Raw genomic sequence first — 57671 nt, 5'->3', positions numbered from 1 at the left:
CCACGGCCGAAGGACCGCAGCATCCTCGTGCTGCGCTCGCCGCTGCACATCGCCGGAACGTTCAAGGATCCTTCGTTCCGCCCGGACTTCAAGGCGCTCGGCGTCCGCGGTGCGGTCGCCCTGGCACTGGGAAGCATCGCGCCACCGGCCGCGCTACTGGCCACGATCGAACTGGGCCCCGGCAAGGACGCCGACTGCGGCGGGCAGTACGCGAAGTAGTAGCGTTTGTTGGATCGCGAATTGAGGGGCACGCGCGGAACCACAAGGTGTTGCCAACCAAGGCTGGCCGCTACCCACCGCGTTCCCAGCAATGTATCCAGAAGCGGAGGGCATGGCCGTGCAGGACCGTTGGCGCCATGGATGGCGCCATCGAGCCCCCATGGAAGGGTTTACGGCGTGTCCTGCACGGCCATGCCCTCCGCCTTCCGGCGCATCAGCAAGGCACCGCTTTGGCTTTGGCTTTGGCTTTGGCTTTGGCTTTGGCTTTGGCTTCGGCTTCGGCTCCGAACAGCGGGCCGGCGGGCCGCAGGCCCGCCAGCGAAAACTCATCCCGCCACGATGTACTGCTGCAGCTGGTCCAGCTCGCGGCGCTGTGCATCGATCACCGACTTCACCAGATCGCCGATGGAAATCACGCCCAGCACCTGTCCCCCCTCCACCACCGGCAGATGGCGGATACGGTAATCGGTGACCAGCTGCAGGCAATGTTCGACCTGTTCGCCGGGCGCCACCGTCACCACCTTCGCAGTCATGATCTCGGCTACCGCCGTATCGCGTGAGGAACGATCGCGCAGGACGATCTTGCGGGCGTAATCACGTTCGGACAGGATGCCGACCAGTCGCGGCCCTTCCATCACCAGCACCGCACCGATGCCCTTTTCGGCCATCAGCCGGATCGCATCGATCACCGCCGCGCCGGGCGCGACCGCATGCACTTCAGGGGACTTGCCGTCCAACAGTTGCCGTACCGACGTCATCTGCCTGCCCTCCCAGGGTGGGTTGCACGACGGAGTCTGCCACGGACGATGCTAGCCAGGCGTCAACCAGGTACAGGGGACGCTGCTTGGACTCCTCATACAGGCGCCCCAGGTACTCGCCGATCAGGCCCAGCGCGATCAGCTGCACGCCGCCCAGGAACAGGATCACCGCCATCATCGTCGGCCAGCCCGCCACGCGGTCGCCGTACATCGCGGCCTTCACGATCACCCAGACACCGAACACGAAGGCCACCGCCGCAGTGGCCAGGCCCAGATAGGTGGCCGCGCGCAGCGGCACGGTGGAGAAACCGGTGATGCCTTCCAGCGCGAAGTTCCACAGCCGCCACAGGCTGAACTTGCTGCTGCCGGCCACCCGCGGGTGGCGCTGGTACGGCACCGCCACCCGGCGGAAGCCAACCCAGCTGAAAAGCCCCTTCATGAAACGGTGACGCTCACGCATTTCACGCAACGCGCTCAGCGCGCGTGGCGACAGCAGGCGGAAGTCCCCGGTATCGGCGGGAATCGGCGTGCGCGACAGGCGGCCGATCACCCGGTAGAACATCGCCGCGGTCGCACGCTTGACCCAGCTCTCGCCCGCGCGCGCCCGGCGCGTGCCATAGACGTTGTCATAACCCTCGCGCCACCGCGCCACGAACTGCGGCAGCAGCTCCGGTGGATCCTGGCCGTCGGCATCGAGAATCATCGCCGCACCCTCGCGGACGAGATCCAGCCCGGCGGTCAGCGCGGCCTCCTTGCCGAAATTGCGCGACAGCTTCAGCGCCGACACGCGTGGCTCGGACTGCGCCAGCGCGGCGATCACCTCCCAGGTTCCGTCCTGGCTGCCGTCGTCAACGTAAAGGATGTGGCCATCGATGTCCGGCATCGCATCCAGTACCGCGCACAGGCGCGGGTGCAGTACCGGCAGCGCCAGAGCTTCGTTGCAGGCGGCAATGACGACGGTGAGGCGTTCACGGATCATGCCCGGATTGTACGTCGCCAGTGCGGAGCGGCGCAGACGCCCGCCTCAGTCCTCGGCCAGGTACGCAGCGCCGCCCAGCTGCCGGGCCTGGCGCTGGATCCACGCGGCGCGACGCTGTACGTAGGGACCGGGCGAGGCCGCGCTGTAGCGCCGCGGTGCCGGCAACACGGCCGCCAACCGTGCGCTCTCGGCCGGGCTGAGGCGCGCGGCGTCCTTGCCCCAGAAGGTCTTCGCCGCCGCCTGCGCACCGTACACGCCGTCACCGAACTCGGCGATGTTCGCGTACATCTCCAGGATCCGCTGCTTGGGCCACAACGTTTCGATCAGCACCGTGTACCAGACCTCCAGGCCCTTGCGGATCCAGCTGCGGCCCTGCCAGAGGAACAGGTTCTTGGCCACCTGCTGGCTGATGGTGCTGGCCCCGCGCAGCCGGCCGCCCCGCGCGTTGTGGTCACGCGCCTTCTCGATGGCCTGCAGATCGAACCCACTGTGTTCGGGGAAACGCTGGTCCTCGGCCGCCACCAGCGAAATCGGCAGGCTCGGCGCCATCTGGTCCAGATCCCGCCACTGGTAGTGCAGCCGGTAGGCCCAGTCGCCCGCACCCAGCGCCTCCCCGTAGCGCCACAGCATCACGCTGGAAATGGGCGGATCCACGAAGCGCAGCACCAGCACCTGCAGGCAGCTGAAGGCCACGAACAGCACCGGCAGCCACAGCAGCCGCTTCCAGTGCCAACGCCGGCGGCGCGGAACGTCCCCGGCCACCTTCACCTTGTCCTGCTCTCCCTCTGCCCCCATTAGTGGTGCATCCTTCTTCTGCCTGGCTGTCGGCGCATTATCCGGCAACCACCCCTGTTTCCGCGCGATGTGAGCCGATGACCGCCCAACCTGATTCCCTGATCCGCTTCCTGCTTCCCGACGCGGGTGTCCGCGGCGTACACGTGCGCCTGCAGGCCACCTGGCAGGAAATCCTGTCCCATGCCCATTACCCGGATGCCGCAGCCGAGCTGCTCGGCGAAGCCTGCGTGGCCTCGGCGCTGTTCACCGGCCACACCAAGGTCGACGGCCGCCTGTCCATCCAGCTGCGCAGCAGCACCACGCTGCGCACGCTGTTCGCCGAATGCACCGCCGCCGGCACCCTGCGCGGCATCGCCCAGCTCAGCGAGGGCGCCGACGCGCCGCGCGATCTGTCGAGCCTGGGCGATGACGCCCTCCTCGCCATCACCATCGAGAACCCCGGGCTGGACCCGCGCGAACCGCAGCGCTACCAGAGCCTGGTCGGGCTCAGCGCCGCGGAACTGGACGAGGCCTTCGAGGACTACTTCCGGCAGTCGGAGCAGTTGCCGACGCGACTGCTGCTGGCCGCCGACCGCGCGGGGGCCAGCGGCCTTCTGCTGCAGAAACTGCCCGGCGACGAGGGCGACGAAGACGGCTGGTCACGCGCCAGCGCCCTGTTCGAGACCCTGGGCAGGGCCGAACTGCTCGCTACTCCCGCCGAGCAGCTGCTGCACCGCTTGTTCCATGAGGAGAACCCGGAGCTGATGGGCAGCAAGCCACTGTCCTTTGCCTGCTCCTGCTCGCGCGAACGGGTTGCCTCGATGCTGCAGTCGCTGGGCGAGGAAGAGGCGCGGGCGGCGGCCGAAGCCACCGGCGAGGTCGAAGTCCGCTGCGAATTCTGCGGACGGGAGTATCACTTCCCGTTGACGGAGTTCGGCATACTGTTCCACGGTGCCGAGGGGGCTGTTCCGGCACCTGAACGCCTTCAGTAAGCGGCGGGTCTTGCACCTGGGGAGGATCAAGGCTTGTTAAGAAATCATAAACACCCTAGGATCGAGTCCCCGCCCCTGCGGGAACTTCCGTTGTCTGTCCCTGTCTGAACTGGTCCGATGCGTACCTATCTGCGTCTACCGCTGGCCCTGCTGATCGCCCTTGGCGCGGTCGCGGGCGCGCATGCGCAGAGCAAGGACACCCGCACGGTGCTGCCGGTGTGGAACAAGGGCAGCGGCAAGGTCGAAGCCCTGCTCTACCTGGAACCCACCGGTGAGCAGGCCGCCGGCGCCCGCTGGCATTTCGGCCGCAATTCGCTGGATGCGGCCTTTGGCCTGTCGTCGGGCGACTCGCTGGGCCTGCTCTGCAGCAACAGCAGCAGTACCAGCATCAGCGGTCTGGCCAGCCACTGCATGCTGGCCAGCCTGGGCGACGACGATGACCTCAGCAGCCGCCGCTTCACCGGCACGGCTGCCCTGAACCGGGGCAGCAGCCGCCTGGGCATCACCGCCGGTACCGGTCGCGAAACACTGCCCGCCTGGCTGGCCGGCCCGAACAAGACGCCGTCCCTGCGTGCCGAGCAGAACGACCTGACCGTGTTCGCGCAGAAGAACATCGGCCGCGAAGGATTCGTGTCCATCGCCGGCACCTACGCCAAGGCACGCCTGGTTCCGCTGGCCGATGCCTCGCCGGCCCTGGTCGATCGCTGGGACAGCAAGAGCCTCAGCCTCGGCGCCGGTTACGGCAACTTCACCGGCAGCATCATCGGCCGCGTGGTCGACGTGCCCGGCCGCCCTGGCAAGTGGGAAGGTCTGGGCATCGGCCTGACCTGGCGGACGCCGTGGTCCGGCCAGCTCACCGTCGGCGCTGAGAACGTGATCAGCCGCGGCAAGAACCCCTTCTCTCCACGCAACGAGAGCAACGACGACGGCACCGTGCCGTATGTGCGTTACGAGCAGGATCTCTGACCGCTCGCACTTCCCTCATGCAGTGACATCGCGGGCGCCGGAAGGCGCCCGTTGCGTTTGCGTGTGCCGCACTCCCTCTGCGCCCCTCCGGCGCTGTCGCAATGTGTGCGTTTCTCGCCGCCGCGACATGTTTCGATACATATCAATGGAAACTTTTTTCATCATTTTTTTTTAACAAACGAGGCACCATGCCACAAACCCTACTGCAAGCCGTTGAAAAGTATTGACATTCCATGAATTTACACAAATCACAGCTTTGATTAACACAGCTTTAATTCTTGGCAGGCGCCCGCTACTATCGGCTCAGCCTCGCGATTTGGAAGCGCACTTTCGCTTCCCCGCCGGGCATAACCCCAGCCAAGATTTCTTGGAGAGAGAGAGCCAATGAATTTCCAGTCCAACAAGCTGCGTGACGCTGTTGTCGTCGCGCTGATCGCGGGTGCGGCCACGTCCGTAACCGCCCAGGCGCAGGAAGCGACCAACCTGGATCGCATTTCGGTGACCGGTTCGCGCATCAAGAGCACCGACATCGAAACCTCGCAGCCGGTCCTGAGCCTGACCCGCGCCGATATCGAAAAGCAGGGTGTGACCTCGGTTGCCGATATCCTGCAGCGCGTCGCCGCCAACGGTGCCGCACTGAACCGCACCTTCAACAACGGTGGTGACGGTTCGGCCGGCGTCAGCCTGCGCAACCTCGGCGCCGAGCGCACCCTGGTGCTGGTCAACGGCCGTCGCTGGACCACCGGTCTGGACGGCAGCGTCGACCTGAACACCATCCCGACCGCGATGATCGAGCGCATCGACGTCCTGAAGGACGGCGCTTCGACCATCTACGGTTCGGATGCCATCGCCGGCGTGGTGAACATCATCACCAAGCAGAACTTCGACGGCGCCGAGGCAAACTTCTACAAGGGCCAGTACAGCCAGGGCGACGGCGATCGTGAAGCCTATGACTTCACCATCGGCACCACCACCGACCGTGCGTCGCTGGTGCTGGGTGCGTCCTACGTGAACGAGAAGGAGGTCATGGCCGGCAATCGCAAGATCTCCGCTGGCGGCCCGCCGTTCTTCAGCGGCCAGAGCGGCACCGGCATCCCGGGCTCCTACGTCCGCAATGATCAGCGCTACGTCATCATCAATGGTGTGGAAACCCCGTTCGTCAGCAACGTGCACGGCTACAACACCGCGCCGGACAACTACCTGCTGACCCCGAACGAGCGCACCTCGCTGTTCGCCGTGGGTTCGTACAACATCACGGACAACATCTCCTTCCGCACCGAGGCGATGTACAACGAGCGCAAGTCCGAGCAGCTGCTGGCGGCCATGCCGGTGACGGGCATGACGCTCAGCGCGGACAGCATGTACAACCCGTACGGCCAGGACCTGACCGGCGTGAACCGTCGTTTCAATGAAACCGGCGGCCGTTCGTTCAACCAGAACGTCAAGAACTGGCACTTCTACGGTGGCTTTGAAGGCTTCTTCGAGTTCGCCGACCGCAACTTCGACTGGGATGTCGGCTACCGCTACGACAAGACCGACCAGAACGACCTGACCTACGGCCTGTTCAACATCCAGCGTCTGGATGAGGCGTATGGTCCGTCGGCGCTCCGCGATGGCCAGGCTGTCTGTCTGACCGCAGGCGGAGCCGTCATTCCGGGCTGCGCACCGATCAATCCGCTGGGTGGCGAAGGTTCGATCTCGCAGGCGGCACTCGACTACACCTCGTTCACCGCGCACGATTCGGCCAGCCTGGTGTCGAAGAGCTACTACGCCAACATCTCCGGTGAGATCGTGCAGCTGCCGGCCGGTGCGCTGGGCTTCGCTGCCGGTTATGAGAACCGCAGGGAAAGCGGCCAGTTCGACCCCGACGCCTTCATCGCAGCGGGCCTGAGCACCGGCAACGGCGCTGCGCCGACCAAGGGTGCTTACGACCTGGACGAGTTCTACCTGGAACTGTCGATCCCGGTCCTGGCCGATCTGCCGGGCGCCCAGCTGCTGGACTTCAGCGTGGCGACCCGTTACTCGGACTACAGCAACTTCGGTAACACCACCAACAACAAGTTCGGTTTCCGCTGGAAGCCGATCGAAGACCTGATGGTGCGTGGTAACTATTCCGAAGGCTTCCGCGCTCCGAGCATCAACAACCTGTACCGCGGCGACACCGATTCGTTCGAGACCTACGCCGACCCGTGTGCCCGGGCCAACAACCCGACCGGCGCAGTGCTGGCGCAGTGTATCGCCCAGGGCGTTCCGGCGAACTTCGTCCAGCCGAACACCGATGGCGAGTCTGGCCCGCTGCAGACCGTCGAGCCGTTCACCTGGAAGTCGAACCCGGATCTGAAGCCGGAAACCTCGACCAGCAAGACGCTGGGCCTGGTGTGGAGCCCGAGCTTCGTCTCCGGCCTGAACGTGACCCTGGACTGGTGGCAGATCAAGATCGAAGACGCCATCACCCGTCCGGCGATCGGCGACATCATGGATCGTTGCTACGGTGGTACCGCGCAGCAGCAGGCAGCCTACTGCGGTCTGATCACGCGTGACCCGAACTACGGCACCATCAACGAGCGCTACACCATCACCAACGTCGACATGCCGCTGATGAACCTGGCGTCGTACAAGGTGGAGGGCTGGGATCTGGGCGTGCTGTACAAGCTGCCGGAAACCTCGTTCGGCCAGTTCACCGTCAGCCTGGACGGCACCTACCTGAGCAAGTGGGAGACCAAGTCGACCGAAGATGCTCCGGTTGATGGCCGTCAGGGCCGCTATCTGGACCAGGATCCGTACTGGCGCGTCCGTTCCAACCTGTACGTCGACTGGTCCTACGGTGACTTCGGTGTCAACTACGGCCTGCGCTACAAGTCGGGCATGACCGAAGACTGCCTGCTGGGCGCATCCACCCGTGCCTACTGCTCGGATCCGGAAGGTCGCAAGAACCACATTGGTGCCACCACGTACCACGACATCCAGGTGCGCTACAACACCCCGTGGAAGGGCACCATCATGCTGGGCCTGAACAACGCGTGGGACAAGGATCCGCCGGTCTCGTACACGGTGTCCTACAACATGTTCGACCCGCAGTACGACCTGCCGGGCCGCTACATGTACATGCAGTACAAGCAGAAGTTCTGATCGGTTGATCGATCGATGACTGCAGCAACGGCCCCGCAAGGGGCCGTTGTTCTTTCTGCACTGCCGGGGCGTACCACCCTGCACCGGCAACAAAAAAGCCGCGATCAGGTCGCGGCTTTTTCGTGGGCAACGGAAACCGTCAGCCGTTCGGAATGAGCGTCTCGATCAGGTGTTCGACATAGGCCTCGAAATCCTCCCGCGCCTGCTTCGGCTGCTGCAGCTGCAGCGACAGCTGCAGGAAGCCCACATAGGCCGCATAGGCCAGGCGCGCACGATGGCGTGCGTCGGTGGAGCTCAGGCCTGCCTGACGGAACGAGGCGATGAGGTAATCGAGGCGACGCTGCGAAACGCGGTCGATCACCGGCCGCACCATCGGATGGTCCAGCGCCTTCAGCAGCTCGCTGTAGATGATGTGCGGCTGCACTTCGTGCGCCACCATCTGGAACAGCTGACGCAGGCGCGCGCGCGGATCCGGCACGTCTTCCAGGCTGCCGAACACCTGCTCCTGCTCGAACAGCTCCCACCGCTCCAACGCCGCCTGCAGCAGTGCGTCGCGCGAGGGGAAATGCCAGTAGAAGCTGCCCTTGGTGACGCCGAGGCGCCGCGCCAGCGGTTCCACCGCGACGGCACCCGCGCCTTGTTCAGCAATCAGATCGAGGGCCGCCTGGGCCCAGTCTTCGGCGCTCAGGCGGCTGTTGCGGCCGGCGCGCGGTTCGCCGGCAGAAGCGTCAGGTTGATTCATGGAGTGATTTAACCATACGGCGGGGTTCGTTGCAGTACGCGGATGCAGCCGAAGGGCTCCGCTGTGCAGACCGGCCACCTGACGCGCCGCACCATACCATGCAGTATTGACATCCCCCGCAACCGATCCATACTAGCAAGTATGGTTACTTCCCCCACACCCGTTGCGTTCCACGACCTGCGTCTGGAAGCCGCGCACGGCACACGGCTGGCCGCCACGGCCAGCGATCACGGCCGCCGCGGCCGGGTGCTGTTCGCCCACGGTTTCGGGCAGACCCGGCATGCCTGGAACGCCACGGCCCGCGCGCTGTCTGCTGCCGGCCTGCAGACGCTGGCCTACGACGCCCGCGGTCACGGCGATTCGGACTGGAATGCCGCCGACCTGCCCTATCACGGCGAGCAGTTCGCCGACGACCTGATCGTGCTGGCCGGCGAACAGCCGCGCCCGCCGGTGCTGGTCGCCGCCTCGATGGGCGGCCTGTTCGGCCTGCTGGCCGAATCGCGCTGGCCGGGCCTGTTCTCGGCGATGGTGCTGGTGGACATCACCCCGCGCTGGGATACCGCGGGCGTGGAGCGCATCCTCGCCTTCATGACCGCCCATCCCGATGGCTTCGCCTCGCTGGCCCAGGCCGCCGACGTGATTTCCGCCTACATGCCGCACCGGCCTCGCAAATCCGAGCAGTCGCTGCGCGCGCTGCTGCGCGAGGATGGTCACGGCCGCTGGCGCTGGCACTGGGATCCGCGCCTGGTCGCCGAGCTGGCCCGCGACAGCGAGCAGCACCAGGATGCGCTGGCCGATGCCGCGCGGCAGGTGAAGTGCCCGATGCTGCTGGTCAGTGGGGGTCGCAGTGACCTGGTCACGCCGCAGACCGTGGCCGAATTCCTGGCGCTGGCCCCGCACGCGCGCCACGTGCAGTTGCCGCAGGCCACGCACATGGTCGCCGGCGACGACAACGACGCCTTTACCGCTACTGTGTTGGACTATCTGGACGTGTTGCCTGCGGTGGACGCCGCAGCTTCGTCCGTCACAAACGAGCACGTCACCGGAGCACGCTCATGAGCATCGTTCTTCCCTTCCTTGCCCTGCTGCTGGCAGGCGCATTCGCCGCCTACCACCGCATGCGGCTGGTCACCTGGACGCTGATCGGCGCCGCGCTGCTGGTCGCCTGCTGGTTCATCCCCTACGTCAACCAGACCGCCACGATCGTCGCCGCCGCCGTGCTGGCCGTGATCGCCGTACCGCTGCTGCTGCCGTTCATCCGCAAGCCGCTGCTGACCGGTCCGATGATGAAGGTGTTCCGCAAGGTACTGCCGCCGCTGTCGCAGACCGAGCGCATCGCACTGGAAACCGGCTCGGTCGGTTTTGAAGGCGAGCTGTTCACCGGCGATCCGGACTGGAACATCCTGCTCAACTATCCCAAGCCGCAGTTGACCGCCGAGGAGCAGGCCTTCCTCGACGGCCCGGTGGAAGAGCTGTGCCGGATGGTCAACGACTGGGAGATCACCCACGTCCACGCCGACCTGCCGCCCGAGCTGTGGGCCTTCATCAAGAAGAACAAGTTCTTCGGCATGATCATCCCGAAGGAATACGGCGGCCTGGGCTTCTCTGCGCTGGCCCACCACAAGGTGATCCAGAAGCTGGCCTCGGTATCCTCGGTGGTCAGCTCGACCGTCGGCGTGCCGAACTCGCTGGGTCCGGGTGAACTGCTGGTGCATTACGGCACCCAGGAGCAGAAGGACCAGTACCTGCCGCGTCTGGCCGACGGCCGTGAAGTGCCCTGCTTCGGCCTGACCGGCCCGTTTGCCGGCTCCGATGCCACCTCGATTCCCGACTACGGCATCGTCTGCCGGGGCGAATGGAATGGCGAGCAGGTGCTGGGCGTCAGGCTGACGTTCGACAAGCGTTACATCACCCTGGCTCCGGTCGCATCGCTGATCGGTCTGGCCTTCCGCATGTACGACCCGGATGGCCTGATCGGAGAGACCCGCGACATCGGCATCACTCTGGGCCTGCTGCCGCGCGATACCGCCGGCGTCGAGATCGGCCGCCGCCACTTCCCGCTGAACTCGACCTTCCAGAACGGCCCGATTCGCGGCAAGGACGTGTTCATCCCGCTGACCCAGCTCATCGGCGGCGCTGCCATGGCCGGCAAGGGCTGGAACATGCTCAACGAATGCCTGGCCGTGGGCCGTTCGATCACGCTGCCGTCCACCGCCAGCGGTGGCGCCAAGGCCGGCGCTGCGGTGACCGGCGCCTACGCGCGCATCCGCAAGCAGTTCGGCCTGTCGGTCGGCCGCTTTGAAGGCGTGGAGGAGGCACTGGCCCGCATCGGCGGCAAGGCCTACAAGATCAGCGCGCTGTCGCAGGCCACGGCTGCCGCCGTCGACCGCGGCGACGTGCCATCGGTACCGTCGGCGATCGCCAAGTACCACTGCACCAGCATGAGCCGCGAGGTGATCTCGGACGTGATGGATGTCATCGGCGGCAAGGGCATCATCCTCGGCCCGCGCAACTTCGCCGGCCGCAGCTGGCAGGCTGCGCCGATCGCGATCACCGTGGAAGGCGCCAACATCATGACCCGCAGCCTGCTGATCTTCGGCCAGGGTGCGATTCTCTGCCACCCGTGGGTGCTGAAGGAGATGAAGGCTGCACAGGATCCGGATACCCGTGCCGGCCTGCAGGAATTCGACCGCAGCCTGTTCGGCCACATCCGCTACGGCATTTCCAACGCCGTGCGCTCGTTCTGGTTCGGCCTGACCGGCGCTCGCTTCGGTGCCGCCCCGGGCGATGCCTACACCCGCCGTTATTTCCGCAAGCTGGACCGCTATTCGGCCAATCTGGCGCTGATGGCCGACATCTCGATGATGACGCTCGGCGGCAAGCTGAAGTTCAAGGAATCGCTGTCCGGCCGCCTGGGCGATGTGCTGAGCCACATCTACATGACCAGCGCCATGCTCAAGCGCTACCACGATGAGGGCGCACCGCAGGCCGACCAGCCGCTGCTGGCGTGGGCCTTCCATGACAGCGTGCACAAGATCGAAGAATCGCTGTCGGCCGCCCTGCGCAACTTCCCGATCCGTCCGATCGGCTGGCTGATGTGGGCACTGATCTTCCCGCTGGGCCGCCGCGCCGAAGCACCGGGTGATCGCCTGAGCCGTCGCGTCGCCGCTCTGCTGATGGCGCCGAACGAAGCGCGCGACCGCCTGGCACAGGGTGTGTTCCTGACCCCGTGCGAGAACAACCCGGGCGGCCGCATCAACAGCTATCTGGCCAAGGCCATCATGGCCGAGCCGGTGGAGCGCAAGTTCCTGAAGGCGCTGAAGAGCAAGGGCATCGAGGCGCTGGACTTCCAGAGCCAGCTGGACGAAGCCGTGGCCGAAGGTGTGATCACCCAGGACGAGCGCACGCTGCTGGAAGAGCTGCGCACGCTGACCCTGGACACCATCACCGTGGACGACTTCGACACCCACGAACTGCGCGCGGCCAGCTACTACGACCGCCAGCACAAGGACCCGCACTCGCAGGCCGCCTGATCGCCCGCGACACGCGTTGCCTCGACGGCGGGCCTCGGCCCGCCGTCGCTTTATCCGCCCAACGGAATCCCACCATGTCCACGCCCCTGCTCTCGCTCTACAACCGCCTGCAGCGCTGGCCTGCCGGCACCTGGCTGTTCTCGCGCGCGGTGTGCTTCAAGGCGCCCTACTTCGCCAGCATCGCGCCGCGCATCACCCGCCTGGAAAACGGCCGCTGCGAAGGTACGCTGGTGGACCGGCGCAGGGTGCGCAACCACATCGGCACGGTGCACGCGATCGCGATGTGCAATCTGGCCGAACTGACGGCCGGGCTGATGGTTGATGCATCACTGCCGAAGGGCATGCGCTGGATCCCCAAGGGCATGCAGGTGCAGTACCTGGCCAAGGCACGCGGCACGCTGCAGGCGGTGGCACTGCCGGCGCAGCCGATCGTGGTCGCGGCCCAGGGCTATGCGCTGCCGGTGACGGTGAGCGTACGCGACCGTGCAGGGACCGAAGTGTTCAGCGCCGTCATCGACATGTGGATGTCGCCGGCCAAGTGAGGTTCCGGCCAACGGCGCAGCCCCTCGTGGGTTGGTCGCGGCATGCGGTTATCGGTTGGGCCGGATGGGTCGAGCCAGGCGGGGACGCCGTGAACCCATCCCTGGGGGCTTAGCCGCGCCATCCATGGCGCGGATACCCCGCCCGGCCCGACCCATCCGGCCTCTGACAGATCTGTGCGGCGTCCAACCCACGCAGAAGAAAAAAGAAGAGCAGAAGCAAAAGCAGCCCATCGGCCGCTTTTGCTGTTGGTGTTGCTGTTTGCTCTTTTTTTTCTTCTCCGTGGGCTGGACGCCCGCGGAAACTGTCAGGGGCCGGGCGGGTTGGGTTCGCGGGGGTGTCCGCGGCATGGATGCCGCGGCCAAGCCTACAGGGACGTACTTGCGGCGTCCCCCGCGAACCCAACCCGCCTGGCCAAACCCATGACACGCTCTACGCGGCCAACCCACGAGGGGCTGCGCCGTTGGCCGGAACTCACACCAGCGCGCGCAGCACCAGCGCCAGGATCGCCGGCAGCGCCTGGATCATGAAGATCCGGCGGCTCACGCTGTAGGCGCCATAGCACCCCGCCACGACCACGCAGGCCAGCGAGAACGTCACCAGCACCGGCTGTGCCATCACCAGCCCCGCCACGATGCCGGCCGCCAGGAAGCCGTTGTACAGCCCCTGGTTGGCCGCCAGCACCTGTGTGGTCTGCGCCTTCTCCGGCGTGTTGCGGAACGTCTTCAGCCCCAGTGGCCGCGTCCACAGGAACATCTCCAGCACCAGGAAGTACACATGCAGCGCGGCAACCAGCAGCGTCAGCAGCAACGCGATCCATGACATCGTGGGTTCTCCTCAAATGGGGGGCGACCTCAACGGTCGCGGGGCAGCTTCTTCTCTTCGCGCAGCACGCCGAACGCGGCCAGCGTCATGAACGCGGCCACCGCAACGCCTCCGATGAACACCACGTGCGAACCGAACAATGCCAGTCCCTTGTGCACCCAGGTGAAGCTCAGGTCGGCCCCACGATAGACCACCGTGTCGATGGCCGCACCGGCCTTGTAGCGCCATTGCCGGTCGACACGGGTATAGATCGTCTCGCGTGCCGGCTTGGCCAGGGCGAACTCGCTGGCCCGGGTCATCACCTGCACCACCGCCACCATCAGCGGCATCGGCGACGCCGCCAGCACCGAGAAGCCGATCAGGATCGCGAAGCCGGGAATCAACAGCGCCGGAGCGATGCCGTGGCGCGACAGCAGCCAGCGGGTCAGGCCCAGCTGCATCAGCAGGGCCAGCGCGTTCACCGCCAGATCGATGCGCGAGAAAAATGCGGTGCTCGCCGCAGGGTCGGTGAACGACGCGCGCACGATGCTGGCCTGCTGGTTGTACAGCAGCGTTCCCACGCCGACGCCGAACACCACCATGATGGCCAGCCAGCGCAGCAGGGGCTCGCGCGCGATCAGCTTCAGGCCATCAAGCACGCTGCCGCCCATCGGCTGCTCGCCGGAGACCAGTTGCTGCTCGCGTTCACGCAGCACCGCCCAGTGCCGCAGGCGCCAGATGCACAGCAGGCACACGATCAGGAAGCCGGCCGAGACCAGCATCAGGTTGGCGATACCCACCCGCTGCACCAGCGCACTGGTGATGATCGGGCCGAGGAACGCGCCGAGCGTGCCGGCCGCGCCGATGTAGCCGTAGTACGCACGGGCCTGCACGTTGGAGAACACATCCGCCATGAAGCTCCAGAACACGGCGACGGCGAACAGGTTGAACACCATGACCCAGAAGAAGAAGGCCATGCCCCGCCCCGGCACGCCGCTATCGAACAGTGCGTAGAAGCCCAGCAGGGTCGCGATGAAGAAGCCATACACGGCCGGCAGGAATACCCGCCGCGGAAAGCGGCTGACCAGCCAGCCATAGACCGGCTGCAGCACCAGCATGATCACGAACACGCAGGAAAACAGGAACTGCAGGACGAAATCCTTCAGTGCGATGCCGTGGCTGGCGAACCAGGCGATCAGCACCGGCGGGAACACCGTCTCCAGGTCGGCCGAGGCCGCCATCGCCTCGCGTACCGGTCGCAGCACGTAGTAGCCGCTCAGCAGGCAGAAGAAGTAGAGGAACGACCACCACAGAGCCGGGGACTCGCGCAGCGCTGCCAGCAGCCCGCGCAACGGCCTCCCGTCCTGCACCGAACTCATGCGGCGCCCCACGCCAGCAGGCAGCGGTTGGACAGCGGCATGGCAGGCTCCGGGGGGCGGCAAAGCGCGTACGTTAGCCAATGCACTGCAACATCGCCAGCGCGGCACGCAGGTGGCACCGCAGGGGACTCGCACGGGCGACCGCCGACACGTTCGGATACACAATCCGGCAGCGTCAAAATTCCAACTTTTTCAACGAGATGCGCATTCATCTTCGCTTTGTTTGTGCACAGGCGAAAAGCGGCGCTAGAATCGCCATCAGCAGTCGCGCACGGGTCCAACCGATGAAAAAGAACAGCCTGCGTCGTCCGATCCGTTCGGCGGCCACCGGTTTGCTGGGCATGCTGATGCCCGTTGCCTTGTCCACCACCGCGCAGACCCCGCCGGCCTTGCCGCCGATGCCGGCCAACATCGAGACCGCGGCCGCGCCGGCCGTCGCTCATACCCAGCCGGCCGCTTACCGTACCGGCCTGATGCCGCAGGTGCAGGCACCCGCCCCCGGCTTCAACGTTGCCAACATCGAATCGATGGCGCAGCAGCTCACCTATGGCGAGCGCGTGCCGGGCATGGCGGTGGCGATCGTGCAGGGTGGACGCGTGCTGAGTGCGCGCGGTTACGGCGTCACCGACGTCAACAATCCGCTGCCGGTCGATGCCCATACCGTGTTCCGGCTGGCCTCGCTGTCCAAGGCCTTCGCGGGCACCATGGCCGGCCTGCTGGTCAATGACGGCACGCTGCGCTGGGACAGCAAGGTCACCGACTATGTGCCCGGCTTCCGCCTCAACTCGCCGGAAGCCACCGAGCGTCTGACCGTCGCCGACGTGCTCAGCCACCGCGTCGGCCTGCCCTACAACGCCTACGACCGTGACATCGAAGGCAACGCCGAGTACTACGCACTGACCCAGAAGCTGGCCAACACCAGCCTCAAGTGCCTGCCAGGCGACTGCTACGCCTACCAGAACGTGGCCTTCAGCCTGATCGGCGACGTCGTCTACGCCGCCTCCGGCAGCTTCTACGAGCAGGCGGTCGAGCGCCGCATCTTCAAGCCGCTGGGCATGAACGATGCCAGCCTCGGCCTGGCCGGCATCCAGGCCAGTTCGCGGTGGGCACGTCCGCATGTGCGCAGCCGTAATGGCTGGGTGTCGCTGACGCCGAAGCCGACCTACTACCGGGTCGCGCCGGCGGCCGGCGTCAACGCCAGTGCCAGCGACATGGCACAGTGGCTGCTGGCCCACACCGGTCATCGCCCCGACGTGCTGCCGGCACCGCTGCTGGCCACCCTGCATTCGAGCCTGATCAACACGCCGGGCGAAATGCGGTCGGGCTGGCGCCGCGAGCGTCTGCATTCGGCCGGCTACGCGCTCGGCTGGCGCACCTTCGATTACGCCGGTCATGACGTGGTGTTCCACGCCGGCGCCGTGCAGGGCTACCGTGGCCTTGTCGCTCTGGTCCCGGAGCGTGATCTTGGCATCGCGATCATGTGGAACGGCGAAAGCGGCCTGCCCAGCGGCCTGCTGCCGACCGTGCTCGACTCCGCGCTTGGCCTTCCCTCGCAACGCTGGCTGGACGTGGATACCGACTTCGGCAGCGACAACCTGATGGCCGAGGGCGCAAGCCCGGCGCAGCAGGACAAGCGCAAGGGCAAGGGTGCATCCAGCAACCGCGCGGTCGCCTCGCCGCGCTGAACCGGCACTCCCTGGCATCACCGGAAGGGCGGCCCATCGGTCGCCCTTTTTTTTTGCGGGCTGCAGGCAGGGGATAAAAAAACCCCCTCCTCGCTGGGCAGCCGAGGAAGGGGTTTCAGGGTACGGCTATCGGGAAGTACTTAGATCAGCGGCGCCGGGGTTGCCGGCAGAGCGACCGGAGCGGCCTTCTTCTTGCGGGCGGCCGGCTTGCGCTTGGCGACCTTCTTCGCTGCCTTCTTCGGGGCAGCCTTCTTGGTCGCCTTCTTGGCCGCCTTCTTCGCAACCTTCTTTACGGCCTTCTTGGTCGCCTTCTTGGCGACCTTCTTGGCCGGCTTGCGGGCAGTGGTCTTCTTGGCGGCCTTCTTTGCAGTCTTCTTCGCTGCCTTCTTGGCGACCTTCTTCACTGCCTTCTTCGCGGTCTTCTTCGCCGGCTTCTTGGCTACCTTCTTTGCCGCCTTCTTCACTGCCTTCTTCGCAGTGGTCTTCTTGGCGACCTTCTTCGCAGCCTTCTTCACCGCCTTCTTGGCGGTCGCCTTCTTTGCGACCTTCTTCACTGCCTTCTTGGCAGCGGCCTTCTTAGCGACCTTCTTCACCGCCTTCTTGGCGGCGGGCTTTTTCTTCGCAGCTTTCTTGGTTGCCATGGGATGGCTCCTCGTCAGTGATAGGGAGTTGAAACGCCCAGGTGGATCAAACCCGCGGATGCTGCGTGCGGGGACCGCCGGCGCGTCAGGCGCGCCGTTACGGATGCGGCAATGCCTGCCTCGATCGGCGGAGCAGGCATCGGAACGGGAGTTGCCTTGCATTTCTCCGGGGGAAGCGGGGCCATGTCCACCGTCTTGGGGATCGCGGTGGCTTTCGAGGGGCTGCTTCGCATCGGACGATTGATTCTGCGCACTCGGTTGGGCAGGCAAGGTCTGCTGAGGCGAAACCTAATCACGCTTTTTTTTACTGTCAACAACCCCCGCGAAAAATTTTCACATTGGCGCCGTCCCGGACACCGTCTCCAGCGTCCTCGTTTCGCTTCCGCAGACACCGCTGGCGTGCACAACACGACCGCCACGCGCGCCACTGCGCGCGCGCGCGCTCAAGAAAAAACACTTGAAATAAGCACTCTGCGTAGATGCGTGCCATTCCTGCGCCACCTCGCGCACGCACCCGGGCTACGTATCGCAGCGGCCTGCCGCGCCACCACAACGGGGCCGCAACGAGGCAGGAAAAGTTTTCACATTCGAACGCGCCGGCGCGGGGTGGAAACGCGGATTTGCGCAAAACTGCGCGCGTCCGAAGACACCCTTCCGAAGCGCCTGATGCCGCGTCGTGGGTGTGCAGCGAACCGGGCGTCATGAGTCCGGCGCGGTCGCCGGAACGAAAACGGCCACCCGAAGGTGGCCGTTTTCAAACCAGGAAACAACGACTCAGTGGTCGTCGTTCTCCAGGACTTCGGCGTAAGCGTCCGGGTCCAGCAGCTCGTTGATCTCTTCGGCGTTGGACAATTCGACCACGAACATCCAGCCCTCGCCGTAGGCATCTTCGTTGATGGTTTCCGGCTTGTCGGACAGCGCCGAGTTGACCTCGACGATCTTGCCGCTGATCGGGCTGTAGACGTCCGAGGCCGCCTTCACCGACTCGACGACAGCGATCTGCTCGCCGGCCTTGGCGTCGGCGCCGACCTCCGGCAGTTCGACGTAGACCAGGTCACCCAGCAGGCCCTGGGCGTGGTCGGAAATACCGACAGTAACGCGGCCATTGCCTTCGACACGGGCCCACTCGTGGGACTTGAGGAACTTGAGGTCGCCGGGGATCTCGCTCATGGGACTGCTCCAGGATTTGCAGGGGGTGGAAAAAACGGGGCTAGTGTAACCAACCGGCCGCCACTGCTGTCAGTGACGTCCGGCACGTTCGGATCAGGCGTCGGCGAGCACGCCGGGCTGGGCCTGGCCTTCGCGCACGAAGGGGAACTTGACCACGCGCACCGGCACCTGCCGGCCACGGATATCGACCGTGACCTGGCCGAGGTCACCTGCCGGCACGCGGGCAAAGGCGATGCCCTTGGCCAGCGTCGGCGAGAAGGTGCCGGACAGGATTTCGCCCTGGCCGCCGGCCGTGGTGACTACCTGGCCGTGGCGCAGGACACCCTTCTCGTCCATCACCAGGCCGATCATCTGCCGCGCATTGCCGGCGGCCTTCTGCGCTTCCAGCACGTCGCGACCGATGAAGTCACGGCCTTCGTCCAGCGACACCGTCCAGGCCAGTGCGGCTTCGTACGGGCTGATGGCTTCGTCCATGTCCTGGCCGTACAGATTCATGCCGGCCTCCAGGCGCAGGGTGTCGCGGGCACCGAGGCCAGCCGGCTTCACGCCTGCAGACAGCAGGCGGTTCCAGAACCCGACCACGGCCTCCTGCGGCAGCAGGATCTCGAAACCGTCCTCACCGGTGTAACCGGTACGGGCAACGAACAGTTCGACGCCCTCATCGGACCGCACCTGCAGCGCGGCGAAGCGGCCGAGCTTGCCCAGCGCCTCGCGGTCGGCGGCGCCGACCAGACCAATGACGAGCTCGCGCGCCTGCGGCCCCTGCACCGCGAGGATGGCCAGGTCAGGACGCTGTTCAACGGACACGTTGAACGGAGCGGCCTGCGTACGCAGCCAGGCCAGATCCTTCTCGCGGGTGGAGGCGTTGACCACCATGCGGAAGAAGTCCTCGCCCAGGTAATAGACGATGAGGTCATCGATGACGCCGCCTTCGGCATTGAGCATGCACGAGTACAGCGCCTTGCCCGGCACCTTCAGCTTGTCGATGGAATTGGCCAGCAGGCGGCGCAGGAACGGCTTGACCTGCTCGCCGCGCAGGTCCACCACGGTCATGTGGCTGACGTCGAACACGCCGGCCTCGCGACGCACCAGGTGGTGCTCATCCAGCTGCGAGCCGTAGTGGATGGGCATGTCCCAACCCCCGAAATCGACCATCTTGGCGCCGAGGGCGCGGTGGGTATCGTTGAGCAGCGTCTTCTGGGTCATGACCGTTCCGGCAGCAGAGGAAACAAGAACCCCCATTATCCCAGATCGATCGCCCACGGGCGTGCCGCACCGCAGCGGTTCGCGCACGTACCGCCCGCAGGCTCAGCTGGCCGCTTCAACCACCAGCGTGCTGCCCTGCACCGCGACCACCCGCACCCGTGCCCCGGCCGGCAGTTCCGGACCGCTGACCTGCCAGTACGCATCGTCGATGCTGACCCGACCCTGCCCGTCCGTGATGCCCTGCTGCAATGGCACCACCCGACCAATCAGCTGCTCGGCGCGGCGGTTCAGCAACGGCTTGTCGCTGGCGCGTGCCCGCGACCTGCCCCAGCGCCGGTAGCACTGGATCGAAAGCACGCTCAGCACGACGAAGGCGACCACCTGCCACAGCAGCGGGATGCCGGCAAAGATCGCCACCAGCACGAACACCGCTGCAGCGCCGATGCCGATCCACAGCATGAACGCGCCGGGCAGCAGAGCCTCCGCAGCGAACAGGAGCAGGGCCAGCGCCCCCCAGGCGACGACGTCCCAGCGCATGTCAGCCTCCGATCGGCGGCGGTCGCTTGCCGGCCGCCTTGTTGTCCTGGCTGGCCAGTGCCTGCTTGGCCAGCTCGGCCACGCCGGCGATGGAGCCGATCACCCCACTGGCCTCCATCGGCATCAGCACCAGCTTCTGGTTCGGCGAGCTGGCCAGTTCCTTGAACGCTTCCACGTACTTCTGGGCGACGAAGTAGTTGATCGCCTGCACATCGCCCTCGGCGATCGCCGCCGACACCACCTTGGTCGCCATCGCTTCGGCTTCCGCCAGGCGCTCGCGTGCCTCCGCATCGCGGAACGCTGCCTCGCGCCGCCCTTCCGCCTCCAGCACGGTGGCCTGCTTCTCGCCATCGGCGCGCAGGATCTCCGACTGCCGCGACCCTTCCGCCTCCAGGATCTGCGCACGCTTCTCGCGCTCGGCCTTCATCTGCCGCGCCATCGCGTCGAGCAGATCGCGGGGCGGCTGGATGTCGCGGATCTCGATGCGGTTCACCTTCACGCCCCACGGGTTGGTGGCATGGTCGACCACGCTGAGCAGCTGGGCATTGATCACCTCGCGCTGGCTCAGCGATTCGTCCAGGTCCATCGAGCCGATCACGGTACGGATGTTGGTCTGGACCAGAGCGATCATGGCCACTTCCAGGTTGGCCACCTCATAGGCGGCCTTGGCGGCGTCCAGCACCTGGAAGAACACCACCCCGTCGACGCGCACGGCGGCGTTGTCCTTGGTGATCACTTCCTGGCTGGGTACATCCAGCACCTGCTCCATCATGTTCACCTTGCGCCCCACGCCGTACACGATGGGGATCAGGAAGTGCAGGCCGGGGGTCATGGTGTGGGTGTAGCGGCCGAACCGCTCGACAGTCCATTCATATCCCTGCGGCACCATGCGCACGGCCTTGAACAGGATGACCACGGCCACGAAGGCCAGTACCACGGTAAAGAACATGGTCGGGAACATCAGGCTTTCCTTATCGGTAGACGTCCAACCCCGAGCATAGCGTGTGAATGCGGCGTGCACACGTTCTCACCACCGCACCCGCCCGCGCAGGATGTCGATGAACATCACCCAGTCCCCCAGGAACGAGTACAGCGGATGGCGGAACGTGGCCGGGCGGTTCTTCTCGAAGAAGAAGTGCCCCACCCAAGCGAACCCGTACCCACAGACCAATGCCGTCAACAGCAGCAGCGGCTGGCCGCGCAGGATCGCCGCAGCGACCAGCAGCAGTACGCCGCAGCTGCCGATGAAGTGCAGGCGCCGCGACACCGGATGGCGGTGCTCGCTGAGATAGAACGGATAGAAGTCACGGAAGCTGGAGAAACGGGACATGTGCGCACTCCCAACGCCACGATCCGCCCCATCATGCCCCTTTCCGGCGGGCCTGGCACTGCCGGCGGTCAGCCCGGCTGGCGCGGCCCGAACATGATCACCGCCATGCCCGCCAGGCACAGTGCAGCACCCAGCAGATCCCAGCGGCTGGGCCGGACGCCATCGACCAGCCACAGCCAGAACAGCGCGGTGCCGATGTACACGCCACCGTAGGCGGCATAGACGCGGCCACTGGCGGTCGGATGCAGGGTCAGCAGCCAGGCGAACAGGGCCAGACTGGCCGCCGCCGGCAGCAGCAGCCAGACGCTGCCTCCTTTGCGCAGCCACAGCCACGGCAGGTAGCAGCCGACGATCTCGGCCAGCGCGGTCAGCAGGAACAGGCCGAGTGTCTTCATTCCTTCTCGGCGGCCTTGGCGTGCTGCCAGAGCGCTTCCTGCGCGTCCAGGTCCAGCGAGGCGAGGGATGTGCCCTGTGCCTCGGCCTGTGCCTCCATCGCCCGGAAGCGACGCTCGAACTTGTGGTTGGCACCGCGCAGCGCGGCGCCCAGGTCGATGTCGGCGTGGCGCGCCAGGTTGGCGCAGACGAACAGCAGGTCGCCCAGTTCCTCCTGCAGCCGCGCCTTGTTGCCGGCGATGTCGCCGCGCTCGAACTCCTCGCGCAGTTCCTGCAGTTCCTCGGCTGCCTTGTCCAGGACCGGCAGCGGGCCCGGCCAGTCGAAGCCCACCTTGGCCGCGCGCGACTGCAGCTTCACCGCGCGTTGCCACTCCGGCAGGCCCCGCGAGATTCCAGCCAGGGCGGAATGGTCCTGTTCGCCCTTGGCTGCCCGCTCCGCGCGCTTGATCGCATCCCAGTTGCGCATGACCCCATCGGCATCATCGACGCTGACATCGGCGAAGACATGCGGATGGCGGCGCTGCATCTTGTCGCTGATCGCGCGGGCAACCTCTGCGAAAGCGAACGCCCCCTGCTCTTCGGCCATGCGAGCATGGAATACCACCTGCAGCAGCAGGTCGCCGAGCTCGTCGCAGAGATCATCGAGGTCGCCGCGATCGATCGCATCGGCGACTTCGTAGGCTTCCTCGATGGTGTACGGGGCAATGGTCGCAAAGTCCTGCTCCAGGTCCCACGGGCAGCCGCCCTGCGGATCACGCAGGCGGGCCATGATCGCCAGCAGGCGTTCCAGTTCGGTGCTGGCGGCACTGCCGGCGGTGGGGGTGTCGTGCGCGCTCATGCGGCCTCCAGGTCAGTCGGACAACCAGTCGCGCCACGGCAGGCTGGTATCGCCAAGGGCGATGAAATCGCCGTTCAACAGCGTCTCGCGGCGGTTGTAGCGGAAGGGCTTGCCGGTCGCCGCCGAGAGGACCGCGCCGCCCGCCGCGTGCAGCACGCACTGGCCGGCGGCGGTATCCCATTCGGAGGTCGGGCCGAGCCGCGGGTACACATCCAGGCCCGCCTCGGCAATGCGGCAGAACTTCAGCGACGAGCCCTGGGCGATGGTCTCGATGCGGCCCATGCGCGCCAGCAGCGCTTCGGTTTCCGGCGAGCGGTGGGAGCGGCTTGCCGCCACCCGCAGCGGAGCGGTCGCCGGGCTGCGCGTGCGCAGCACGGTGTCGTGCAGTCCCTGCCGGCGGTACGCCAGTTCGCCGCGCATGGCGTGCCACAGAATGCCGGTGACCGGCGCCAGCACGACGCCAAACGCCGGGGCACCCTGGTAGATCAGGGCGATGTTGACGCTGAATTCGCCGTTGCGCTTGACGAACTCGCGGGTACCGTCAAGCGGATCGACCAGCCAGTAGGCGCCCCAATGGCGGCGCAGTTCCCAGGGCACCTGGGCCGACTCTTCAGACAGGATGGGCAGATCCGGGGTCAGTTGCCGCAGACCCTGCTCGATGACCTGGTTGGCGGCCAGGTCAGCGGCGGTCACCGGACTGTTGTCGTCCTTGATCCGCACGTCGAATCCTTCGGCGTAGACCTGCATGATGGCCTGGCCGGCTTCCTGCGCGATGGCGATCGCGGTCTCGCGCAGATCCGTGGTCAGCTTGATCATCGGGCTCCCTGCAGCCACTGGCGGGCGATGAACAACGCCGCCAGCGAGCGGCCCTCGGAAAAGTCCTCGCGCAGCATCAACCGGTCCAGCTCGGACAGCTTCCAGGGCACCACCTCCAGCTCCTCGGGCTCGTCCCCGATCAGCTTTTCCGGATACAGGTCGCGCGCCACCACCAGCCACGACTGGTGGCTCATGTACGTCGGCGCCAGCGTCATGGCGCGCAGCACATCGACCCGATGCGCGCCATAGCCGGCCTCTTCCTTCAGCTCGCGATCGGCGGCCTGCTCGGGGGTCTCGCCGGCATCGATCCGGCCCTTGACCAGGCCAAGCTCGTAGCGATGTACCCCGGCGGCGTATTCACGCACCAGCAGCACCGTCTCGTCGTCGAGCATGGGCACCACCACCACCGCACCGTGGCCACGACTGACCAGACGCTCGAAGCGGCGGCGTTCACCATTGGAGAATTCCAGATCCAGATGCTGGCGCTGGAAGGGACCGTTCTCTTCATCGGTGATCCGATGGATGATCGGCAGGCGACGGCTGGCACGGTCATCGTTCATGCGGAATCTCCGCGGCGGCCGACGCGGGCGCCGGGGCCGATAGAATGTGCAGGCAGCAACATGTTCATGAGCCCGAAATGCTAGCAGACCCAACCCCCTCCCCGCTGGCCCTGCACTGGCGGCAACGCGACCTGCAGGTGCTGTGGCATCCGTGCACACAGATGCGCGAGCATCCCGACACCCTGCCGCTGGTGCCGATCGCGCGCGGCGAGGGTGCGTGGCTGATCGACCATGACGGCAACCGCTATCTGGATGCCGTCAGCAGCTGGTGGACGAATCTGTTCGGCCACGCCGAGCCCCGCATCGGCGGCGCCATCGCGGCCCAGGCCGGCCAGCTGGAACAAGTGATGCTGGCCGGCTTCAGCCATGAGCCGGCGATCACCCTGGCCGAACGCCTGCTGGCACTGGCCCCGCGGCAGGCCGGGCGCGATCCGCTGGCCAAGGTGTTTTACGCCGACAACGGCTCGGCCGGGGTGGAAGTGGCACTGAAAATGGCCTTCCATTACTTCCATAACCGCGGCGAGACCCGGCGTACGCGTTTCATCGCGCTGGAAAACGGCTACCACGGTGAAACGCTCGGTGCGCTGGCGCTGGGCGACATCCCACTGTACCGGCGGGTGTACGCGCCGTTGCTGGCCGAAGGGCTGTTCGCACCCTCGCCCGACGCCTACCTGGCCGAGCCAGGGCAGAGCGCCGCCGAGCGTGCGCGCCAGGCCGCCGATGGCCTGGCGACGCTGTTCGACCAGCACCCCGGTGAAGTATGCGCGGTGATCCTGGAACCCCGCCTGCAGTGCGCCGGTGGCATGCGCATGCATGATCCGGTGTATCTGCAGCGCGTGCGTGAGCTGTGCGACGCGCACGGTGCGTTCATGATCGCCGACGAGATCGCCACCGGCTTCGGTCGCACCGGCACGATGTTCGCCTGCGAGCAGGCCGGGGCGATGCCGGACCTGATGTGCCTGTCCAAGGGCCTGACCGGCGGGTTCCTGCCGCTGGCCGCGGTCCTGGCCACGCAGGCCCTGTACGACGCTTTTCTCGACGACTCCCGCGAGCGTGCGTTCCTGCACTCGCACAGCTATACCGGCAATCCGCTGGCGTGCGCTGCGGCGCTGGCGACGCTGGACATCTTCGGCAGCGACGATGTGATCGCGCGCAACCGCGGCACCGCATCGGTGATGGGCACCCTCGCGGCACCGTTTGCCGACCACCCGCATGTGGCCGATGTGCGCCAGGCCGGCATGGTGGTGGCATTCGAACTGTCGCGCGGCGGCGACAGGCGCACGCCCTTCGACCCCGGACTGCGGCTCGGCCTGCACGCGTACAAGGCAGCACTGAAGCGCGGCGTGGTCCTTCGCCCGCTGGGCGATGTGCTGTACTGGATGCCACCGTACTGCGTGGACGACGAACAACTGGATCTGCTGGCGCATACCACGCTGGCCGCCATCGACGAGGCGATTGCATGCGCGTGACCCGCTGTCCCATCGACCTGCCGCTGCACAGCGGCCAGACCGTGACCCTGCCCGAGGAGACCGCCAACCACCTGGTGCGGGTGATGCGCCTGCGCGAAGGCGATGGCTGCGTCCTGTTCAACGGCGATGGCCATGACTACGCTGCGACGCTGACCGTGGTCGGCAAGCGCGAAGTGCAGGCACGCATCGACAGCGTGCAGGCCATCGACATCGAATCGCCGCTGGCCATCACCCTGATGCAGGGCATCGCGCGCGGCGAAAAGATGGACCTGATCCTGCAGAAGGCCACCGAACTCGGCGTCAGCAGCATCCTGCCGGTGAACGCGGAACGCACCGAGGTGAAGCTGGACGCGGCCCGCGCCGAAAAGCGCGTGGCGCACTGGAACAACGTCGTGCAGTCGGCCTGTGGCCAGTCCGGGCGCGCGCGCATTCCACGGGTGGGTGCGCCGCTGTCGCTGGCGCAGGCAACCGCTTCGCTGCCCGCCGATACGCTGCGGTTGACCCTGGACCCGATGGGTTCGCACCGGCTGTCGACATTGGCAGCGGCGCCCGCGGGCGGCATCGTGATCGCGATTGGTCCGGAGGGCGGCTGGTCGCCACGCGACCGCGAGCAGCTGGCCGCCGCCGGCTTCCAGGGCCTGCAGCTGGGCCCGCGCATCCTGCGCACGGAAACCGCCGGGCTGGCCGCGATCGCCGCGTTGCAGGCGCGGCTGGGTGATCTCGGTTAGGTCCACCGACAACCTGCACGCCAACGGCAGCGCCGGGCCATGCCCGGCGGCCTGTGTCCGGGGGGCGGCCTCAGGCCGCCAGTGAAGCCAGCGCGCTTTCCAGTGCGTCCAGATTCGGCAGCAGCGCGCTCTGCTCACCCAGCAGTACGCGCATGTGCACGATCTGCGGCAGGGTCTCCTCCGACGCATCGGCCAGAAGGCCATCGCGCGGCACCGAGATCAACTGCGGGAAGTTCTGGGTCAGCAACGCGTAATACGGCCGCTGCTGATCGCCGCTGAGCGCCTTCAGTACCACCACCTTGTTGTGGACACCGGCTGCCTCGTCCCCCAGCCCCGAAAGCCGTGCGAATGACACCAGCGGCACCTGCCAGCCATGCCAGGCGATCTCGCCGACCAGCCAGCGGGGGGCGTCGGCCACCGACTGCACCGGCACCCGCGACATCATTTCAGCCACCGTGGCATTGGGCAGCAGCACGCGTTCGTTGCCGGCCTGGATCAGGACACCACGGATTTCATCGTTGCTGGCGTAACTCATGGAGCCTCTCCGTTGTGGTCACCCTCGCCCCAGCGCGCGGCGATGATCTGCGCCAGTTCCTGCGGTTCGCCAGCGGCCATGCCGGCGGCCACCACGGCGGTGGCGGCGGCCGGGTCGTAGCATCCCTCCCCCACCTGTCCGGCCACCCACGCGCCGGCGGCAGCCAGGTCCAGCGCCGGCCCGACATGGCCCAGATCGGCACCGCTGAGCAGTACCAGTGCGGTGTACTGGGCCGGCAACGCGGCAATCCAGATGCCCTGCGCGTCGGTCAGGAAATGCAGACCGTCGCTGGCCGCGCGGACGCCGATGTCATCGGCCAGCACATGCACCTGCCCGGGGGTGGCGCGCTGGCCGGCTTCGGCCAGCTGCACCGGCAGCGGCGAGACACGCGCCATCTGCTTGACGAGATTGCCGTAGCGGCCCCCATCCAGGCGCATGTGCACCAGCACCGGCACCGCCAATGCCGAAGGCAGCGCGCCCAGCAGGCGACGCAACGCATCAGGGCCACCGATCCCGGCCAGCACCAGCAGCGCGCCCGCGCGTGCTCCGGGCGGGGCGGCCGCATCCAGGTCGACCAGGCTCAGGTGGTCGGTATCGAACGACGATGAGCGCGCCTCGACCTCCGCTGCGGCGTACGCCGGGGTGGCGGCATCGGCCGACTCGTCCACCAGCGACCACGCGGTGTGATCGAACGTCACCGACGGTGCCGCGGGGGGTTCTGTCCGTGCGACCGGCGCTTCCGGCGGTTCGGGCACGATCGGCTGCAGCGCGGCCAGAGCGTGTTCGAACGCGACCGGTTCATGCAGCTGCGCCGGCGGTGCGTACAGGCCATCGGCTGGCACGTCGTCGGCCCAGTGGTGTGCCTGTTGCAGGTGCGTCTGCAGCGCTGCCTCCTGCGGTGCAGGCGGCGGCGCAGGACGACCGGGCTCCAGCTGCAGGGCCGGTTCGTCCTCGGCGCCCGGCGGCAGCACCTGCTGGTGTCCATGCAGCTTGGCGGCCAGGTGACGCCCCCAGCGCTGCGCCTCCCAGCCGTTCCGGCGCGCGGCCAGCTCGGCTTCGTCGAACACCAGGGTCAGGCCGGGGGCCGACAGCACGGGCTCCAGGCGTTCCAGTGCGTCCTCGATCGCCGCTTCCAGTGCGATCACCACGAACTGCGGCCGCGCGTCATGCAGCGCCTGCGGTTCAAGGCCATTCGGGTCGTCTTCCAGCACGATCTGCACGTCGGCGTGCGCCAGTGCTTCGCGCAGGCGCTCACGCGCCGCGCCAGGCCGGGCCAGCAGGGCGACGGCCGGGTTGGCTTCACTCTCGGACACGGGCGATCCCCAGCAGGTCGTACACGTTACGCATCAGGTCCAGCTCCTGATAAGGCTTGCCCAGGTAGCGCTGGACGCCGATTTCGAAAGCGCGCTGCCGGTGCTTGTCGCCGCTGCGCGAGGTGATCATCACGATCGGAACGTCCCGGTAACGCGGGTCGGCGCGCATCGCGGTGGCCAGCTCGTAGCCGTCCATGCGCGGCATCTCGATATCCAGCAGCATCAGGTCGGGAACACGCTCCTCCAGCCGCTCCAGCGCTTCCACGCCATCGCGGGCGACGCTGACCTCGAAGTTGTGGCGCTCCAGGATGCGGCCGGTGACCTTGCGCATGGTCAGCGAGTCGTCGACCACCATCACCAGCGGCACCTGCCGTTCCTGACGCGGCGCGTTGACCAGCACCGGCGGCGTCGGGTTGGCCAGGTAACGACGCACCAGCGGCGCCACGTCCAGGATCACCACCACGCGGCCATCGCCGGTGATGGTGGCACCGTAGATGCCCGGTACCGACGCGATCTGCAGGCCGACCGGCTTGACCACGATTTCACGGTTGCCCAGCACCTGGTCGATCGCCACGGCAGCTCGCAGGTCGCCGGCGCGGACCAGCAGCAGCGGCACCTGCGCCTGGCCCTCGGCACGTGCCGGTGCCTGGCCGACCAGGCTGCCCAGGTCGTACAGCGGATAGTCTTCGCCGCTGTAGCGATAGCTGCTGTCGGCGGCCTCGAAGCGCTCGCGCGAGAGGCGGCCGATACCGCTGACCGAAGCCACCGGCACGGCAAAGGTGGTTTCGCCGATCTGCACGAACACGGCCTGGGTAACGGCCAGCGTCTGCGGCAGGCGCAGGGTGAAACGCACGCCCTGGCCACGCACCGACTGGATATCGACCGAGCCACCCAGCTGGCGCACTTCATTGCGCACCACGTCCATGCCCACGCCGCGGCCTGCCAGCTGGCTGACCTGGTCGGCGGTGGAGAAGCCCGATGCGAAGATCAGGTTGTCCAGTTCGTGATCGGCAGGCTGCGCGTCGGCGGCCAGCAGGCCACGGTCGATCGCGCGGCGACGGATCGCCTCCCGATCCAGGCCGGCGCCGTCATCGGCCACGTCCAGCACGATTTCCGAGCCTTCGCGATGCAGGCGGATGGCAATCTCGCCCTCTTCCGGCTTGCCGGCGGCACGGCGCTGCTCCGGCGCCTCCAGGCCATGGGCCACCGAGTTGCGCAGCATGTGCTCCAGTGGCGCGACCATGCGGTCGAGGACGTTGCGGTCCAGTTCGCCATGGGTGCCTTCCAGGGTCAGGTGGACCTGCTTGCCGGTGTCGATGCCGGCCTGGCGCACCACGCGGCGCAGACGCGGCACCAGGCCGTCGAACGGCACCATCCGCGCACGCATCAGGCCATCCTGCAGCTCCGAACTGACGCGCGACTGTTGCTGCAGCAGGGCATCGTACTGCCGCGAGAGATCGTCCAGCACGCCCTGCAGGCCGCCCAGGTCGGCGGCGGACTCGTTCAGCGCACGGCTGAGCTGCTGCAGGGTGGAGAAGCGGTCCAGTTCCAGCGGATCGAACTTCTGGTCGGCCTGGTCCTGCTCACGCTGGTAGCGGGCAACGATCTGCGCTTCGGTCTCCAGGTCGAGGCGACGCAGCTGGTCGCGCAGACGCGCGTTGGTGCGTTCAAGCTCGCCCATCGCGCCGCGGAAGGCGCCGAGCTGCTGCTCCAGGCGCGACCGGTAGATCGCCACCTCACCTGCGTGATTGACCAGCCGGTCGAGCAGATCTGCGCGGACGCGCACCTGCTCCTGCTGGGGACGTGCCAGCGGATCGTCCTCGACCGTGCTTTCGACCGGCAACGGCGCGGACAGCGGCGCATCGGCCAGGGCAACGGTCGCGGGTACGACGGTGGTTTCAGTCTCCACCGGGCCAGCCGTGCCGACGGCGGCAGCCGCTGCCGGATCGGTGGCGGTACGTGCCTCGAAAGCATCGACCAGGTCCTGCGCCGGCTCCACCACGCGATGCTCGCCGGTACGGGTCAGCAGCTGGTGCAGGCGATCGAAACCGCGCTCGAGCAGCTGCACATCGCGCCGCTCGATCTCGGTGCGCCCCGCCGCGACCACCTCCAGCAGCGATTCGATGCTGTGGCCGAGGTCGCCGATGGCGTTGATGCCGGCCATGCGTGCGCCGCCCTTCAGCGTATGCAGGTCACGCTGCAGGCCGGCGAGCACTTCGCGGTCCTGCGGCGCATCGCGCAGCTCGCTGATCAGGCCATCGCAGTGATCAAGCAGGTCCTTGCCTTCTTCGACGAAGATGTCGACCAGCTCGCGGTCATACACGGTGAAGTCAAGCAGATCGGCAGGCTCCTCGCCCACGCTGCCTTCCGGTTCCGGTTCCGGCATCGGCTCGATCGGCTCGTGTGCCGGCACGTCATCTTCGGCAACCGGACCCTCGACCGGCGTGGAACCGCCCGGTCCGGCAGCGCCGCTGCCCTGGCCCGGCGCGTCTTCCATCTCGAAGAACGGCGACGGCGGCGCGGCTGCCGGCTGCGGATCGACCGCAGGCTCTGCAAGGGACTCCCCGGCATTCACCGTCGCCGGGGACGGCGGGTCGGCGCTCTCTCCTTCACCGACCGCCGTCTCCCCGCCGACGTCCGCATCCTCGGCAAAGGCATCCGCCTCGCCCGGCGCGAGTTCGCTGGCCTGCAGGCCGAGCACGGACCACTGCCCGTCGTCGGCCGGAGTCTGCTCTTCGTCGATCACATGCAGGCCGGCTTCGAGCGCAGCTTCCAATGTGACCGGTTCCGCAAAACCCGGCGCAGCCATGTCATCCTGCAGGCTCGACAGCGTGCTGTCGAGTGGCAGTGCAGCAGCGTCATCACTCGCATCGAACCCTTCCACGTCATCCCATGACGTATTCAGGTCGATCGTTTCGGTGAACGCGGCGGCGTCCGCCGCCTCATCCGCATCACGGTCGTCGACCGGCAGCGCACTGGCGTCCAGGTACGGCGACAGGTCATCCGCGCCTGTCAGCGCGGCGTCTTCGGCCAGCGCGGGGGGCGCATCGGCGACTGCCGGCGACACGACCGCTGCGGATTCATCGGCAGCGGCCGCGACCGGTGGCAGCGTGGCCGCCTCCTCCTGCCCGGTACCGCCCAACGACGGCCAACCGGCGTCGAAGTAGCGCGAAAGGTCATCGCTGGCCGTGAGCTCGGCCACGTCCAGTCCGTCCTTCGCCGGATCGGCTGCGGGCACGTCATGGGTGTCAGCAGGTGCACTGTCGATCCCGGCGTTGATTCCGGCGCCGATGTCGCTCTGCGCATCGGCAGGAAGCTGCGCGTCCACCTCGTGCGCAGGCTCTCCATCGGTCGCGAGCGCCTCTTCGTCATCCAGCCCCACCAGCGGCCAGCGCGCTTCCGGCAGCTCGCCGGCCAGAGCCTGCAGGCGCTGTACCAGCGCAGGCTGAGGCGCAATGCGCGGCTGCTCCGCCTGCAATGCTTCCATGGTCGCGGTAATGGCCTGCGCGGTCGCATCGAGCGCAGCAACACCGTCGTCGCCCGGCACCACATCGGCGGCCAGGGCCCGCTTGATATAGGATTCGGCGCCGCCCGTGACCGCCGTGATCTCCGGCACCTCGGTCATCGCGAAGGCGCCGTTCATGGTGTGCACGGCGCGCAGCAGCGCATCGCTCACCGGCTGTGGTGCCTGCTGCGCCGAGCGCAGCCACGCCTGCAGGGTTGCCTGGTGGACCTCCACCTCGGCTTCGAGGATCTCGCGCAGCACGCTGTCGATATTGGCCGGAGTCCCCTCGACCGCGGTCGCGTTCCCGGCGTCGGCTGTCGTCGCCACTTCCGCTTCGAGAATGCGGCTGATCTCGTCCTCGCCCTCTTCCACCGCCGGCGCCACCGGTGCGGGCGCCGCAGCCGGCAGCGGCACGTAGAACGTCTCTTCGCCGGCACCCACGCGATCGGCAACGGCCTGCATCGCCTGCAGATCGACACTGATGCGCTGGCCATGACGCAGTGCGTCGCTCAGCTGCGGCAAGGCGGCATGCGCGTGATCAACCATCGCCAGCACGGCCGGCGTGGCCGGACGGCTGCCGTCAAGCACACGGTTGAGCATGCCTTCGATCTTCCAAGCGAACTCGCCCAGCGTCCGCGCACCGACCAGGCGGCCGCTGCCCTTGAGGGTGTGGAAGATGCGGCGGATCGGCCGCAGCCGGTCCAGATTGTCCGGCTGCGCGTGCCATGCCGGCAGCAGCGTTCCGAGGTTGGCACGCTCGTCGTCGAACTCTTCCAGGAACACCTCGCGGATGTCCTCGTCGATGTTCTCCGCATCATCGTCGAAGCCGGCATCGAAGCCCGCTTCGGACGCAGCCGTGATCGCGACCGGCGCGTCGGCGGCCGATGGCATCGCCCGCGGGTTGAAGTCCTCCGCGGCGGCGCTCAGTTCAGCGAAGAACCGGGCATCGGCCTCGCTGAAATCGATCGGTGCGATGGTGTCGATCTCGATCAGGGCCACCGCCGGTGCTGCATCTGCGGCAGGCGATGCGTCCGCGGCGAGCGTGATCGGATCCGTTGGCTCCGCATCAACGCTGTCCAGCACCGGATGCAGGTCTGCGTCGTCTTCCAGCACCAGCGTTTCCATCGCATGCAAGGACAGCACGTCGTCGGCGTTGTCCAGTGCATCGGCGTCGAAACGGAATACGACTTCATCAGCAGCCACATCCGCGGCGCCATGCTCGGCGGCCACCGGATCGAATACCGGCGCCGACGTAATGTCCGGTGTACCGGCGGACGCGAACGCCACCGTGTCGTCGCCGGACACCGACGGTGCATCCGCCATGTCGTCCACCTGGGACAGCGTCCACTGCGGCACCTCGGCCGGTACCGGATCGATCGTTTCGTCGCTGGCCAAGGCCGGCGCATGTGCATCATCCGCGTACCCGGCACCGACCTCCACAGCAGCCAGGTCCCATTGCGGCACGGCCGGGGCCGGTGCACTGGACGCGGCGAACACCAGCGAGCTACCGGCATCGGGCGTCGTCCCGGGTACCGCGACCGGTACCGACAACCCACCGAACATCAGCCCGTTGTCGGTCACTGGCGGTGCCAGCGGCGGATCGAAGACGAAGTCCGGCAGGGCGGCAGCCACACTGCCGGCGGCGGGCGCGGCCGTGCTCACATCGATGTCGACGTGGCCGGGCTGCAATGGCATCACCTGCAGGTCTACCGCCTCGCGCTCGACCGCTTGCACGCCCTGCGGCGCCTCGTCGATCGCGGCGCGCTCCGGCAGCGGCCAGTAGCGCAGCGCTTCCAGGCTGCTGCGGGTGATCTCCAGAATGTCCTCACGGCCCGGACGACGATCACGCAGGGCTTCGAGGTAGTACTCCAGGCTGGCCATGGCGTCGGCGAGCGTATCCAGCTGGCGCCCGCTGGGCACACGCTGGCGACCGATCAGCTCGGCGTCGATGTACTGCTGCACGCCGCGCAGGTAGTCGGCGGCAGTCCCCAGGTCGAGCATCCGCAGTGCACCGGCGACGTCGCCGAGCAGGCGCGGCACGTCCTGCAGTTCCGCGTGGTTCCAGCTGGTTTCGATGAACGCGACAAAGTGCTCGCGGGCCGCAGCGAAATTGGCGATGGCCTCGTGTGCCAGCACCTCGACGGTACGGCGGTTTTCCACGGCGGCAGGGTCATCCTCGCCGCTGCCATCCGCACCCAGATGGGCAACCTGGTCATCCAGCGACGCATCGACGTAGAGCAGCGCGCCGGCGATGTCCAGCAACAGGTTCTCGTCGATCTGCTGGCGGCCCTCGACCACGCCGCGCAGCGCGTCGCGCTGCTGCACGACCACGCCGCGGGCCACGCCCAGGCCCATCATGCCCAGCGTATCGGCCACGGCCCCCAGTTCGTCGGCCTGCGTCTGCAGCTGTTCTGCTGCACCGCCGGTGCGCAGATGCAGGTCCAGCGCATCCTTGATGCGCAGCAGCTCTTCCTTCACCGCGCTGCCGACCGTATCGAGCAGTTCGCGGTTGCGCCCGCTCAGGCTGCCGCGCGCATGGTCGAGCTCGGCTTCGGTGGCGGTGACGCTGTCGGGAGCGAACGCGAACAGGACGCTCTCGTTGATGCCGGCCGCACCGCGCGCGGCGCGGATGTCATTGAGCAGCGGCAGCAGCACGATCGGAATGTCGCGGTGGCCGTTCTGCAGGCGCTCCAGATAGTCGGGCAGCAGCACGCTGCCGCGCATCAGCGTGGCGCAGGCCTCGTCACGATCAGACGCCTGGCCGCTGCCGATCGCATTGGCGAGCTGCTCCAGCTCCTCGGCCACCATTGCCGGGGCGTACAGTTCGACCATGCGCAGGGTGCCCTGCACCTGGTGCAGGTGGCCGGCGCAGATACGCATGCGGCTGGCATCGGACGGATCCTCGGCGTAGTACTCGACCTCGTTGCGCACCTGGCGCAGGGTCTCGTCCAGCTCGGGCTTGACCCAACCCAGCGCTGCGTGGCTCATCGCATCGCGCAGAGTGCTCATTGACAGGCTCCGGTCGCCGCCGCGCGAAGGCCGCGCTGGATCTGGCGTGGGGAATGGAAATGCTTCATCGACGGGTTCCTTGCTCTTCGCCCTGCCCGCGTCACGCCGGCAGCTTGAAGTCGGCGACCGAACGACGCAGGTCGGCAGCCAGCTGCGCGAGGTGGCCGATCGACTCCGCGGTCTGTCCGGCACCCTGTGAGGTCTGGCCGGTGATCTGGCGGATCACGCCCATCGTGCGGGTGATGTCCGACGCGGCTGCGGACTGCTGCTGGGCCGCGATGGAGATGTTCTTGATGAGGGTGTTCAGTGCATTGGACACGCGCTCGATCTCGGTCAGTGCCGTACCGGCGTCTTCGGCCAGACGTGCACCGGACACCACTTCGGCGGTGGTCTGTTCCATCGAGGTGACGGCCTCGTTGGTGTCGGCCTGGATGGCCTGCACCAGGTTCTCGATACGGCGCGTGGCGCCCGATGTGCGCTCTGCCAGGCGCTGCACTTCGTCGGCCACGACCGCGAAACCGCGGCCCGCTTCGCCCGCCGACGCGGCCTGCACCGCTGCATTCAATGCCAGGATGTTGGTCTGTTCGGAAATGTCGTTGATCAGTTCCACGATCGAGCCGATCTCCTGCGACGACTCACCCAGGCGCTTGATGCGCTTGGAAGTTTCCTGGATCTGGTCGCGGATCTGGTCCATGCCCTGGATGGTCTCGCGGACCACGCCGGCCCCCTCGGCGGCAATCACCACCGAGCGCTGTGCCACGTCGGCCGATTCGGCCGAGTTGCGCGAAACCTGCTCGATGCTCGCTGCGATTTCGCCGATGCGGTCCGAGGCCGAGGTGATCTGGTTGGCCTGGTGGCCGGCTGCTTCTGCCAGCTGCATGGCCGTCGCCTGAGTTTCCTGGGTGGACAGCGCGACCTTGGCCGAGGTGTCGTTGATGGTCGTCACCAGGTGGCGCAGCTCGTCGACGGCGTAGTTGATCGCGTCGGCGATGGCGCCAGTCATGTCCTCGGTCACCGACGCCTTGACGGTCAGGTCGCCCTCGCCCAGCGAGGAGATTTCGTCCAGCAGGCGCATGATCGCCTGCTGGTTGCGGCTGTTGAACTCCACCTGGGTCTGGTAGCGCAGCTCCTGCTCACGCGAGCGGCTGCGCACGTTGGTGGAGACGAAACCGATGATCGCGATCAGCGACAGCGCACCGGACGCTACGCCGATCCAGAAGTTCGGGAACAGGCGGGTATCGGACACCGAGCCGAACGAAGAGAAGGCTTCGAACAGCTTGCGGCTGTCATCCAGCATGTGCGCCGAGCCCTGGCCCAGCGCGGTGGCCGCCGACTGCGCGGCGAACAGCTGGCGCGAGCTGGCCAGGATCGCATCGGCATCGGCCTTCATCGCCTGCCACTGGGTGTGCGACTGCTCCAGCGCGGCCACGGCGGCCGGGCCACGCACTGCGGTGATGCCCAGTTCCTCGTTGCCGTTGCGCAGGCCGTCGAGCACCTGCGAGAACACGGTGATGTCACGCGCCAGTGCGTCGCCCGCGGCGGCCGCCGAAGAGCCGCCCGCACGCATTTCGGTGACCCGTCGGGCCATCGAGCCGGCCACCACGACCTGCTGCAGCGCGCTGTATACCTGCGCGGCCGGCGCACCCGAAGCCGACATCGCGCGCACCACCTCGTTCAGCTGCGCCTGCAGCCCCGGCACCGCGCCAGTGAAGTTGTTGGCATTGCCGGCCAGGGCCAGCACCGCCGGCTCGCTGGCAACCAGCTGCCCGGCCTGCTTGCCCAGCGGCGCCCAGGTTTCACCCAGCGTCGAGATCGCCCGCGACACGCCCGGTTCCTTGCCGTAGCGCCCCTGCAGCGTCGAGACATTCTGTTCGATCGCGTTGCGGGTGGCCTTGAAGGCAGTGAATGCCTGGGCATTGCCGCCCACCGCGTCACGCCCCTGGTTGGCCAGCTGCTGCGACAGCACCTGCAGGTCCGCGGCCTTGGAACCGGCATCGGCCAGGCGGCTGCCCTGCCAGGTCGCCACGCCGGTATTGACGCCGAACAGGATCATCGATGCCAGCAGCAGGGCCAGCCAGAGGTTGCTGCCGCCCAGCCGAAGCTTGCCGGTCTTGGTGGCGTCCGAAGCAGTACTCATCGTTCAACCTCGATCTTCAGTGCAGGGGGCGATGCCCGGCCTCAGGCCGCGGCTTGCCGGAATTCAGGAGTGCGCGACAGCAGCGAGAGCGAGAACACGCCCCAGTCCTGGCCGTCAGCATGGAAACCGCGCTCGACGAAGTGCCCGTAACGACCCTCGGCCAGGCTGCCGGCCTCGATCTGCTGGTCGGCTTCGAAGCTGCGCTGGCCGAACAGTTCGTCGATGGTCAGTGCGACGTCACCGCCGGCCTGGCGCATGATCAGCACGCGCTGCCCTTCCTGCTGCACGGTGCGTGTGCCTTCCAGGAAGTACTTCAGGTCGACCACCGGGAACAGGTTGCCGCGCAGGTTGCCCACGCCCAGCAGCCAGGGCTGCGCGCAGGGCACGGGCGTGACCGGCGGCATCGGCACGATCTCCACCACTTCGCGGAAATCGGACACCAGCCGGCGCTGGCCGACGCGATAGCCGACGCCTCGCCACAGGTCCTGGACGAATTGCCGGCCCGGCAGCTGCACCGCATGGGCCAGGCTGCGCCGTTCGTAGGCTTCGAGAATGTCGAAAGGCGAGCGCATCAGGCCACCAGTTCGTTGATCCGCGCGATCAGTTCATCCTCGCGCGGCGGCTTGACGATGTAGTCGGCCGCACCCTGGCGCAGCCCCCACGCCTTGTCGGTCTCCATCGCCTTGGTACTGACGATGATGACCGGGATGTGCCGGGTCGCGGCGTCGCGGGCCATCGCCCGGGTGGCCTGGAAACCGCTCATGCCCGGCAGGACCACGTCCATCAGCACCAGCTGCGGCACCTGGTCGCGGACAAGCTGCAGGCCATCCTCGGCGTTGTCCGCTTCCAGCACCTCGTGGCCGGCACGGCGCAGCCACTGGGTGAACACCGCGCGGTCGGTCGGTGAATCCTCGATCAGGACGATACGAGCCATTGTGCCTTTCCCCCCTGGTCAGGCGTTGACGTATGTGCGGATGGCACCCAGCAGTTCTTCGCGCGTAAAAGGCTTGGTCAGGTACTGCTCCGACCCGACGATGCGCCCCCGCGCCTTGTCGAACAGGCCATCCTTGGACGACAGCATGATCACCGGGGTCGCCTTGAACAGCTGGTTTCCCTTGATCAGCGCGCAGGTCTGATAGCCATCCAGACGCGGCATCATGATGTCGACGAAGATGATCTGCGGTTGCTGGTCGGCAATCTTCGCCAGCGCTTCAAAGCCGTCGGTGGCGGTGACCACCTCGCAGCCTTCGCGCTTGAGCAGCGTTTCCGCAGTCCTGCGGATGGTCTTCGAATCATCGATGACCATCACCCGGAGTCCTGCGAGTTCCCCGCCCGCAGTCGTGTTTTCAGTCATTGCCTATCCCCAAGCGCACGGCCCGGTCTCAGGCGGGGGCCGCTACGAAAGCGTATCTATATCGCACTTTCCGCGCCCGCTTCAAGGCCGGCCCATCACGCGGGCCGTGCTACCGGGCTGAACGTGACGGGGTTCGCATACGGTGCGCGGCCCGGGGGACGGACGCAGCGTTGCATCGCCGCGGGGAGGCGCACGGCGGGCGTTGCCGCTACCATCAACGCCTTGCCTGACAGGTGCGCCCATGCCGTTGAACGTCATCGTGGTGATGGACCCCATCGCCCACATCAAGATCGCCAAGGACACCACCTTCGCCATGCTGCTGGAAGCCCAGCGCCGCGGCCATGCCCTGCACTACGTGCGGCCGGGCGGACTGGCCCTGGAAGGTGGCGTGGCGGTGGCCCAGACCGCCCCGCTGCGGGTCCGCGACGACCCCGCCGGCTGGTACGAGCTGGGCGGGTTCAGCCGGACCGAGTTCGGTCCCGGCCAGATCGTGCTGATGCGCAAGGATCCGCCGGTCGATGCCGAATACGTTTACGACACCCAGGTGCTGGACGTGGCCGCTGCGGCCGGCGCCTGCGTGGTCAACAATCCGCAGGGCCTGCGCGACTACAACGAAAAACTGGCCGCGCTGCTGTTCCCGCAGTGCTGTCCGCCGACCCTGGTCAGCCGCGACGCCAAGGCATTGAAGGCCTTCGCGCTGGAACATGGCCAGGCCGTGCTGAAGCCCCTGGATGGCATGGGAGGGCGCTCGATCTTCCGCAGCGGCCAGGGCGACCCGAACCTGAACGTGATTCTGGAAACGTTGACCGACGGCGGACGCAGGCTGGCGCTGGCACAGAAGTTCATCCCGGACATCAGTGCCGGCGACAAGCGCATCCTGCTGATTGACGGCGAGCCGGTCGACTACTGCCTGGCGCGCATTCCGCAGGGCGACGAGTTCCGCGGCAACCTGGCCGCTGGCGGGCGCGGCGAAGGCCGTCCGCTGAGCGAGCGCGACCGCTGGATTGCCGCGCAGGTGGGACCGGAAATGAAGCGCCGCGGCATGCGCTTCGTCGGCCTGGATGTGATCGGCGACTACCTGACCGAAGTCAACGTCACCAGCCCCACCTGCGTGCGCGAACTGGACGCGCAGTACGGCCTGAACATCGCCGGCACGCTGTTCGACGCGCTCGAGGCCGGCCTGCACTGATGCCCGCCGCACCCGCCGTCCTGCCACCGCCGCCGCGCGAAGCGCAGCGGCTGGGTGCCACCCTCACCCTGTCGGTGCTGGTCCACGTCCTGCTGATCCTGGGGGTGGGTTTCGCCGTGAAGGGCGAGGCCCCACTGGTGCCCACGCTGGAAGTGATCTTCAGCCAGACCCGCACCGCGCTGACGCCGAAGCAGGCGGACTTCCTGGCCGCCGCCAGCCAGGAAGGCGGCGGTGACCACGACCGCGCGCAGCGTCCGCGCGACAACCAGGCCGGGATCGTGCCGCAGGCCCAGGCCGGGGTCAGCCCGGTGCCACAGCAGCAGCAATCCGCAGCGCCCGTGCCACCGCCGCAGGCCCGCGTGGTCAGCAGCCGCAATGGCCAGGACACGGTGGCACGTGCGCAGGCCCAGCCAACGCCACTGGAACCGGTGCCGGACGCACCGATGACCGCACGCGAGCAGCGCGATGCGGAGATGGCGCGGCTGGCAGCCGAGGTCCACCTGCGCTCGGCGCAGTACGCCAAGCGACCGAACCGCAAATTCGTCTCGGCCAGCACACGCGAATATGCCTATGCCAATTACCTGCGCGCCTGGGTCGACCGCGCCGAGCAGGTCGGCAACCTGAACTATCCGGACGAGGCACGGCAACGCCGTCTCGGCGGCCAGGTGGTCATCAGCGTTGGCGTGCGTCGCGATGGCAGTGTGGAAAGCAGCCGCATCCTGCGTTCAAGCGGAACACCGCTGCTGGATGAGGCCGCGCTGCGGGTGGTGACGCTGGCACAGCCGTTCCCGCCGCTGCCGCGTACCGAGGACGGGATCGACATCCTGCAGGTCACCCGCACGTGGGTGTTCCTGCCCGGCGGCGAACTGCGCGACGACCGGTAGTGGGGGGGTGTTGCCCGGGCCTGCGACCCGGGACCCGCTGAAGGCAACAGCAACGTCAACAGCAAAAGCGGCGGTCAGTGTAGTGACGCCTGGCGGGGCGGTGCCGGGCGGTGGGGACGCCGCAGGTACGTCTGTGCAGGCTCAGCCGTTGGCCTTCGCCTTGGCCTCGCGCGCGGCCTGCTGCTCGACCAGGGTCAAGGCCACGTTGTCGCGCAGGTAGGCCGGTTCCACCCTCTCCGGCGCGATGCCCTCGCCACGTGCCAAGGCCGGCACCGCCAACGCCAGCACGTCCGATGCCCGCGGCAGCGCCGCGGCGTCGAACCCCCGCAGGCCTGCCCCCAGCTGCGTGACCAGCGCGCCCTCGGCCGCACCGAATCCCGTGCCGACACCGAACACCGACAGATCGTCCGGCAACGCTACTGCGGCCGGTGCGCACACCCGCTCTGCATCGCACGGCATCGGCAGGCCGTCCACGCGCTCGAAACGCGCGACGTAGAGTTCGCCCATCCGTGCATCGATCGCCGACAGGATCTGCCTTTCCTCTGCCGGCGCACGCAGCGCCAGCACCTGCAGGGTCGATACCGGCAGCAGCGGACGGTCCAATGCCAGTGCGATGCCTTGGGCAAGGGCGATCGCCAGGCGCACCCCGGTGAAGGCACCCGGACCACGACTGAGTGCGATGCCATCGAGCTGGCGGCGGCTGATACCGGCCTCGGCCAGCAGCGCGTCGGCCCACGGCAGGCTCAGCTCGGCATGCCGGCGCGGGGCGATCTCGAAGCGTTCCAGGACCTGCCCGTCCACGTGCAGGGCAACGGAACAGGCTTCGGTGGCGGTTTCAAAGGCGAGCAGTTTCATCGGGTCGGATCAGAACAGGGGGAACGTGCCACCCGGGGCGGGGTGCGTGGCCGCCACAGGGGCGTCCGGCGCTCCAGCATCGGTCGCGGGATGCCATTGTGGCGCAAAGAAGGACTGCACATCGGCCAGACTGCGGGTACGGCGGAAAGGTGGCAGCGAATCGAGGAAGATCCGGCCATAGCCACGGTTGAGCAGACGCGGGTCGCACAGCACCAGCACGCCGCGATCGCTCTCACTGCGGATCAGCCGGCCGACGCCCTGCTTCAGCGCGATCACGGCCTGCGGCAGCTGCTCGTCGCGGAACGGATTGCCCCCCTGGCTGCGGATCGCCTCCAGCCGCGCCTCGTAGACCGGATCGTCCGGCGCGGCAAAGGGCAGCTTGTCGATCACCACGACGCTCAATGCTTCGCCGACCACGTCCACCCCTTCGCGGAAACTGGCCGAGCCCAGCAGCACGCCGTTGCCGGAATCGCGGAACTGCTGCAGCAAGGTGGCGCGTGGCGCCTCGCCCTGCACGAACAGCGGCCACGGCCCATCGCGCAGCGCCTCAGCCGCTTCGCGCAGGGCCCGGTGCGAGGCGAACAGCAGGAATGCACGGCCCTGCGAGGCCTGCAGCACCGGCCGCAGGACCTGGATGAGCGAGGTGCCGAACCCCCGCGCGGCGGGATCGGGCAGGCCTTCGGGCAGGTAGCACAGTGCCTGCTCGGGCCAGTTGAATGGACTGGACTGGACCAGTGTCTGCGGATCATCCAGGCCGAGCCGGCGGGCGATGTGATCGAAGCCACCACCGACGGTCAGCGTCGCCGACGTGAAGATCCATGCGGCACGACTGCGCTCGCGATGCTCACGCAGCGGACCGGACACATCCATCGGCGTGCGCTGGCAGCGGAATCCGCGCGGGGTAAGTTCGTACCAGAGCACATCGGCGCTCGCCGCCTGCGCAGGGTCGGCATCGAAATCAAGCGCCGGTTCGTCATCGCCCAGCCAGCGCCCCAGACGCGATACCGCCTCGCGCGCACGTGCGTGGCAGGCATCGAGGCCTGCAGCGGCTTCGCGCAGCGGCTGCAGCGCCTGCTCCAGATTCACCAGACCGGTCATGACCGCATCAAAGCCATCGCGCACCTGCGGCATCGCCAGTGCGCGCCACTGCGTGCCACGGGATGGCAGGCCATCCATGGCCGAGCGCAGCGCACGCAGTGCCTCCTGCAGCTGATCGACCGGCGCCTGCAGCGCTGACTGTGCGCCACCGACACCGCGCGCCTCGGCCAGACAGTCCCGGCCCAGCTCCTGCCAGGGTCGCATGCCGAAGCCCTCACCGAAGAACTGCGCTGCCAGTTCAGGCAACTGGTGCGCCTCATCGATGACGAAGGCCTGTGCGCCCGGCAGCAGCTCTCCGAAGCCCTCCTGCTTCAGCGCAAGATCGGCCAGCAGAAGATGATGGTTGACCACCACCACGTCCGCAGCCTGTGCGCGTTGCCGCGCGCGCACCACGAAGCAGTCATCCCAGAACGGACACTCGGTGCCCAGGCAGTTGTCGACGGTGGAGGTAACCATCGGCAGCAAGGGTGAGTCATCGGCCAGGCCTTCCAGTTCCGCGATGTCGCCATGTTCGGAACGACCGGACCAGGCCAGGATGCGCTGGAACTGCGCCGCCTGCTCCGGGCTGGAGAAGCGTGGCTCGCCACGCGCCTGCTGCAGGCGGTAACGGCACAGGTAATTGCTACGCCCCTTCAGCAGCGCGCTGCGCAGGCCGACCCCCAGTGCCTGGCGCACGCGTGGCAGGTCGCGATGGTAGAGCTGGTCCTGCAGTGCACGGGTACCGGTGGAAATGATCGTACGCAGGCCGGACAGCAGCACCGGCACCAGGTAGGCGAAGGTCTTGCCGGTGCCGGTGCCGGCCTCGGCCAGCAGCAGGTCGCGCTGCTGCAGCGCATCGGCGATGGCCTCGGTCAGGCGCAGCTGTGCCGGACGCGGGACGAAGGCATCCAGGTGCGAGGCAAGCGCGCCGCCTGCGCTGAGTGCTTCGCGGCTGGCGTGGACAAGGTCGGACATCAGACGGAAAGGATACCGGGCCGGGCGCTGCCCGGCACCCGTTTGTAGCGTCGAGCTTGCTCGACTGAACTGGAAGGGGTCAGAGCCGTTTCCTTTCGGAAAACGGCTCTGACCCCATCGCGAGCGCGCGACCGGCTTCTGATCTTTCTGTTCTCGCCCGCGGCCCGCGCGGCGTGTGACGCGCCCGATGGAGGGGAATACCTCAGTACCGCTTGATGCCCGGTACCGTGCACCCTTCCAGCTGTGCATGCGCCGACACCGCGTTCTCCTTCTCCCCGCGCGCCAGCCGTGACTGCTCGATCGTCGCCCAGTGGCGCCGGCACAGCGGCCCGGTCTTCGACCCCAGATCGATGGCCTTGCGCGCGAACGTCTCCGCCTCCGGCCACTTGCCCTGCAGCAGGGCGATTTCGGCCCGCTCCTGCAGCACTGCGGGGTCTCCGGCGACGATCTGCAGCGCCTGGTCCAGGCTGGCGGCGGCGGCCGGCAGATCGTTGGCCTGGCGCTGCGTCAGCGCGGTCTGGCGCAGATCCTCAACCTGTGGATCGCGCAGCGGCTGCACCGACAGTTCCTTGTCATCCGGTCCCGCCGCCGCTTCGACCGCAGCCAGGCGCTGCACCGGCGTGGTGGTAGCGGCGACCGGCTTGACCACCGGCGGCGCGCTGCTGACACAGGCGGCCAGCACCACAGTGAGGCCGGCCAGGGTGAGCGGATGCAGGAAAGTTCGAAGCGTCATCGGATTCATCGACTCGGAGGAGGAGTGGTCGCCGCCGGCGCGGCTGCGGGTTCTTCCGCCGGTTCCGGCTTGCGATCCAGGCCGAACCAGCTGCGCCAGCCACCGCCTTCGCTGCCGGCGCCGTCCTGGGCTTCGGGCGAAACCGCCGGCGCGCAGGGCGCATATGCCGGCGCATAGCCGACCACGAACGGGAAGCGCCGCGCGCCAGGACAGCCCTCATCGGTACTGTTGGTGCCGCTGGCGGCGATCGGCTGCCAGTCCAGCCCCTTGTTGCTGACCCGCAGCGGCGCGCTCGGCAGGCGCTGGAAGATGCCCGACCACACGCGCATCGCACCGGTGGCACCATACAGCCCGGCCTGCTCGTTCTGGTCGTTGCCCATCCAGATCACCGCCAGGTGGTCGCCGGTGTAGCCGGCATACCAGCTGTCGCGGCCATCATTGGTGGTACCGGTCTTGCCGGCCGGCTGCAGGCGGCCCAGGCCGTCTGCGTTGAGGCGCTGCGCGGTGCCGCTGGCAACCACCTGCTGCAGGCCGATGCTGATCAGGTTGGCCGCGATCGAATCGCCTTCCTGTGCCGGCGCAGGCGACTTGTCATAGCGCTTGAGCAGCTTGCCCTGCGGATCAAGCACGCCACGCACCGCGTGCAACGGCTGGATCTCGCCGCCCGAGGCCAGGAACTGGTACAGCTGCGCCATCGCATACGGGCTCTGGTCGGTCGAGCCGAGAATCACGGCCGGATTCGGTTCGGCCTTGATGCCGGCCAGCACGTGGATCAGCTGGGTCACACGCTCTGGACCGACCTGCATGCCGACCCGCACCGTGGCCTGGTTGTAGGAATTGGCCAGCGCATCGATCAGCCGCACGGTGCCATGGCTGCGGTTGTCCGCATTGCCCGGGCTCCAGTTGCGGCCACGGCTCAACTGGACGGTCACCGGCGAATCGTCAACCCAGCTCGCCAGCGAGTAGCGGTCTGGCTGGGCCAGCGCCAGCAGGTATACGAACGGCTTGAGCAGCGAGCCGACCGGGCGCTGCGCCTCGATGGCGCGGTTGAAGCCGACCTCGGAGACCTCGCGGCTGCCGATCACTGCCAGCACGTCGCCGTTATGCACGTCGGTCAGCACCATGCCGGCCTGCAGCTCGGGACGGCGCTTGCTCTCCAGCGACTTGATGGTACGGGTCACAGCGCCTTCGGCGTAGGCCTGCGCGGACGGCGACATGCCGGTCATGACGCTCAGGCCCGCGCCCTGCAGTGCGGACTCGGGATAATCGTGGCCGAGCTGGCGACGGACCAGATCGACATAGGCCGGGAAGCGGTTGGCGGCGACCAAGCCCGGTGTCTTCGGCACCCCCAGCGGAGCCTTCAGCGCCCGCTGGTATTCGGCATCGTCGATCAGCGCCGCTTCGCGCAGCTTGCCCAGCACGAAGTTGCGACGATCCAGCGCACGTTCCGGGTTGCGCCGCGGGTCGTAGTAGGACGGGCCCTTGACCAGGCCGATCAACAGCGCGATGTGCTCGGTTTCCAGCGACGACAGGTCGCGGCCGAACCAGAATTCGGCGCCGGAGGACATGCCATGGATCGCCTGGCTGCCGCGCTGGCCCAGGTACACCTGGTTCAGATACGCCTCGAAAATGGTGCGCTTGTCGTAACGCGCTTCCATGATCAACGCGTACAGCACTTCATTGAACTTGCGGGTGAGGGTCTGCTCCTTGCCGATACCGAGCAGGCCGCTGCGGGCCAGCTGCTGGGTCAGCGTGGACGCACCCTGCCGGCTCTGCCCGCCGGAACGGACGGTCACCCAGACCGCACGGGCGATGCCCGACAGGTCGATGCCGTGATGGCGGTTGAAGTCCTTGTCCTCCACCGCCTGCAGGCCGGTCACCAGCAGGTCCGGCGCCTCGTCCATGCGGATCAGGCGACGCTCTTCCTGCTTCTGGCCGTACAGCGTGGCGATGCGTGCAGGATCCAGGCGGGCGGCCTTGAGCGCCTTGCGGCTGTCGGCATCGCGCAGCGACGCGACGGTGCCGCCAGCGAGCGACAGCTCGACGCGACGTGCGGCCACCCGGCCATCGACGTCGGCGTAGCCACGGCTGGCAATGACGAAGCGGCCACCCTTCACCGCGTAGGTGGCCGGCTCCCTGCCTTCGCCGTCATCGCGGTAGGCGGACGCGGCCAGTTCAGTCTTCAGGGTCGCCGCATCCATCGCCTTGCCGGGCGTCAGCACCAGCGGGCGGGCGTAGACACGGGTCGGGATCTGCCAGCGCAGCTCTCCGAAACGCTGGGTCACCTGCTGGTTGAGGTACAGGGTGTACGGGATCAGGAAACCCAGTCCCAGTGCGACCGCTGCCATGCTCCAGGTGATCAGCCTGCGTCGCCAGGGCGAGCTGCCGCCCTCCTGGTCGTCGTCGTCGAAATCGTCGTGGTCGTCGGAATCGTAGCGTCGGGGCACGGGAAAAGCATGGCAGGGGCGTCAGCGGAGTCTACCCCAGCCCTTTCCCCAAGACAGGTTCGATCGGTCGTCCGTTCAGCGATGGCCCGGCGGCAGCGGACCGGCCCGGCCGCGGATGCCGTCCCACAGCCCCTTCAACATGAACCGCAACCGAATCCAGCGCGGCGCCAGGAACAGCCCGTTGCCCACCAGCTTCAGCAGCAGGCGTGGCACGTCCTGCGCGATCCAGACCCGCGGCGTATAGGCGCGCCCGTAGAGCAGCACGCGGTTGCGCATGATGAAATACAGGCGGAACGGCTTGTGCACGATCACGCCGTCCGGCTTCGCCCGCGACGGCAGCAGTTCCTCGCCGATGCTGTGGCTCATCTGCGCATCGCAGATTCCGTACAGCGCGTGGCCACTGCGTTTGGCGCGGAAGCACCAGTCCATGTCCAGGTTGTCGATGAACAGGCTTTCGTCCATCGCACCGATGTCACGCAGCGCCGACATCGGCACCAGCGATCCGGACGTGATGAGGAAGTCGCAGGAGATGCGCTGGCCCGGGCCGCCACGCAGCTTGTGGTTGAAGGGGAAGCCGAAGCGGACGAACGGGGCGAGCATGCCGCTGCGTGCGTCGCGGAACTGCGGTCCCACCGCAGCGATCCGCTCATTGCCCGCCAGCTCGACCAGCGCGGTGCCCAGCACGTCGACCATGCCCGGCTCCAGCACGCTGTCCTGGTCCATCAGCAGCACGTAGTCGAACCCCAATGACTGGGCCTGCTCATACGACCGGTTCAGCGCACTGCCGAGCCCGACGTTGTGCGGCGAGGCCAACAGGCTGATGCCGGGCGCCGCGCCCAGCAGCGCTTCCACATCCACACCACGGCTGCCGTTGTCGAACACCACCAGATGCCCGACCTGCTGCAGCACGCTGTCGACCACCCGCCGCAGCAACTCCGGATCGGGGCCATAAGTAACGATCACGGCGCAGACGCGGTGCGCGTCGAAGGCAGCACGCGCTGCCGGCATCTGCGAAGTCATTGGATTCCCTGCACGAGGTCGCTGGCCGCCGAACGCAGGCCGTTGGAAAAACGATGATAGCGGCCACTGCCCAGCTCACGGGCGATGTGCAGCATGCGGGACGGCAGCCGGGTTGGCGCGCAGGCCCGCGCCTCGGCATGGCGCAGACGCTGGTCCAGTGTCGCCAACTGTGCGGCATCCAGTGCCGGCCGGCCCAGCCGCGCCTGCTCCTGCAACGAGCGCAGGCGTGCCAACGCCGCCGCGAGATAGGTGCGGCGCGCGGAACCACTGCCCACGGCCCGCTCCAGCAGCCCGCGCTGGCGCGCGCCCACCTGGTTGTCGCCATGCTGCCGGTAGTCGGTGGTGATCGCTTCGATGCTGTCCAGTCCACCGCTTGCCGCCGCCACCAGCGCCAGCCATTCGTCATGGATCCAGCCCTTGGCCACCGGCAGCGCCTGCGTGATCAGGCCACGCCGCAGCGCGGTCACGGCGCCGGTCACCAGATTGCGGCCCATCAGCAGCTCGAAGCCTTCACCGCGGTGTTCCCGGTCCAGGTCGCGGCGGCTGATCGACAGCGCCTTGAACAGGGTCGCCGGCAGCGGCCGGCCCTGCGCATCGACCAGCCGTGCATCGCTGTGCAGCAGTTGTACCGTGGGCCGCACGGCGAACGCCTGCAGGAAGGTGGCGACCTTGTCCGCATGCCACACATCGTCCTGGTCGCACAGGAAGACGATGTCGCCGCTGCAGGCCGACAACGCGGTTTCGAAATTGCGCACGTAACCGACGTTCTGCTCCTGCTGCCGCAGCACCACCTTGATGCCGGCCGCACGCAGCGCTTCAGCCTCGTGCAGGAGCACGGCCCACGTACCATCGGCAGAAGCATCGTCGACCATCACCACCTGTGTCGGCAGTACGCTCTGCGCGGCGATACTGCGCAGTTGGGCGGCGACATGGCGCTCACCCTGCCAGGTACACAAGGCAACGGAGACGGTGGGTGCGACGCTGGACATGTTCTGGGGAGCGGCCGGAGCGGCTGGACTATACCCGACTGGCACCACCGGCACGAATGGTCGTCGCATCATCGCGGCTGCGGCTCGCCACCTGCGCGCCGCAGCCGCTCCTCGAATGGCGGCAGTTCGGCCAGGTCCGGTTGCAGCCGCCGCGCCTGCTCGGCGGCATGCGAGGCAAATGCCAGATCGCCGCTGCCGAGCCGTTCGCTGCCGATCGCCAGCCAGCGCTGGGCCAGGCGCAGCCGTGCGGTCGGCAACCCGGCGTCGGTCGGCGCCAGCGTCTGCCACGCCTGCAGACAGGCGCCGGCGGCCTGCACCCGGTTCTGGCGCAGGTTGTCGTCGAAGCACTGGCGGCTGGCCGGCAGCAGCCGCGTGGCAGCCGCTTTCACGCGGGTGTCCCGTGGGGCCAGCGACTGCGCTTCGCGCAGCGCATCGAAGGCACTGTGCCCGGGCGGACTGATCCATTGCCCTGCACGCTCGGCGCGTTCGACCTGGCGCAGGTGATCACGCAGCTGTCGCTCACGCTGGCTGTTGCTGATCGACGGCTGCTGCAGGGCCTGCTGCGCCTGCCGTGCACGCTGCAGGCGCTGCTCGAGCTGCTGCCTAGCCGCTGCCGAGGCACCCAGCGACGCTGCCAATGCGGCATCGCGCTGTGCCGCCTCGAACTGGAAGTCATCGGCCCGCTTCTGGCTGCGTGCGAGGACCGCCTGCAGTGTCTGCTCCCGGCCGCGCTGGGCACTGGGATCGTCGGCCGCCACCGCCAGGACCGCCTGGAAGCCCGCCGCCGCCGCTTCCAGCTGCTGTCGTTTCAACGCACGCTGCGCCTGCCGCAATCGCTGATCCATCGCCTGCGCCAATGCTTCCTGGCTGGCCGGCAGGTCGGCGTGCCCGGCATCGAACTGACGTGCCCGCTGCACCACCGCGGCCGCGTCGGCCAGATCACCTCGCGCGGCCAGGGCACGCGCCTGCTGCAGCAGGTCACTCAGTGCATCCTCGCGACCTTCCAGCGCCGATAGGTTGTCCGGCTGCAGGGCCAGAATGCGCTGGAACATCGGCAGGGCGCTGCTGTCGCCGTCATCCAGGCGCCCGGCGGCGAGTGCGTTGCGCGCCTGCGCAAGCATCGCGCCAATCCCTGCCCCGGCCGTGCGACGTGCCTGCAGCTGGCGCGCCAGCGCATCGGTCTGGCTCTGCGGCACCTGCAGCTCGCGTGCCAGCGCCAAGGCCTGCGCACTGGCGTCCAGTTCCCCGGCCTGCAGCCGGTCCCGCGCCTGCTGCAACGCAGCGGCACCGGTCCGTGCCAGGCCCTCGCGCGCCTGCGGGCGATCGCCGTCGAGCGCAAGCGCGGCCTGGTAGCGCTCGCGCGCACCACTGCCATCGATGGCGCTCAGCCGTCCCGCCGCCAGCGCACGATCACCTTCGGCCAGCAGCTGTTCGATCTGCGGTTCGTCCCAGAACCAGTCCGCCAGCGGCTTGCGCAGCAGCACCAGCAGCACGAACACCGCCATCGCCGCCACCAGCGCCCAGCGCCAGACCCGGCGCGCATGCCGCGCCTGCAGCCACCACCAACGGCCTTCACGGCGGACGCGGTCCAGCGCAGGATGTTCGGCGCCGTGAGGGCGATGCGGAGGCTCGCGTTCCATGCGTGCAGGGTAGCCGGGGTGGCGTGAAGCTCAGCCGAGGCGACGTGCCTCGCTGACACCGGGCAAGGCATCGAGCTTGCCCAGCAGCGTCGACAGCTGGCCGTAATCGCTCACCTTCAGCCGCAGGCGCAGGTGGGCGCGGCCGCTGTTGCGCACGTTGTCGCTGTGGATGTCGAGCACGTAGGCGTCTTCCTGGGCGATCAGGTTGGTGATGTCCTTCAGCAGCCAGCGGCGATCAACCGCATCGACCACCACGTCCACTTCGTAACCGCCGCCCGCCTGCCCCCATTCCACCGGCAGGATGCGTTGCGGGCTGGCCGCGGCAAGGCGGGCCAGCGCTGCACAGTCTGCGCGATGCACCGTGACACCGCGGCTACGGGTCAGGTAGCCGACGATGGGTTCGCCCGCCACCGGCTGGCAGCAGCGTGCCAGCTGCACCAGCAGGTTGCCCACGCCCTGCACAGTGAACTTGGACTTGCCCAGGTTCTCGCGCCGTGCGGTCGGGCGTGGCAGGGTCGGCGGCGGCGCTGGCTGGCTGGCCGCACGTTCGGCCTCCAGCAGCGCGCGGCTGATCTGGTTGGGGCCGGTATCGCCCAGCGCCACCTGGATGTACAGGTCGTCGACGCTGTCGGCATGGAACTTCTTCGCCGCGGCCGCCAGATCCGAATGCTGCAGCCCGAGCCGCTTGAGCTCGCGCTCCAGCAGTTCGCGGCCGGCCTGCACGTTGCGCGCGCGGTCAAGCTTGTGGAACCAGCTGCGTACCTTCTCGCGCGAGCGGTTGCTGGCCAGGAAGCCGTTCGCCGGTATCAGCCAGTCGCGGCGCGGATCGGCCTCCTTGCCGGTAAGGATCTCCACGCGGTCGCCGCTGCGCAGGCGGTAGGTCAACGGCACGATGCGGCCGTTCACCTTGGCGCCGCGGCAGCGGTGTCCCACCATGGTGTGCACCTGGTAGGCGAAGTCCAGCGGCGTGGCCCCCTGCGGCAGATCCAGCACTTCGTCCTTCGGGCTCAGCGCATAGACGCGGTCCTCGGTGAGCTCCGCATCCAGTGCCCCGGCCAGTTCATTGCCCTGCCCGTCCTGCGCCTGCTCCAGCAGCTGGCGCATCCAGGTGATCTTGCGGTCGAAGGACTTTTCGGCGCCCTTGCCACCTTCCTTGTACTTCCAGTGCGCAGCCACGCCCAGTTCGGCCTGCGCATGCATCTCGTGGGTGCGGATCTGCACTTCGATGGTGCGCCCTTCCGGGCCGACCACGGCGGTGTGCAGCGAACGGTAGTCGTTGGCCTTGGGTCGGGCGATGTAATCATCGAACTCGCTCGGCACCGGCGCCCACAGCGCGTGCACCACGCCCAGCACGGCGTAGCAGGCCGCGACGTCGTCGACCATCACCCGCACCGCACGGATGTCATACAGCTGGTCGAACGCCAGCCGCTTCTTCTGCATCTTCCGCCAGATGCTGTAGATGTGCTTCGGCCGCCCGCTGACCTCGGCCTTGATGCCCTGGGCCGACAGTTCGCGCGAGAGCACCTTCTTGACGTTCTCGACGTAACGTTCGCGGGCGATGCGCGTTTCATCCACCTCGCGGGCGATGCGTCGGTAGGTGTCCGGCTCCAGATGGCGGAACGCCAGATCTTCCAGCTCCCACTTCAGCTGCCAGATGCCCAGGCGGTTGGCCAGCGGGGCATGGATGTCGCGGGTCAGCTGGGCCAGCGCGCGGCGCTGCTCCTCCTCCAGCCTGTCGGCCGCGCGCATGCGCGCCAGCTGCCGCGCCAGCAGGATCGGCACCACCCGCAGGTCGCGGATGATCGCCAGCAGCAGCCGGCGCAGGCCCTCACTGTTGCGTCCGGCCTCGCGACCGGCGTGCAGCGCCCATACCGGGTCGGCCGCGTCCTGACCGTCGAGCAGGCCGATCACCGCCGCCCGGTGGCTGCCAAGCGGCAACTGCTCCAGGTGGGCGCGCAGGCCGGGCAGGTCGAACAGCAGGGCCGCGACCACCGCGCCTTCGTCCGCCGAGAGCATTGACAGGGCATCGAGGGTGTCGCCCAGCACCGACCAGCTGGCGCGCATCTGCGTGTCAGTCCCGGCAGCTTCCCAGTACTCGCGCAGGGCCTGGCGCAGCGGAGCGGGCAGCACCGCTGCCGAGGGACGGTTCAACAAGGCATCCAGGCCGGGGACGGAAGCGCGGTTCACAGCATCGAGCAGGCAAGACAGAGGCCCCTACACTAGCGCCGGCACCGTTCAGGGACAATCGCCACCGCTGCATCGCCGGGCATGAGCACATGCCGCTACACTCGCGGGCAAACCCCGGAGAGACCTGTCATGCCTTCCATTGTCCTGCGCGCCCGTCCACGGCTGCTGGCCTGTGCCGCCGTGCTGTTGTCCCTGTCCGCGCCCGCCCTGGCGCAGCGCGTAGTGGAGGGCGATCTGCAGCAGCAGATGTCACCGGCCGAGTTCAAGGCCGCCGGCCTGGACAAGCTCAGCGCCGCCGAACTGGCCTCGCTCAACCGCTGGCTGCAGGGCAAGGTCGAAGCCGCTGCCACCGAGGCGGTCGCCGCCGTGCGCGAGGAAGCGCGCGAGGAGGGGCGACAGGAAGTGATCCGCAAGAACCGTGGCTTCTTCGACTTCGGCAGCAATGAGCCGATCACCGGTGTGCTGCAGGGCGAGTTCCGCGGCTTCGGCAAGGGCCGCGTCTATTCGCTGGACAACGGCCAGCAATGGGAACAGACCGACACGACGTCAATTTCCGGTGTCCGCAGGCAATCACCCAAGGTCAGCATCACCCCGGGCGTGATGGGTGTGTGGTACCTGAAGGTCGAGGGCGTCAATACCCAGCCCAAGGTCCGTCGCACCAAGTAACGCGCAATCCGTCCGAATGCAGCCGGGCACTGCCCGGCTGCACGCTTCATGCCTGGCGCAGTGCCGCCACCCGCTGCGCCAGCTTCTTGGCCGAGATGCCGGTGCGCGCCCCCAGTTCCTGGGCGAACAGCGAAACCCGCAGCTCCTCCAGATCCCAGCGCAGCGCCTGCCACTGTGGCCGCTCGCGCAGGCCCTGCTGTTCACCGGCAGCCAGCGCCTCCAGGAACGGATGCAGTTCCAGCATGCGCGCCTGGTCACGTGGCGGGTCACGCTTGGCACGTTCGGTGCGAAGGATCATCGCCTTCAGGTAACGGGGATACTGGGCCAGCGCATCAGCCGGTGTGTCGCGCAGGAAGCCGGGGTGGATCAATCCCGCCAGCTGCGCTTCCATGTCGTCCAGGTTGCCCCGTGCCCAGCCCATCAACGGCGCTTCCAGCATCGGCTTCAGTTCCGCCACCAGCGCCAGGATGGTCTCGGCCAGCTTCAGCCGCGACATCGCCTCGCCGAACAGGGCCTTGGCTGCATGCTCGCGGCGCTGTTCGAAGGCCGCCGCATCGCGGATGTCTTCCAGTCCTTCGGCCAGCACGGCGTTCATCGCCGCATCCACCAGATCGCCTCGCAGGCGCTCCTGCGATTCGATCGCCGCATACAACAGGCCCGTCTTGGCACCGACCGGCAGCTGCTTGCGGGCCTGCTTGACCTTGTCGGCCAGCGCGATTTCCAGCAGGCGGCGCACGCCCAGTGGATGGGCCTCCTCGGCCTGCTGGCGGTCGGCGAAGATGCGCAGGGCCACACTGTCCCCCTCGTCCAGCAGCGCTGGATAGGCGGGCACGCCCGCCTCACCGGGTACCTGCAGTGGAATCGGCGCAGCCGGGAAGGTGCGCAGCCCATCGGCCGCCATCTCGCGACCGGCACGCGCGGCAAAGGCATCACCGGCCCGGCCGCCGAATCGCGCCCGCAACGCGTCGAGGTCACGTGAGGTGGCCAGCACCTTGCCCTGCTCGTCGCGCAGTCGCAGATTCATGTGCAGATGCGGCTCGATGGAATCCGGCTCGAAATCAGTCGCCGCGACCGGGGCGCCGGTCGCGCGCGACAGGAAGCGTGCCAGTTCGCCGGTGATCGCATCGGCACTGGCATTGGGGAACGCCTCATGGAACGCACGGCCGAAATCCGGGGCCGGCACATAATTGCGGCGCATCGCCTTGGGCAGGCTGCGGATCAGCGCTGCCGCCTTGTCGGCGACGAAGCCTGGCGCCAGCCAGCCCAACTGCACTGGATCGAGCGCGTTGAGCAGGTGCAGCGGCACCTCCAGGGTGACACCATCATCTTCGGCACCCGGCTCGAAACGGTAGTGCAGCGGCAGCCTTGCCTGGCCCAGCGGCAGATACTTCGGATAACGCTCCTGTTCGCTGCCTTCGCCCGGCAGCAGGTCCGCCAGCGTCCAGTGCAGCCCCTTGCGCTGTGCGGGCGGCAGTTCCTTCCACCACGCGTCCAGGCCGGATGCCGAATGGATGTGGGGGGGAACCCGGTCCAGATACCAGCGCGCCTGCCAGTTTTCATCGGCAACGATGCCAGCCCGGCGCAGCTTCGCTTCTTCCTCGCGCGCCACCTCCAGCACCTTCTGGTTGTCTGCCACGAAGCTGGCGCGGGTGTTGATCTCGCCGGTCACCAGCGCCTGCCGCACGAAGATGTCGTGCGCCTCGCCGGGTGCGATGCGTCCATAATGCACCGGCTTCTTCGGCGCCAGCACCAGACCGAACAGGCTGATCTGTTCCGATGCCAGCACCTGGCCCTGCGCACGCGACCAATGCGGGTCGAAGTGCTTGCGCAGGAGCAGGTGCGGCAGCTCGGCAATCACCCAGTCCGGCTCGATCGCCGCCAGGGTCATGCCCCACACCTTCTGCGTGTCGAGCAGGTTGGCCACCAGCAACCAGGGGGGGGGCCGCTTGGACAGCACGGAACCGGGGAACGGCAGGAAGCGGCGCTGGCGCGGCGCGAGGAAATCCCCCTTCTCGGTGCGATGGCCGATCTGCGTAGGCAGGCCCGCCACCAGTGCACGATGCAGCGTCTGATAGGCCGAAGCCCGCACGCGTTCACTGAAGCCGCCGCCGGCAGGCGCCTGCTCTTTCTGCGCCCGTGCCGCCACCGGCGCCGGCACGGCGTCTGCCTTGCCCTCGCGGGCCAGGCGGGCAGCGCGGTGCAGCTGGCCCCGCGTGGCTTTCACCGCTGCCGCGTCATCACGTGCGGCCGCCGGCGCACTGCTGCCCGCCAGCAACGGTGCCATCGATGCTTCCACATGCTCTTCCTTCCAGCCCAGCTCCTCGCACAGCAGGCGTAGTTGGCGATGCAGCTCGCGCCACTCGCGCATGCGCAGGAATCCAAGGAAATGCCGCCCGCACCAGTCGCGCAGCTTGGATTGGGTCAGGTCTTCATGGGCCTGCCGGTAGGCATCCCACAGGCGCAGCACGCCGACAAACTCGGAGCGGCCGTCGGCGAACTGGGCATGCGCGGTGTCGGCGGCCCCCCGTGCCTCGGCCGGTCGCTCGCGCGGGTCCTGGATGCCCAGGAACGAGGCGATCACGAGCATCGGCCGCAGGCAGCCGGCCGCCTGTGCCGCCACCAGCATACGTGCCAGCTTCACATCCACCGGCAGGCGCGCCATCTGCTTGCCGATCGCGGTCATGCGCCGCTCGCTGTCGATCGCGCCCAGCTCGGTCAGCTGCTGCCAGCCATCGGCCACCGCACGTTCGTCCGGTGCTTCCAGGAAAGGAAAATCCTCGATGCGGCCCAGACCCAACTGCAGCATGCGCAGGATCACCCCGGCCAGGCTGGAGCGGCGGATTTCCGGATCGGTGAACTCCGGCCGGGCCTGGAAATCGGCCTCCGCATACAGGCGGTAGCAGATGCCCTCGGCGATACGGCCGCAGCGGCCCTTGCGCTGGTTGGCGCTGGCCTGCGAGATCGGCTCGATGTGCAAGCGGTCAAGCTTGTTGCGCGGGCTGTAACGCTTGACGCGGGCGAAGCCCGGATCGACCACATAACGGATACGCGGCACCGTCAGCGAGGTCTCGGCCACGTTGGTGGCCAGCACGATGCGCCGGCTCGGCCCGGGGTTGAACACCCGGTCCTGGTCCTGGTTGGACAGCCGTGCATACAACGGCAGCACCTCGGTATTGCGGTACCGGCGTCGCTCCAGCGACTGGTGGGCGTCGCGGATCTCACGTTCACCCGGCAGGAAGATCAGCACATCGCCCCGCGCGTCCAGGCGCGTGATCTCGTCGATCGCCGACACGATCGCATCGTTGACGGTGCGTTCGCCCTCCTGCTCGCCCTCGCCTTCCAGCGCGCGGTAGCGCACCTCGACCGGATAGGTACGGCCCTCCACGCTGATCACCGGCGCGTCGTCGAAATGCTGGGCGAAACGCTCGGTGTCGATGGTGGCCGAGGTGACGATCAGTTTCAGGTCCGGCCGCTTGCGCAGCAGCTGCTTCAGATAGCCGAGCAGGAAGTCGATGTTGAGGCTGCGTTCATGCGCTTCATCGACGATGATCGTGTCGTAGTTCGACAGCCAGCGGTCGCTGGCGATCTCCGCCAGCAGGATGCCGTCGGTCATGAACTTGATGCGGCTGTCCTCGCTGACCTTGTCGTTGAAGCGCACCTGGTAGCCGACCAGCTGGCCCAGCTCACTGTGCAGCTCCTGTGCCACGCGGCTGGCCACCGCGCGTGCGGCGATCCGGCGCGGCTGGGTGCAACCGATCATGCCGGCCTGGCCACGGCCGGCGGCCAGGCACAGCTTGGGCAGCTGGGTGGTCTTGCCCGAGCCCGTTTCGCCCGCGATCACCACCACCTGGTGATCCCGGATCAGCGCGATGATGGCATCGGCTTCACGCGCAATCGGCAGCTGGGGGTCCAGAGTAATGGCTGGTTGCTGCTGCGCCCGTTTCTGCCGGCGCTGCACCGACGCCTGCAAGGCCTGCTCGAAGGTAGCAGCCAGTGCCGCATCCTGTGGCTTGGCCTGGCAACGCGAGAGCATCCCCAGCAAACGGCCCCGGTCGCGGCTCATTGCGCCGTCGATGGCGGCGCGCTGTTGGCGCAGGCGGGACTGCGGCATTTTGTCGATAGCGTTCATCAATCGGTTCGTTTAAAACTTTGAAAGCAAACAGTCGTCAAGACTGATTTATTGTGAAGACCAACGATTCCACAAAGGAGGAACCCCATGGCGAAGACCAAGAGCCCGACCAAGGCCAAGACCGGCAAGCAGAAGCTTGCCGCTGCGGCGCCGTCGGCCCCCAATATCGATATCGGGATCACCCAGGGCGACCGCAAGAAGATCGCCGACGGTCTGTCGCGCTTCCAGGCTGACGCGTTCACGCTCTACCTGAAGACGCACAACTTCCACTGGAACGTGACCGGGTCGATGTTCAACTCGCTGCACACCATGTTTGAAACACAGTACACCGAGCAATGGGCGGCCCTGGACGATGTGGCCGAGCGCATCCGCGCGCTGGGCTTCAATGCCCCGGGCTCCTACCGGGAGTTCGCTGCGCTGACCTCGATCGCCGAGGAGCCGGGCCTGACCGACAGTGCGGACTGGCGGGAAATGGTACGCCAGTTGGTGGTCGCCAACGAAGCGGTCTGCCGTACGGCGCGTGAAGTGCTGGAGGTGGCGGCCAAGGGCGATGATGCCCCGACCGAGGATCTGATGACCCAGCGCCTGCAGACCCACGAGAAGTATGCGTGGATGCTGCGCTCCCTGCTCCAGTAAGGGTTGGGGGGTGTTCGGCAGGGCTGCGCCCTGCACCCGCAGAAGCAACTGCAACGGCAACGGCAACGGCCGGAGCAAAAGCGGGTTTCCTGTGGGTTGGCGGGGTGGGTCCGGTTGCGGGGGACGCCGCAAGTACGTCCCTGTAGGCTCGGTCGCGCCATCCATGGCGCTCACGCCCCCGCAACCGGACCCACCCCGCCTTC

Annotated in this window: 46 protein-coding genes (1 of these 46 running past the window's edge); 14 read left to right on the top strand and 32 right to left on the bottom strand. The window is 67.6% G+C overall.

What is annotated here, in order from left to right; genetic code table 11:
* Positions 1–219: the 3' portion of an AsmA family protein gene (locus QMZ25_RS03145; protein WP_065174801.1), read on the top strand. 1755 nt of this gene lie to the left of the window's left edge; the window shows 219 of its 1974 coding nt (coding positions 1756–1974); its start codon lies off the left edge, out of view; the stop codon is at positions 217–219.
* Positions 220–545: 326 nt separating this feature from the next.
* Here QMZ25_RS03145 and QMZ25_RS03140 read toward each other — a convergent pair whose 3' ends face one another.
* The 3 genes from QMZ25_RS03140 to mtgA are packed head-to-tail and all read right to left on the bottom strand — an operon-like array spanning position 546 to position 2751.
* Positions 546–977 (bottom strand): CBS domain-containing protein, encoded by a 432-nt coding sequence (locus tag QMZ25_RS03140; protein WP_053520201.1) that lies wholly within the window; start codon positions 975–977, stop codon positions 546–548.
* Positions 937–1956: a glycosyltransferase family 2 protein gene (locus tag QMZ25_RS03135; protein WP_065174800.1), complete on the bottom strand. Its 1020-nt coding sequence runs from the start codon at positions 1954–1956 to the stop codon at positions 937–939. The genes QMZ25_RS03140 and QMZ25_RS03135 overlap by 41 nt, the downstream gene beginning before the upstream one ends.
* A gap of 45 nt (positions 1957–2001) precedes the next feature.
* Complete coding sequence (gene mtgA / locus QMZ25_RS03130) at positions 2002–2751, bottom strand: monofunctional biosynthetic peptidoglycan transglycosylase (protein ID WP_197572348.1); 750 nt, start codon at positions 2749–2751, stop codon at positions 2002–2004.
* Positions 2752–2828: 77 nt separating this feature from the next.
* On the opposite strand from mtgA, the gene QMZ25_RS03125 reads away from it, so the two are divergent.
* The 3 genes from QMZ25_RS03125 (at position 2829) to QMZ25_RS03115 (ending at position 7817) form a co-directional block, all read left to right on the top strand.
* Positions 2829–3722, top strand: coding sequence for an Hsp33 family molecular chaperone HslO (locus QMZ25_RS03125; protein ID WP_283219109.1), 894 nt, complete (start codon positions 2829–2831; stop codon positions 3720–3722).
* A gap of 117 nt (positions 3723–3839) precedes the next feature.
* Complete coding sequence (locus QMZ25_RS03120; protein ID WP_128990771.1) at positions 3840–4688, top strand: hypothetical protein; 849 nt, start codon at positions 3840–3842, stop codon at positions 4686–4688.
* Between the two features lie 384 nt (positions 4689–5072).
* Complete coding sequence (locus QMZ25_RS03115) at positions 5073–7817, top strand: TonB-dependent receptor (protein WP_065174797.1); 2745 nt, start codon at positions 5073–5075, stop codon at positions 7815–7817.
* Between the two features lie 139 nt (positions 7818–7956).
* On the opposite strand, the gene QMZ25_RS03110 is transcribed toward QMZ25_RS03115, so the two are convergent.
* Positions 7957–8559 carry a TetR/AcrR family transcriptional regulator gene (locus QMZ25_RS03110; RefSeq protein WP_283219108.1) on the bottom strand — a complete coding sequence of 201 codons (603 nt, stop codon included), beginning with the start codon at positions 8557–8559 and terminating at the stop codon, positions 7957–7959.
* 141 nt (positions 8560–8700) lie between these two features.
* Between QMZ25_RS03110 and QMZ25_RS03105 the strand changes: the two genes are divergently transcribed.
* From QMZ25_RS03105 to QMZ25_RS03095, 3 genes are all read left to right on the top strand, one after another.
* Entirely contained in the window at positions 8701–9618 is a 918-nt protein-coding gene (locus QMZ25_RS03105) for an alpha/beta hydrolase (RefSeq protein WP_065174796.1), read from the top strand.
* Positions 9615–12092 (top strand): acyl-CoA dehydrogenase, encoded by a 2478-nt coding sequence (locus QMZ25_RS03100; protein ID WP_074899564.1) that lies wholly within the window; start codon positions 9615–9617, stop codon positions 12090–12092. Before QMZ25_RS03105 ends, QMZ25_RS03100 begins: the two co-directional genes overlap by 4 nt.
* A 74-nt stretch (positions 12093–12166) precedes the next feature.
* Entirely contained in the window at positions 12167–12634 is a 468-nt protein-coding gene (locus QMZ25_RS03095) for a hotdog fold domain-containing protein (RefSeq protein WP_065174794.1), read from the top strand.
* Between the two features lie 472 nt (positions 12635–13106).
* Here the strand turns inward: QMZ25_RS03095 and QMZ25_RS03090 are convergent, their stop codons facing one another.
* Positions 13107–13457, bottom strand: coding sequence for a DUF1304 domain-containing protein (locus QMZ25_RS03090; RefSeq protein ID WP_111186717.1), 351 nt, complete (start codon positions 13455–13457; stop codon positions 13107–13109).
* Between the two features lie 29 nt (positions 13458–13486).
* Positions 13487–14815 (bottom strand): MFS transporter, encoded by a 1329-nt coding sequence (locus tag QMZ25_RS03085; RefSeq protein WP_053520263.1) that lies wholly within the window; start codon positions 14813–14815, stop codon positions 13487–13489.
* Positions 14816–15099: 284 nt separating this feature from the next.
* On the opposite strand from QMZ25_RS03085, the gene QMZ25_RS03080 reads away from it, so the two are divergent.
* Positions 15100–16500, top strand: coding sequence for a serine hydrolase domain-containing protein (locus tag QMZ25_RS03080; protein ID WP_053520262.1), 1401 nt, complete (start codon positions 15100–15102; stop codon positions 16498–16500).
* A 140-nt stretch (positions 16501–16640) separates the two neighbouring features.
* On the opposite strand, the gene QMZ25_RS03075 is transcribed toward QMZ25_RS03080, so the two are convergent.
* From QMZ25_RS03075 to nudE, 10 genes are all read right to left on the bottom strand, one after another.
* On the bottom strand, positions 16641–17141 hold the full coding sequence (locus tag QMZ25_RS03075; protein WP_065174792.1) for a histone: 501 nt from the start codon (positions 17139–17141) through the stop codon (positions 16641–16643).
* Between the two features lie 774 nt (positions 17142–17915).
* A complete protein-coding gene (gene gcvH / locus QMZ25_RS03070) occupies positions 17916–18311 on the bottom strand; it encodes a glycine cleavage system protein GcvH (protein WP_180876607.1) in 396 nt (131 codons plus the stop codon).
* Between the two features lie 93 nt (positions 18312–18404).
* Positions 18405–19517, bottom strand: a complete 1113-nt coding sequence (gene gcvT / locus QMZ25_RS03065) for a glycine cleavage system aminomethyltransferase GcvT (protein ID WP_053520259.1) — start codon at positions 19515–19517, stop codon at positions 18405–18407.
* A gap of 102 nt (positions 19518–19619) precedes the next feature.
* Positions 19620–20054 carry an NfeD family protein gene (locus QMZ25_RS03060; protein WP_053520258.1) on the bottom strand — a complete coding sequence of 145 codons (435 nt, stop codon included), beginning with the start codon at positions 20052–20054 and terminating at the stop codon, positions 19620–19622.
* Between the two features lies 1 nt (position 20055).
* Positions 20056–21015 carry an SPFH domain-containing protein gene (locus tag QMZ25_RS03055; protein ID WP_053520257.1) on the bottom strand — a complete coding sequence of 320 codons (960 nt, stop codon included), beginning with the start codon at positions 21013–21015 and terminating at the stop codon, positions 20056–20058.
* Between the two features lie 66 nt (positions 21016–21081).
* Positions 21082–21384, bottom strand: coding sequence for a DUF962 domain-containing protein (locus tag QMZ25_RS03050; RefSeq protein ID WP_053520256.1), 303 nt, complete (start codon positions 21382–21384; stop codon positions 21082–21084).
* 68 nt (positions 21385–21452) lie between these two features.
* Complete coding sequence (locus QMZ25_RS03045; protein ID WP_065182615.1) at positions 21453–21779, bottom strand: YnfA family protein; 327 nt, start codon at positions 21777–21779, stop codon at positions 21453–21455.
* Positions 21776–22615 (bottom strand): nucleoside triphosphate pyrophosphohydrolase, encoded by an 840-nt coding sequence (gene mazG, locus QMZ25_RS03040; protein WP_053520254.1) that lies wholly within the window; start codon positions 22613–22615, stop codon positions 21776–21778. The genes QMZ25_RS03045 and mazG overlap by 4 nt, the downstream gene beginning before the upstream one ends.
* Before the next feature lie 12 nt (positions 22616–22627).
* The gene (cysQ, locus tag QMZ25_RS03035; RefSeq protein WP_053520253.1) at positions 22628–23431 is read right to left on the bottom strand and encodes a 3'(2'),5'-bisphosphate nucleotidase CysQ; all 804 of its coding nucleotides are present in this window, start codon (positions 23429–23431) and stop codon (positions 22628–22630) included.
* Complete coding sequence (gene nudE / locus QMZ25_RS03030) at positions 23428–23991, bottom strand: ADP compounds hydrolase NudE (protein WP_053520252.1); 564 nt, start codon at positions 23989–23991, stop codon at positions 23428–23430. Before nudE ends, cysQ begins: the two co-directional genes overlap by 4 nt.
* Positions 23992–24068: 77 nt before the next feature.
* On the opposite strand from nudE, the gene bioA reads away from it, so the two are divergent.
* Both bioA and QMZ25_RS03020 read left to right on the top strand, forming a co-directional pair.
* The gene (bioA, locus tag QMZ25_RS03025; protein ID WP_283219107.1) at positions 24069–25460 is read left to right on the top strand and encodes an adenosylmethionine--8-amino-7-oxononanoate transaminase; all 1392 of its coding nucleotides are present in this window, start codon (positions 24069–24071) and stop codon (positions 25458–25460) included.
* Positions 25451–26188, top strand: coding sequence for a 16S rRNA (uracil(1498)-N(3))-methyltransferase (locus QMZ25_RS03020; RefSeq protein ID WP_065174789.1), 738 nt, complete (start codon positions 25451–25453; stop codon positions 26186–26188). Before bioA ends, QMZ25_RS03020 begins: the two co-directional genes overlap by 10 nt.
* A 70-nt stretch (positions 26189–26258) precedes the next feature.
* Here the strand turns inward: QMZ25_RS03020 and QMZ25_RS03015 are convergent, their stop codons facing one another.
* From QMZ25_RS03015 to pilG, 7 genes are all read right to left on the bottom strand, one after another.
* Positions 26259–26723, bottom strand: a complete 465-nt coding sequence (locus tag QMZ25_RS03015; protein WP_065182613.1) for a chemotaxis protein CheW — start codon at positions 26721–26723, stop codon at positions 26259–26261.
* Positions 26720–28036: a chemotaxis protein CheB gene (locus QMZ25_RS03010; RefSeq protein WP_283219106.1), complete on the bottom strand. Its 1317-nt coding sequence runs from the start codon at positions 28034–28036 to the stop codon at positions 26720–26722. Before QMZ25_RS03010 ends, QMZ25_RS03015 begins: the two co-directional genes overlap by 4 nt.
* Positions 28023–34550: an Hpt domain-containing protein gene (locus tag QMZ25_RS03005; RefSeq protein WP_283219105.1), complete on the bottom strand. Its 6528-nt coding sequence runs from the start codon at positions 34548–34550 to the stop codon at positions 28023–28025. Before QMZ25_RS03005 ends, QMZ25_RS03010 begins: the two co-directional genes overlap by 14 nt.
* Before the next feature lie 100 nt (positions 34551–34650).
* Positions 34651–36687, bottom strand: a complete 2037-nt coding sequence (locus tag QMZ25_RS03000; protein WP_053518921.1) for a methyl-accepting chemotaxis protein — start codon at positions 36685–36687, stop codon at positions 34651–34653.
* A gap of 41 nt (positions 36688–36728) precedes the next feature.
* A complete protein-coding gene (locus QMZ25_RS02995; RefSeq protein WP_053518924.1) occupies positions 36729–37259 on the bottom strand; it encodes a chemotaxis protein CheW in 531 nt (176 codons plus the stop codon).
* The gene (locus QMZ25_RS02990; RefSeq protein ID WP_053518925.1) at positions 37259–37621 is read right to left on the bottom strand and encodes a response regulator; all 363 of its coding nucleotides are present in this window, start codon (positions 37619–37621) and stop codon (positions 37259–37261) included. The genes QMZ25_RS02995 and QMZ25_RS02990 overlap by 1 nt, the downstream gene beginning before the upstream one ends.
* 18 nt (positions 37622–37639) lie before the next feature.
* Positions 37640–38041 carry a twitching motility response regulator PilG gene (pilG, locus tag QMZ25_RS02985; RefSeq protein WP_005418455.1) on the bottom strand — a complete coding sequence of 134 codons (402 nt, stop codon included), beginning with the start codon at positions 38039–38041 and terminating at the stop codon, positions 37640–37642.
* A 241-nt stretch (positions 38042–38282) separates the two neighbouring features.
* On the opposite strand from pilG, the gene gshB reads away from it, so the two are divergent.
* Entirely contained in the window at positions 38283–39230 is a 948-nt protein-coding gene (gene gshB / locus QMZ25_RS02980) for a glutathione synthase (RefSeq protein WP_263175378.1), read from the top strand.
* The gene (locus QMZ25_RS02975) at positions 39230–40114 is read left to right on the top strand and encodes an energy transducer TonB (RefSeq protein ID WP_053518928.1); all 885 of its coding nucleotides are present in this window, start codon (positions 39230–39232) and stop codon (positions 40112–40114) included. The genes gshB and QMZ25_RS02975 overlap by 1 nt, the downstream gene beginning before the upstream one ends.
* A 141-nt stretch (positions 40115–40255) precedes the next feature.
* Here QMZ25_RS02975 and tsaB read toward each other — a convergent pair whose 3' ends face one another.
* The 8 genes from tsaB to QMZ25_RS02935 all read right to left on the bottom strand — a co-directional run bounded on the left by tsaB (position 40256) and on the right by QMZ25_RS02935 (position 52037).
* Positions 40256–40969: a tRNA (adenosine(37)-N6)-threonylcarbamoyltransferase complex dimerization subunit type 1 TsaB gene (gene tsaB, locus QMZ25_RS02970; RefSeq protein ID WP_065174785.1), complete on the bottom strand. Its 714-nt coding sequence runs from the start codon at positions 40967–40969 to the stop codon at positions 40256–40258.
* 9 nt (positions 40970–40978) lie between these two features.
* Complete coding sequence (locus QMZ25_RS02965; protein WP_180876597.1) at positions 40979–43021, bottom strand: ATP-dependent DNA helicase; 2043 nt, start codon at positions 43019–43021, stop codon at positions 40979–40981.
* 202 nt (positions 43022–43223) lie between these two features.
* The gene (locus QMZ25_RS02960; RefSeq protein ID WP_277381009.1) at positions 43224–43763 is read right to left on the bottom strand and encodes a hypothetical protein; all 540 of its coding nucleotides are present in this window, start codon (positions 43761–43763) and stop codon (positions 43224–43226) included.
* Complete coding sequence (mrcB, locus tag QMZ25_RS02955; protein ID WP_065174782.1) at positions 43760–46201, bottom strand: penicillin-binding protein 1B; 2442 nt, start codon at positions 46199–46201, stop codon at positions 43760–43762. The genes QMZ25_RS02960 and mrcB overlap by 4 nt, the downstream gene beginning before the upstream one ends.
* A 75-nt stretch (positions 46202–46276) precedes the next feature.
* Positions 46277–47221, bottom strand: coding sequence for a glycosyltransferase family 2 protein (locus QMZ25_RS02950; protein WP_065182607.1), 945 nt, complete (start codon positions 47219–47221; stop codon positions 46277–46279).
* The gene (locus QMZ25_RS02945) at positions 47218–48210 is read right to left on the bottom strand and encodes a glycosyltransferase (RefSeq protein ID WP_283219104.1); all 993 of its coding nucleotides are present in this window, start codon (positions 48208–48210) and stop codon (positions 47218–47220) included. Before QMZ25_RS02945 ends, QMZ25_RS02950 begins: the two co-directional genes overlap by 4 nt.
* A 68-nt stretch (positions 48211–48278) precedes the next feature.
* On the bottom strand, positions 48279–49850 hold the full coding sequence (locus QMZ25_RS02940) for a hypothetical protein (RefSeq protein WP_283219103.1): 1572 nt from the start codon (positions 49848–49850) through the stop codon (positions 48279–48281).
* A 30-nt stretch (positions 49851–49880) separates the two neighbouring features.
* On the bottom strand, positions 49881–52037 hold the full coding sequence (locus QMZ25_RS02935) for a bifunctional (p)ppGpp synthetase/guanosine-3',5'-bis(diphosphate) 3'-pyrophosphohydrolase (RefSeq protein WP_053518941.1): 2157 nt from the start codon (positions 52035–52037) through the stop codon (positions 49881–49883).
* 129 nt (positions 52038–52166) lie between these two features.
* On the opposite strand from QMZ25_RS02935, the gene QMZ25_RS02930 reads away from it, so the two are divergent.
* Complete coding sequence (locus QMZ25_RS02930; protein WP_065174777.1) at positions 52167–52703, top strand: hypothetical protein; 537 nt, start codon at positions 52167–52169, stop codon at positions 52701–52703.
* 46 nt (positions 52704–52749) lie between these two features.
* Here the strand turns inward: QMZ25_RS02930 and hrpA are convergent, their stop codons facing one another.
* Positions 52750–56832: an ATP-dependent RNA helicase HrpA gene (hrpA, locus tag QMZ25_RS02925; RefSeq protein ID WP_283219102.1), complete on the bottom strand. Its 4083-nt coding sequence runs from the start codon at positions 56830–56832 to the stop codon at positions 52750–52752.
* A gap of 87 nt (positions 56833–56919) precedes the next feature.
* Here hrpA and QMZ25_RS02920 point away from each other — a divergent pair, with 87 nt between their 5' ends.
* On the top strand, positions 56920–57468 hold the full coding sequence (locus QMZ25_RS02920) for a Dps family protein (RefSeq protein WP_053518946.1): 549 nt from the start codon (positions 56920–56922) through the stop codon (positions 57466–57468).
* Positions 57469–57671: the final 203 nt, after the last annotated feature.

Origin of the sequence: Stenotrophomonas sp. RS-48, from assembly GCF_030053245.1 — a bacterium.
GTDB classification, from domain to species: Bacteria; Pseudomonadota; Gammaproteobacteria; order Xanthomonadales; family Xanthomonadaceae; genus Stenotrophomonas; species Stenotrophomonas maltophilia_P.
Note: the sequence above shows the minus strand (reverse complement) of the source record. Positions and strands in the feature narration are given on the sequence as shown.

Excerpts from the sequence above, each read along its gene's own strand:
- QMZ25_RS03140 (WP_053520201.1), bottom strand. The coding sequence starts at position 977 with ATGACGTCGGTACGGCAACTGTTGGACGGCAAGTCCCCTGAAGTGCAT.
- QMZ25_RS03135 (WP_065174800.1), bottom strand. The coding sequence starts at position 1,956 with ATGATCCGTGAACGCCTCACCGTCGTCATTGCCGCCTGCAACGAAGCT.
- mtgA (WP_197572348.1), bottom strand. The coding sequence starts at position 2,751 with ATGGGGGCAGAGGGAGAGCAGGACAAGGTGAAGGTGGCCGGGGACGTT.
- QMZ25_RS03125 (WP_283219109.1), top strand. The coding sequence starts at position 2,829 with ATGACCGCCCAACCTGATTCCCTGATCCGCTTCCTGCTTCCCGACGCG.
- QMZ25_RS03120 (WP_128990771.1), top strand. The coding sequence starts at position 3,840 with ATGCGTACCTATCTGCGTCTACCGCTGGCCCTGCTGATCGCCCTTGGC.
- QMZ25_RS03115 (WP_065174797.1), top strand. The coding sequence starts at position 5,073 with ATGAATTTCCAGTCCAACAAGCTGCGTGACGCTGTTGTCGTCGCGCTG.
- QMZ25_RS03110 (WP_283219108.1), bottom strand. The coding sequence starts at position 8,559 with ATGAATCAACCTGACGCTTCTGCCGGCGAACCGCGCGCCGGCCGCAAC.
- QMZ25_RS03105 (WP_065174796.1), top strand. The coding sequence starts at position 8,701 with ATGGTTACTTCCCCCACACCCGTTGCGTTCCACGACCTGCGTCTGGAA.
- QMZ25_RS03100 (WP_074899564.1), top strand. The coding sequence starts at position 9,615 with ATGAGCATCGTTCTTCCCTTCCTTGCCCTGCTGCTGGCAGGCGCATTC.
- QMZ25_RS03095 (WP_065174794.1), top strand. The coding sequence starts at position 12,167 with ATGTCCACGCCCCTGCTCTCGCTCTACAACCGCCTGCAGCGCTGGCCT.
- QMZ25_RS03090 (WP_111186717.1), bottom strand. The coding sequence starts at position 13,457 with ATGTCATGGATCGCGTTGCTGCTGACGCTGCTGGTTGCCGCGCTGCAT.
- QMZ25_RS03085 (WP_053520263.1), bottom strand. The coding sequence starts at position 14,815 with ATGAGTTCGGTGCAGGACGGGAGGCCGTTGCGCGGGCTGCTGGCAGCG.
- QMZ25_RS03080 (WP_053520262.1), top strand. The coding sequence starts at position 15,100 with ATGAAAAAGAACAGCCTGCGTCGTCCGATCCGTTCGGCGGCCACCGGT.
- QMZ25_RS03075 (WP_065174792.1), bottom strand. The coding sequence starts at position 17,141 with ATGGCAACCAAGAAAGCTGCGAAGAAAAAGCCCGCCGCCAAGAAGGCG.
- gcvH (WP_180876607.1), bottom strand. The coding sequence starts at position 18,311 with ATGAGCGAGATCCCCGGCGACCTCAAGTTCCTCAAGTCCCACGAGTGG.
- gcvT (WP_053520259.1), bottom strand. The coding sequence starts at position 19,517 with ATGACCCAGAAGACGCTGCTCAACGATACCCACCGCGCCCTCGGCGCC.
- QMZ25_RS03060 (WP_053520258.1), bottom strand. The coding sequence starts at position 20,054 with ATGCGCTGGGACGTCGTCGCCTGGGGGGCGCTGGCCCTGCTCCTGTTC.
- QMZ25_RS03055 (WP_053520257.1), bottom strand. The coding sequence starts at position 21,015 with ATGTTCCCGACCATGTTCTTTACCGTGGTACTGGCCTTCGTGGCCGTG.
- QMZ25_RS03050 (WP_053520256.1), bottom strand. The coding sequence starts at position 21,384 with ATGTCCCGTTTCTCCAGCTTCCGTGACTTCTATCCGTTCTATCTCAGC.
- QMZ25_RS03045 (WP_065182615.1), bottom strand. The coding sequence starts at position 21,779 with ATGAAGACACTCGGCCTGTTCCTGCTGACCGCGCTGGCCGAGATCGTC.
- mazG (WP_053520254.1), bottom strand. The coding sequence starts at position 22,615 with ATGAGCGCGCACGACACCCCCACCGCCGGCAGTGCCGCCAGCACCGAA.
- cysQ (WP_053520253.1), bottom strand. The coding sequence starts at position 23,431 with ATGATCAAGCTGACCACGGATCTGCGCGAGACCGCGATCGCCATCGCG.
- nudE (WP_053520252.1), bottom strand. The coding sequence starts at position 23,991 with ATGAACGATGACCGTGCCAGCCGTCGCCTGCCGATCATCCATCGGATC.
- bioA (WP_283219107.1), top strand. The coding sequence starts at position 24,069 with ATGCTAGCAGACCCAACCCCCTCCCCGCTGGCCCTGCACTGGCGGCAA.
- QMZ25_RS03020 (WP_065174789.1), top strand. The coding sequence starts at position 25,451 with ATGCGCGTGACCCGCTGTCCCATCGACCTGCCGCTGCACAGCGGCCAG.
- QMZ25_RS03015 (WP_065182613.1), bottom strand. The coding sequence starts at position 26,723 with ATGAGTTACGCCAGCAACGATGAAATCCGTGGTGTCCTGATCCAGGCC.
- QMZ25_RS03005 (WP_283219105.1), bottom strand. The coding sequence starts at position 34,550 with ATGAGCACTCTGCGCGATGCGATGAGCCACGCAGCGCTGGGTTGGGTC.
- QMZ25_RS03000 (WP_053518921.1), bottom strand. The coding sequence starts at position 36,687 with ATGAGTACTGCTTCGGACGCCACCAAGACCGGCAAGCTTCGGCTGGGC.
- QMZ25_RS02995 (WP_053518924.1), bottom strand. The coding sequence starts at position 37,259 with ATGCGCTCGCCTTTCGACATTCTCGAAGCCTACGAACGGCGCAGCCTG.
- QMZ25_RS02990 (WP_053518925.1), bottom strand. The coding sequence starts at position 37,621 with ATGGCTCGTATCGTCCTGATCGAGGATTCACCGACCGACCGCGCGGTG.
- pilG (WP_005418455.1), bottom strand. The coding sequence starts at position 38,041 with ATGACTGAAAACACGACTGCGGGCGGGGAACTCGCAGGACTCCGGGTG.
- gshB (WP_263175378.1), top strand. The coding sequence starts at position 38,283 with ATGCCGTTGAACGTCATCGTGGTGATGGACCCCATCGCCCACATCAAG.
- QMZ25_RS02975 (WP_053518928.1), top strand. The coding sequence starts at position 39,230 with ATGCCCGCCGCACCCGCCGTCCTGCCACCGCCGCCGCGCGAAGCGCAG.
- tsaB (WP_065174785.1), bottom strand. The coding sequence starts at position 40,969 with ATGAAACTGCTCGCCTTTGAAACCGCCACCGAAGCCTGTTCCGTTGCC.
- QMZ25_RS02965 (WP_180876597.1), bottom strand. The coding sequence starts at position 43,021 with ATGTCCGACCTTGTCCACGCCAGCCGCGAAGCACTCAGCGCAGGCGGC.
- QMZ25_RS02960 (WP_277381009.1), bottom strand. The coding sequence starts at position 43,763 with ATGAATCCGATGACGCTTCGAACTTTCCTGCATCCGCTCACCCTGGCC.
- QMZ25_RS02950 (WP_065182607.1), bottom strand. The coding sequence starts at position 47,221 with ATGACTTCGCAGATGCCGGCAGCGCGTGCTGCCTTCGACGCGCACCGC.
- QMZ25_RS02945 (WP_283219104.1), bottom strand. The coding sequence starts at position 48,210 with ATGTCCAGCGTCGCACCCACCGTCTCCGTTGCCTTGTGTACCTGGCAG.
- QMZ25_RS02940 (WP_283219103.1), bottom strand. The coding sequence starts at position 49,850 with ATGGAACGCGAGCCTCCGCATCGCCCTCACGGCGCCGAACATCCTGCG.
- QMZ25_RS02930 (WP_065174777.1), top strand. The coding sequence starts at position 52,167 with ATGCCTTCCATTGTCCTGCGCGCCCGTCCACGGCTGCTGGCCTGTGCC.
- hrpA (WP_283219102.1), bottom strand. The coding sequence starts at position 56,832 with ATGAACGCTATCGACAAAATGCCGCAGTCCCGCCTGCGCCAACAGCGC.
- QMZ25_RS02920 (WP_053518946.1), top strand. The coding sequence starts at position 56,920 with ATGGCGAAGACCAAGAGCCCGACCAAGGCCAAGACCGGCAAGCAGAAG.